General features: G+C 37.4%; 51 protein-coding genes and 1 pseudogene (1 of these 52 only partly in view). 42 read left to right on the forward strand and 10 right to left on the reverse strand.

What is annotated here, in order from left to right; translation table 11 throughout:
- Window positions 1-87 precede the first annotated feature (87 nt).
- The 10 genes from Ana3638_RS06405 to Ana3638_RS06450 all read left to right on the forward strand — a co-directional run bounded on the left by Ana3638_RS06405 (window position 88) and on the right by Ana3638_RS06450 (window position 11308).
- Window positions 88-1086 (forward strand): ABC transporter permease, encoded by a 999-nt coding sequence (locus Ana3638_RS06405; protein ID WP_161837283.1) that lies wholly within the window; start codon window positions 88-90, stop codon window positions 1084-1086.
- The gene (locus Ana3638_RS06410) at window positions 1083-2276 is read left to right on the forward strand and encodes an ABC transporter permease (protein ID WP_161837284.1); all 1194 of its coding nucleotides are present in this window, start codon (window positions 1083-1085) and stop codon (window positions 2274-2276) included. Before Ana3638_RS06405 ends, Ana3638_RS06410 begins: the two co-directional genes overlap by 4 nt.
- Window positions 2277-2434: 158 nt before the next feature.
- Window positions 2435-3442, forward strand: a complete 1008-nt coding sequence (locus tag Ana3638_RS06415) for an ABC transporter ATP-binding protein (protein ID WP_161837285.1) — start codon at window positions 2435-2437, stop codon at window positions 3440-3442.
- 12 nt (window positions 3443-3454) lie between these two features.
- Window positions 3455-4444, forward strand: coding sequence for an ABC transporter ATP-binding protein (locus Ana3638_RS06420; protein WP_161837286.1), 990 nt, complete (start codon window positions 3455-3457; stop codon window positions 4442-4444).
- A gap of 27 nt (window positions 4445-4471) precedes the next feature.
- A complete protein-coding gene (locus Ana3638_RS06425; RefSeq protein WP_246240840.1) occupies window positions 4472-5041 on the forward strand; it encodes an HAD family hydrolase in 570 nt (189 codons plus the stop codon).
- Window positions 5042-5151: 110 nt separating this feature from the next.
- Window positions 5152-6072, forward strand: a complete 921-nt coding sequence (locus Ana3638_RS06430) for a helix-turn-helix domain-containing protein (RefSeq protein ID WP_161837287.1) — start codon at window positions 5152-5154, stop codon at window positions 6070-6072.
- 238 nt (window positions 6073-6310) lie between these two features.
- Complete coding sequence (locus Ana3638_RS06435) at window positions 6311-6967, forward strand: hypothetical protein (RefSeq protein WP_161837288.1); 657 nt, start codon at window positions 6311-6313, stop codon at window positions 6965-6967.
- A gap of 44 nt (window positions 6968-7011) precedes the next feature.
- Window positions 7012-9534 carry a glycoside hydrolase family 38 N-terminal domain-containing protein gene (locus tag Ana3638_RS06440; RefSeq protein WP_161837289.1) on the forward strand — a complete coding sequence of 841 codons (2523 nt, stop codon included), beginning with the start codon at window positions 7012-7014 and terminating at the stop codon, window positions 9532-9534.
- Window positions 9535-9670: 136 nt separating this feature from the next.
- On the forward strand, window positions 9671-10495 hold the full coding sequence (locus Ana3638_RS06445; RefSeq protein ID WP_161837290.1) for an MBL fold metallo-hydrolase: 825 nt from the start codon (window positions 9671-9673) through the stop codon (window positions 10493-10495).
- Between the two features lie 132 nt (window positions 10496-10627).
- Complete coding sequence (locus Ana3638_RS06450; RefSeq protein WP_161837291.1) at window positions 10628-11308, forward strand: MgtC/SapB family protein; 681 nt, start codon at window positions 10628-10630, stop codon at window positions 11306-11308.
- Window positions 11309-11509: 201 nt separating this feature from the next.
- On the opposite strand, the gene iolG is transcribed toward Ana3638_RS06450, so the two are convergent.
- Window positions 11510-12523: an inositol 2-dehydrogenase gene (gene iolG / locus Ana3638_RS06455; RefSeq protein WP_161837292.1), complete on the reverse strand. Its 1014-nt coding sequence runs from the start codon at window positions 12521-12523 to the stop codon at window positions 11510-11512.
- A gap of 393 nt (window positions 12524-12916) precedes the next feature.
- Between iolG and Ana3638_RS06460 the strand changes: the two genes are divergently transcribed.
- The 7 genes from Ana3638_RS06460 to Ana3638_RS06490 all read left to right on the forward strand — a co-directional run bounded on the left by Ana3638_RS06460 (window position 12917) and on the right by Ana3638_RS06490 (window position 21519).
- Window positions 12917-13699, forward strand: a complete 783-nt coding sequence (locus tag Ana3638_RS06460) for a DeoR/GlpR family DNA-binding transcription regulator (protein ID WP_161837293.1) — start codon at window positions 12917-12919, stop codon at window positions 13697-13699.
- A 476-nt stretch (window positions 13700-14175) separates the two neighbouring features.
- Window positions 14176-14940: a ketose-bisphosphate aldolase gene (locus tag Ana3638_RS06465; protein WP_246240842.1), complete on the forward strand. Its 765-nt coding sequence runs from the start codon at window positions 14176-14178 to the stop codon at window positions 14938-14940.
- A gap of 93 nt (window positions 14941-15033) precedes the next feature.
- On the forward strand, window positions 15034-16050 hold the full coding sequence (gene iolC / locus Ana3638_RS06470) for a 5-dehydro-2-deoxygluconokinase (protein ID WP_161837294.1): 1017 nt from the start codon (window positions 15034-15036) through the stop codon (window positions 16048-16050).
- Between the two features lie 23 nt (window positions 16051-16073).
- Window positions 16074-16838 (forward strand): 5-deoxy-glucuronate isomerase, encoded by a 765-nt coding sequence (locus Ana3638_RS06475; protein WP_161837295.1) that lies wholly within the window; start codon window positions 16074-16076, stop codon window positions 16836-16838.
- Window positions 16839-16860: 22 nt separating this feature from the next.
- Window positions 16861-18792 (forward strand): 3D-(3,5/4)-trihydroxycyclohexane-1,2-dione acylhydrolase (decyclizing), encoded by a 1932-nt coding sequence (gene iolD / locus Ana3638_RS06480; protein ID WP_161837296.1) that lies wholly within the window; start codon window positions 16861-16863, stop codon window positions 18790-18792.
- A 90-nt stretch (window positions 18793-18882) separates the two neighbouring features.
- Entirely contained in the window at window positions 18883-19779 is an 897-nt protein-coding gene (iolE, locus tag Ana3638_RS06485; protein ID WP_161837297.1) for a myo-inosose-2 dehydratase, read from the forward strand.
- Window positions 19780-20016: 237 nt separating this feature from the next.
- Entirely contained in the window at window positions 20017-21519 is a 1503-nt protein-coding gene (locus Ana3638_RS06490) for a CoA-acylating methylmalonate-semialdehyde dehydrogenase (protein WP_161837298.1), read from the forward strand.
- Between the two features lie 101 nt (window positions 21520-21620).
- On the opposite strand, the gene Ana3638_RS06495 is transcribed toward Ana3638_RS06490, so the two are convergent.
- From Ana3638_RS06495 to Ana3638_RS06510, 4 genes are all read right to left on the reverse strand, one after another.
- Entirely contained in the window at window positions 21621-22376 is a 756-nt protein-coding gene (locus Ana3638_RS06495; protein WP_161837299.1) for a MerR family transcriptional regulator, read from the reverse strand.
- 81 nt (window positions 22377-22457) lie between these two features.
- Window positions 22458-23186, reverse strand: coding sequence for a CTP synthase C-terminal region-related (seleno)protein (locus tag Ana3638_RS06500; RefSeq protein WP_161837300.1), 729 nt, complete (start codon window positions 23184-23186; stop codon window positions 22458-22460).
- A gap of 14 nt (window positions 23187-23200) precedes the next feature.
- Complete coding sequence (locus Ana3638_RS06505) at window positions 23201-23569, reverse strand: ACT domain-containing protein (protein WP_161837301.1); 369 nt, start codon at window positions 23567-23569, stop codon at window positions 23201-23203.
- Window positions 23570-23740: 171 nt separating this feature from the next.
- Complete coding sequence (locus Ana3638_RS06510) at window positions 23741-24193, reverse strand: PH domain-containing protein (protein WP_161837302.1); 453 nt, start codon at window positions 24191-24193, stop codon at window positions 23741-23743.
- Window positions 24194-24450: 257 nt separating this feature from the next.
- On the opposite strand from Ana3638_RS06510, the gene Ana3638_RS06515 reads away from it, so the two are divergent.
- From Ana3638_RS06515 to Ana3638_RS06530, 5 genes are all read left to right on the forward strand, one after another.
- Window positions 24451-25521 (forward strand): metallophosphoesterase family protein, encoded by a 1071-nt coding sequence (locus Ana3638_RS06515; RefSeq protein WP_161837303.1) that lies wholly within the window; start codon window positions 24451-24453, stop codon window positions 25519-25521.
- 15 nt (window positions 25522-25536) lie between these two features.
- Window positions 25537-27678 (forward strand): ATP-binding protein, encoded by a 2142-nt coding sequence (locus Ana3638_RS06520; RefSeq protein WP_161837304.1) that lies wholly within the window; start codon window positions 25537-25539, stop codon window positions 27676-27678.
- Window positions 27679-27766: 88 nt separating this feature from the next.
- The gene (locus Ana3638_RS24945; RefSeq protein ID WP_246240844.1) at window positions 27767-28729 is read left to right on the forward strand and encodes a transglycosylase domain-containing protein; all 963 of its coding nucleotides are present in this window, start codon (window positions 27767-27769) and stop codon (window positions 28727-28729) included.
- Window positions 28730-28764: 35 nt separating this feature from the next.
- Window positions 28765-30216 (forward strand): penicillin-binding transpeptidase domain-containing protein, encoded by a 1452-nt coding sequence (locus Ana3638_RS24950; RefSeq protein ID WP_246240846.1) that lies wholly within the window; start codon window positions 28765-28767, stop codon window positions 30214-30216.
- A 173-nt stretch (window positions 30217-30389) separates the two neighbouring features.
- Complete coding sequence (locus Ana3638_RS06530) at window positions 30390-31202, forward strand: MerR family transcriptional regulator (RefSeq protein WP_161837305.1); 813 nt, start codon at window positions 30390-30392, stop codon at window positions 31200-31202.
- A 230-nt stretch (window positions 31203-31432) separates the two neighbouring features.
- Here Ana3638_RS06530 and Ana3638_RS06535 read toward each other — a convergent pair whose 3' ends face one another.
- The 4 genes from Ana3638_RS06535 to murC form a co-directional block, all read right to left on the reverse strand.
- The gene (locus Ana3638_RS06535; protein WP_161837306.1) at window positions 31433-32602 is read right to left on the reverse strand and encodes a ribose-phosphate pyrophosphokinase; all 1170 of its coding nucleotides are present in this window, start codon (window positions 32600-32602) and stop codon (window positions 31433-31435) included.
- A 173-nt stretch (window positions 32603-32775) separates the two neighbouring features.
- The gene (locus tag Ana3638_RS06540; RefSeq protein WP_161837307.1) at window positions 32776-33762 is read right to left on the reverse strand and encodes an ATP-binding protein; all 987 of its coding nucleotides are present in this window, start codon (window positions 33760-33762) and stop codon (window positions 32776-32778) included.
- A 179-nt stretch (window positions 33763-33941) separates the two neighbouring features.
- Window positions 33942-35072 (reverse strand): DnaD domain protein, encoded by a 1131-nt coding sequence (locus tag Ana3638_RS06545; protein ID WP_161837308.1) that lies wholly within the window; start codon window positions 35070-35072, stop codon window positions 33942-33944.
- 457 nt (window positions 35073-35529) lie between these two features.
- The gene (gene murC / locus Ana3638_RS06550; protein WP_161837309.1) at window positions 35530-36933 is read right to left on the reverse strand and encodes a UDP-N-acetylmuramate--L-alanine ligase; all 1404 of its coding nucleotides are present in this window, start codon (window positions 36931-36933) and stop codon (window positions 35530-35532) included.
- A gap of 421 nt (window positions 36934-37354) precedes the next feature.
- Here murC and Ana3638_RS06555 point away from each other — a divergent pair, with 421 nt between their 5' ends.
- The 8 genes and pseudogenes from Ana3638_RS06555 to Ana3638_RS06590 all read left to right on the forward strand — a co-directional run bounded on the left by Ana3638_RS06555 (window position 37355) and on the right by Ana3638_RS06590 (window position 47904).
- Complete coding sequence (locus tag Ana3638_RS06555; protein WP_161837310.1) at window positions 37355-38629, forward strand: glucose-1-phosphate adenylyltransferase; 1275 nt, start codon at window positions 37355-37357, stop codon at window positions 38627-38629.
- Window positions 38626-39747: a glucose-1-phosphate adenylyltransferase subunit GlgD gene (gene glgD, locus Ana3638_RS06560; RefSeq protein WP_161837311.1), complete on the forward strand. Its 1122-nt coding sequence runs from the start codon at window positions 38626-38628 to the stop codon at window positions 39745-39747. Before Ana3638_RS06555 ends, glgD begins: the two co-directional genes overlap by 4 nt.
- 43 nt (window positions 39748-39790) lie before the next feature.
- Complete coding sequence (spoVG, locus tag Ana3638_RS06565) at window positions 39791-40069, forward strand: septation regulator SpoVG (protein WP_161837312.1); 279 nt, start codon at window positions 39791-39793, stop codon at window positions 40067-40069.
- A 316-nt stretch (window positions 40070-40385) separates the two neighbouring features.
- Window positions 40386-41252, forward strand: a complete 867-nt coding sequence (locus tag Ana3638_RS06570; protein WP_161837313.1) for a transglutaminase domain-containing protein — start codon at window positions 40386-40388, stop codon at window positions 41250-41252.
- 236 nt (window positions 41253-41488) lie between these two features.
- Window positions 41489-42490, forward strand: a complete 1002-nt coding sequence (locus tag Ana3638_RS06575; RefSeq protein ID WP_161837314.1) for a DUF4003 family protein — start codon at window positions 41489-41491, stop codon at window positions 42488-42490.
- Between the two features lie 115 nt (window positions 42491-42605).
- The gene (pth, locus tag Ana3638_RS06580) at window positions 42606-43169 is read left to right on the forward strand and encodes an aminoacyl-tRNA hydrolase (RefSeq protein WP_161837315.1); all 564 of its coding nucleotides are present in this window, start codon (window positions 42606-42608) and stop codon (window positions 43167-43169) included.
- A 49-nt stretch (window positions 43170-43218) separates the two neighbouring features.
- Window positions 43219-46758, forward strand: a pseudogene (gene mfd, locus Ana3638_RS06585) (transcription-repair coupling factor).
- 84 nt (window positions 46759-46842) lie between these two features.
- Window positions 46843-47904: a peptidylprolyl isomerase gene (locus Ana3638_RS06590; RefSeq protein ID WP_161837316.1), complete on the forward strand. Its 1062-nt coding sequence runs from the start codon at window positions 46843-46845 to the stop codon at window positions 47902-47904.
- A 276-nt stretch (window positions 47905-48180) separates the two neighbouring features.
- Here Ana3638_RS06590 and Ana3638_RS06595 read toward each other — a convergent pair whose 3' ends face one another.
- On the reverse strand, window positions 48181-48723 hold the full coding sequence (locus Ana3638_RS06595; RefSeq protein WP_202621574.1) for a phosphatase PAP2 family protein: 543 nt from the start codon (window positions 48721-48723) through the stop codon (window positions 48181-48183).
- A 940-nt stretch (window positions 48724-49663) separates the two neighbouring features.
- Between Ana3638_RS06595 and Ana3638_RS06600 the strand changes: the two genes are divergently transcribed.
- From Ana3638_RS06600 to Ana3638_RS06655, 12 genes are all read left to right on the forward strand, one after another.
- Window positions 49664-50467 (forward strand): ABC transporter ATP-binding protein, encoded by an 804-nt coding sequence (locus tag Ana3638_RS06600; protein WP_161837317.1) that lies wholly within the window; start codon window positions 49664-49666, stop codon window positions 50465-50467.
- A complete protein-coding gene (locus tag Ana3638_RS06605) occupies window positions 50442-51665 on the forward strand; it encodes an ABC transporter permease (protein WP_161837318.1) in 1224 nt (407 codons plus the stop codon). Before Ana3638_RS06600 ends, Ana3638_RS06605 begins: the two co-directional genes overlap by 26 nt.
- A gap of 30 nt (window positions 51666-51695) precedes the next feature.
- A complete protein-coding gene (gene truA, locus Ana3638_RS06610) occupies window positions 51696-52493 on the forward strand; it encodes a tRNA pseudouridine(38-40) synthase TruA (RefSeq protein ID WP_161837319.1) in 798 nt (265 codons plus the stop codon).
- A 121-nt stretch (window positions 52494-52614) separates the two neighbouring features.
- Window positions 52615-53163 carry a stage V sporulation protein T gene (spoVT, locus tag Ana3638_RS06615; protein ID WP_161837320.1) on the forward strand — a complete coding sequence of 183 codons (549 nt, stop codon included), beginning with the start codon at window positions 52615-52617 and terminating at the stop codon, window positions 53161-53163.
- A 176-nt stretch (window positions 53164-53339) separates the two neighbouring features.
- Window positions 53340-54203 carry a SatD family protein gene (locus tag Ana3638_RS06620; protein WP_161837321.1) on the forward strand — a complete coding sequence of 288 codons (864 nt, stop codon included), beginning with the start codon at window positions 53340-53342 and terminating at the stop codon, window positions 54201-54203.
- A gap of 1 nt (window position 54204) precedes the next feature.
- A complete protein-coding gene (locus Ana3638_RS06625) occupies window positions 54205-55080 on the forward strand; it encodes a DUF3307 domain-containing protein (protein WP_161837322.1) in 876 nt (291 codons plus the stop codon).
- A gap of 19 nt (window positions 55081-55099) precedes the next feature.
- A complete protein-coding gene (gene mazG / locus Ana3638_RS06630) occupies window positions 55100-55891 on the forward strand; it encodes a nucleoside triphosphate pyrophosphohydrolase (protein ID WP_161837323.1) in 792 nt (263 codons plus the stop codon).
- A gap of 55 nt (window positions 55892-55946) precedes the next feature.
- Window positions 55947-56222 (forward strand): HU family DNA-binding protein, encoded by a 276-nt coding sequence (locus Ana3638_RS06635; RefSeq protein ID WP_161837324.1) that lies wholly within the window; start codon window positions 55947-55949, stop codon window positions 56220-56222.
- 297 nt (window positions 56223-56519) lie between these two features.
- Window positions 56520-56759, forward strand: a complete 240-nt coding sequence (locus Ana3638_RS06640) for an RNA-binding S4 domain-containing protein (RefSeq protein WP_161837325.1) — start codon at window positions 56520-56522, stop codon at window positions 56757-56759.
- 80 nt (window positions 56760-56839) lie between these two features.
- On the forward strand, window positions 56840-57127 hold the full coding sequence (gene yabP / locus Ana3638_RS06645; RefSeq protein ID WP_161837326.1) for a sporulation protein YabP: 288 nt from the start codon (window positions 56840-56842) through the stop codon (window positions 57125-57127).
- An 18-nt stretch (window positions 57128-57145) separates the two neighbouring features.
- Window positions 57146-57646 carry a spore cortex biosynthesis protein YabQ gene (gene yabQ, locus Ana3638_RS06650; protein WP_161837327.1) on the forward strand — a complete coding sequence of 167 codons (501 nt, stop codon included), beginning with the start codon at window positions 57146-57148 and terminating at the stop codon, window positions 57644-57646.
- Between the two features lies 1 nt (window position 57647).
- Window positions 57648-57671, forward strand: partial view of an FtsB family cell division protein gene (locus tag Ana3638_RS06655; RefSeq protein WP_161837328.1) — the 5' portion only. Its footprint extends 267 nt past the window's final position; 24 of the gene's 291 nt are visible here — the first part of the coding sequence; its start codon is at window positions 57648-57650; the stop codon falls past the right edge of the window.

Here is a 57671-nt window from a genome sequence, read left to right on the forward strand (position 1 = left end):
TCCCAAACCTAATAAATTTATTGATTTGCAGCAGCCCATTTATCATAGTTTTAGCTTAAGCAAGAATGGTATGAAGGGTGATACGAAATGAATGACAAACTGAAATATATAATAAAAAGGTTAATTTTAGCCTTTTTCACCTTATTAATGATAACTTTCGTAGTATTTTTTGTAATCCAGCTTCCGCCCGGTGATTTTGTAGATAATATTGTTAATGGTATGATTGCACAGGGTGAAACGGTTACCCAGGCGGATGTAGCAAATTTAAAAGAAATGTATCATACAAATCAGCCCTTTTTAATGCAGTATGGGCGTTGGTTAAAGGGGATTGCCACAGGTGACTGGGGTGTTTCCTATTTTTATAAACAGGATGTTTTAGTTAAAATCGGTGAGACGCTTGGTGCTACGTTAATGATTTCCCTTATAACTTTGGTAGTTACCTACCTGGTTGCGATTCCTATTGCAATTCATGCGGCGAAACACCAGTATCAGATCAGCGATTATTTATTTACGTTTATCGGGTTTATTGGTATGGCGGTGCCAAGTTTTTTATTGGCGATCGTCTTAATGTATATTTCCTTCAAAATAACCGGAAAACCTTTAATGGGATTATTTCCGGAAGGGGGTATTCACTCCTGGGATTCATTCCTGGAGTTTCTATCCAAGTTAATTATCCCGGTCGTTGTTATCAGTATGTCCGGTACCTGTGGGCTGATTAGGAGCATCAGGGCGCAGATGTTAGATGAACAGGAACGCCCCTATGTATTATGTACCAGGGCGAAAGGTGTAAGTGAAAAAAACCTGACTTACAAATACGAAATGCGTGCCGTGTTAAATCCGGTGGTCAGCGGATTAGGCCCCATGATTTCAGGTATATTTAATGGCTCTACCATTACTGCAATCGTGCTGATGCTTCCTACCCAAGGACCAATCCTGTTAAAAGCACTGCAGTCCCAGGATGTCTATTTATCCGGAGGTATGCTGTTGATTTCTGCCATATTGGTCGTTGTGGGTACGCTTATTTCTGACTTACTGCTTGCAGTCTTGGACCCAAGGATTAAATATTTGGAGGAGAGTAAACAATGAACCAGGAAAAAGAATCAATCCGCTTGACTCTTAATAAAACGTCTTTCGAAGAAAAAGAACTTCGCAAACTGGAAAAAAGAAGAGCAAAGCAGGAAAAATATTATATGTCCTCCCAATGGCAGTTAATGATGAGAAAACTTATCCGTCATAAACTTGCGGTAATCAGTTTTATCTTATTATTTATTTTATATACGGGAGCTATCTTTGCCAATTTTATTGCACCCCAGGGGTTGGAAGATTATTCTGCCACTTATTCCAATGCCCCGCCAAGTAAGATACATTTTGTACATAACGGTAATTTTGAGGGTCCTTTTGTGTATCATTATGATATTAGTTTTGATAAATTTCAAAACAAAACCTTTATTGAGAATAAAGAACAGATTTATCCCGTTAAATTTTTCGCTAAAGGAACTCCTTACAAGTTTCTTGGACTTATAAAAGTCGACCGCCATTTATTTGGAATTGATAATTCCAAACTCCCTGCCGGGAAAGATCCGGTAAATCTGATGGTATTTGGGGCAGATAAATTAGGACGTGACATCTTTTCCAGAATATTAATCGGCAGCCAGGTTTCTCTGACGGTCCCGTTAATCGGTACTATGATGTCTTTTCTACTGGCAATAATCATCGGCGGTTTATCCGGTTATTACGGCGGAGCTGTGGATATTGTCGTACAAAGAATAATTGAAGTAATTTGCTCATTCCCCACCCTTCCGTTATGGATGGCTTTATCTGCAGCGATTCCTCCCGGAATCTCCGTAACAAAGGTTTATATTTTTATTACGGTTATCATGTCTTTGCTTAGCTGGCCCGGTCTGGCAAGAACCGTTCGCAGCAAATTTTTATCCCTTAAGAAAGAAGATTATGTTATGGCAGCGAAGTTGGCAGGTGTATCTGATTTTAAAATAATCATGAAACATCTGGTACCAGGTTTTATGAGTTATTTAATCGTAAGTCTGACCTTGGGTATACCCGGTATGATTCTGGGAGAGACCTCTATGAGTTTTTTAGGTTTAGGCATGCGCTCTCCGGCTACAAGCTGGGGTGTTTTGCTTCAGGAATGCCAAAGTGTCAGCAATATTGCAGGTTGCCCTTGGAAACTGATACCGGTTTTATATGTCGTGGTAGCTGTCCTGGCATTTAACTTTTTAGGCGATGGTTTGCGTGATGCGGCAGACCCATATAAATAGCAAAAGACGCTATTCTTCAGGATTTATGCCCAAAGAGCATGGGCTTTAGCGTGAAATAAAGTTAAATAAAAGAAAGGTATGCCATATAGATTCTTTCATGTTTTTTATATATGGCAGTAACACATTTCTGAGCAGATGTGTTATGCAATGGGTGTATTATGGAAAATAATGTGGTATTAGTTGAGGATCTTAATATAAAAATAAAGATGGATGAGGGAACTTTAACACCGGTGCGCGGTGTGAGTTTTGAAGTCCATGAAAATGAAACACTGGGACTTGTAGGGGAATCCGGCTGCGGTAAAAGTTTAACCAGTAAGGCAATCATGGGAATTAATAGTAAGAAATGCATTACTACCGGTAAAATTAATTTTAATATAAATGGGAAAACTGTAAATCTATTGGATTTAAAATTCGGAGGTCCGGAGATTCGAAGTATCAGGGGTAAAAGTGTTTCCATGATATTTCAGGAACCTATGAGTTCTTTTTCACCCCTGTTCACCATTGGCCATCAGATTGCAGAAAATGTGCGCCTGCATATAACAAAAGATAAGAAGCAGGCAAAAGAAATAACCATAGAAGCCATGAAACGGGTCGGTATCGCCAATCCGGAAAAGCGGTTTAACCAGTATCCTCATGAGTTTTCCGGCGGTATGCTGCAAAGAGCACTGATTGCCATGGCTTTAGTGTGCAATCCGAAAATGTTAATAGCGGATGAACCTACCACAGCACTTGATGTAACTATCCAGGCACAGATACTGGAGCTCATGAAGCAGCTTCAGAAAGAATATAAAATGGCTATTTTGTATATTACCCATGACCTGGGTACAGTAGCTAAAATGTGTGACCGGGTAGCGGTTATGTATCTTGGCAGAATTGTGGAAGTGGCACCGGTATATGATATCTTTAAAAATCCGTTACATCCATATACAAAAGGGTTGTTAGGATCCGTACATAAAATCGGCGGAGGGCATGAACGCCTTTTCTCAATTGAGGGCACCGTACCCCTTGCCATGAATTTAAGTAACCGCTGCGGTTTCTATGAGCGCTGCACTTACCGGGATGAAAATAAATGCGCAGGTGTGGAACCGTGTTTAAGGGAAGTGGAAAAGGGTCATTTCGTAGCCTGCTATTTAGATCCTGCCGCTGCACCGGATAAAATGGAATAAGGAGGGACTGTAATGCCGGAAACAATATTAAAAGTAAAGGAAATGAGCAAGACATTCTCCTCAAAGAAAGTAAACGTCAGAGCGGTGAATAACGTAAGTTTTGAAGTAAAAAGAGGGGAAACCGTAGGTATCGTAGGAGAATCCGGATGCGGGAAAACTACCCTGGGGCGTTGTATCGTACGTGCTATCCAGGCAACGGGGGGAGATGTCTTATATCTGGCGGAAAATGGACAGGAATATGATATTCAGAAAATAGATAAGAAAACCATGAGATCCATCCGGAAAGAGATCCAGATGATTTTTCAGGATCCGTTTTCCTCTCTCGATCCAAGAATGACCGTTTATGATATTATATCAGAACCCCTTAAGGCAAACTTTAAGATGTCCACGAAAGAGATTGAAGAAAGGGTAAAAACTATAGCGGAAAAGGTTGGATTAAACCCAAGCTATTTAAAACGGTATCCCCATGCATTTTCCGGAGGACAAAGGCAGAGAATCGGAATTGCAAGAGCACTTGTACTTTATCCCCGGCTGATTGTATGCGATGAGGCAGTGTCTGCCTTGGATGTATCCGTTCAGGCGCAGGTTGTTAATCTGCTCCGGGATTTACAGGAGGAACTCCACCTGACTTACCTGTTTATCAGCCATGATTTATCCGTCATTGAACATATATCGGATAAGGTTGGTGTCATGTATCTTGGGAAAATGGTGGAATATGCTTCTTCGGAAGATTTGTTTAAGAGCCCTTTCCATCCCTATACGGAAGCATTGTTATCTGCAGTACCGATAGCAGACCCGACAGTAGCCATGGAGAGAATTCCTCTTCAGGGTGAGATACCGAATCCGGCAAATCCGCCGTCGGGATGCTTTTTCCACACTCGGTGTAAGTATTGCATCGATAAATGTAAAACTGATGAGGTTGAATTTATAGAAAAGGAGCCGGAGCATTTTGTGGCGTGCCACCGGGCAAATGAGTTACATTTGCAGGGTATCGTACATTAAGTTAATTATCTACTTAAGAGGCACTCTTTGTTACGGGTTAATTACAGAATGAAAGAATTAATTATTTTTATTGACAGCGGCGATACGTTAGTGGACGAATCCACAGAAGTCCGGGATGAAACCGGTACGGTCATCCATTCGGAATTAATAGAAGGAGCAGGAGAGACCCTGGTTAAACTGTATGATAGCGGATACACCATAGCGTTGGTAGCCGATGGCACAAAAGCTTCCTTTGATAATATTTACAGGGAAAACGGTTTGGATTATTGCTTTTCGGCAAAAGCAATATCCGGTGAGCTAAAGCATGAAAAACCGTCTGAAGTTATGTTCTTTCACGCAATGAAATCCCTAGGACTGAAAGAAAGTGATAAGGAAAGAATTGTTATGATAGGCAACAATATAAAGAGAGATATTCTCGGTGCTAACAGAATAGGGATTACGTCCATATTGTTAAGTTACAGCCCGCGTTATGTTATGCAGCCGGAAACGGAGGAAGAAATACCGGATTACGTAATTTCTTCGCCCCTTGAATTATTCGGTTTGATTGAGCAGTTAAACCTGCAGGTTAAAAATAAAAAGATTTTAAAACAGCATTAGAATTCAATGTGACAGGAAGATTAAAGACAATTTTAGTTGTATCGATTTAAGGTATCAACGGAAAGACATGGGATTGTTAAACAACAGCCTCATGTTACAGGTATTGAAAAATGAGTGAAGAATTTATTAAAAATGCAAATATTTTTATCAGTGACAGATCTCATTTGAATCTGACTTTAAATATTTATCATTGCGGTAATTTTGATATAAGTTCCGAAGATTACTTTCCAATCATGAATCCGGATATGTTTACCCTTGTTTATATCAACAGCGGTACAGCTCTGCTGGAAAATGACCATATAGCCGTTAAGCTGACAGCTTCACAGGGTTATGTGGCATTTTCTAATGTTACCTATAATCTAAGGAATATAAGTGAGGACTATTTAAATGTAACCTGGATTGCATTTTCGGGTTACCTGGTGGAAGAGTACTTGAATCGAGCGAATATCACTGTTAACAGACCCGTAATTGATGACAGGGATACCGGCTGTATCGGTAAGAATATTAACCGGCTTTATATGAAAGCTCATAAGCTGCCGAACCGTTATTGTAAAATGGCCTCCATTCTTTATGATATCTTTGCATATCTTCTGGATAAGAATCCTACAAGACCTCTGGATGATTTCAGTGACTGTTCGGATTATTTTGCCATTAAGGCGGTTGACTTTATCGAAAGAAACTATTCCAGAAACATAACGGTGGATGAAGTGGCGAACCGGTTGGGTATTACACGGAAACATTTATATAGGATATTTAGTTATACTTTAAATATTTCTCCGAAACAATACATAATAAACTATCGGATTGGAAAAGCCTGTATCCGGCTTCGGGATACCAATCAGTCCATCTCAGAGATTGCGGAAGCGACAGGATATATTAACCAGTTTTACTTTGCGAAAGAATTTAAAAGGCTTACAAGACTTACACCAACCCAGTACCGCAATTGCCCGGTTGAATTAGAACTATTTGCATATCAATTGCCGCCTCCGGAACTGGAGAGAAAATTCTCAAGTAAACAGATGGAGGGATAGGTGATTGCGTGGTACATAAAGCCCTAAAATACAGGACCTAAGTACCAACGACTTCATACAGTTACTCATTGGACTATAATAAACATCGCGCTAATGCAGAGTTATAGATGTGCAGATTGACGAATATAAATTTCTTCTATGGCTTTTGACGGGCGAATCATTGTATGAATTGCATATCATTTAAATGCAAATTTTGAGATTCGCAATTGTCTATTAAATTTATGTATGGAGGAATAAAATGACTGACAGGGAAATAGCTATAAAGTATGCTCCGCATCTTTATTTTGACAAAAATGAACCGTTTACCATAGACCAGATCGGTTACAGTATAATTCGCAGTTCGGGTACCAGCCCGTCTTTTAACAGGTATATCCGGATAGATGAGAAAACAACGGCTTTTGTTATAGAATACCAGCTGTATTACGATTATGATATCCAGCATATGTATGATTTGGAACATTTCTGGGTTTATGTAGATTCCTGCGGTAAGGTTTTAAATGGAGAGGCAAGTGCCCACGGATCTTACCTGAATTGCTACCAGTACAAAAAGATATTGGAGGACGATACCCATATACCCATTTATGTACAGCCGGGAAAACATGCTCTTCTCCCTGAGGGTAATTTATTTAAGCTGTTCAGTGATTATAAAGAGGTATGTAATAAGCTTGCCGGGGTGGATGGTCTTTTGGTAGCGGATATGTTTAAAGGTAGAATCAGGAAAGATTCCTATATTGATTATGAGGTATGTACTTACATCAGAAAGCATTATTCCTTTGAACCAAGCCTTTCCTTTTATCCGGTAAATTATAAGGAAGATGTGATTGTGACATGGGAAGAACTTTATCTGCTCATTCCGGAAAGAGTGAATAAGCTCCTAAAAAATATGAGCTTGTAATATAAAACACAAAAAGCAAAAAGCAGAGAAAAACGGAGGTTTCTATGGTAAAAAAATTTATTCTTGTATTTAAAACTCATTTTGACATCGGATTTACGGATTTATCATCTAAGGTAATTGATAAATATTCGAATTCCATGTTAAAGGAAGTTATTGCTACCTGTAAAGCTACGGAACATATGGGAGCCCTTAAATATGTCTGGACGATGCCGTCCTGGCCGCTTAAGGTGATAACCGAAAGATGCAGAGAAGATTTAAAGAAAGAACTGGATCGGTTAATTGAACAGGGTCAGATAGTCTGGCACGCTTTACCTTTCACTTCCCATACGGATTTTTGCAGTGCGGAGGAATATATAGAAGCCTTAAGATTTGGAAAAGAATTATCGGAAACTTACCATAAGCCTTACGTAATTTCAGCAAAGATGACGGATGTTCCGGGGCATAGTATTATGCTGCCGGCGATTTTAAGCGGAGCAGGGGTTAAATTTTTGCATTTAGGCTGTAATGAATTTGCAACTCCTCCCAAGGTTCCGTTTTTATTTCATTGGCAGGCTAAAAGCGGAGAGAAACTGCTTACCATGTACAGTAAAGGTGGTTACGGAACTTCCCTATTCCCGCCAGAAGACTGGGATTATCCGGTTTGGATGGCTTTGATGCAGACCAATGATAACAGTGGCCCACAATCCGCTTCTGTTATAGAAAAACTGGTAAAGAACATAGGGAGTAAATACCCGGAGGCAGAAATAGTATGCGGGACTATGGATGATTTTTACAATGAGCTTGCAAAGTGTGATTTAAGTAATATTCCTACTATAACAGAAGACCTTGGAGATACCTGGATTCACGGAATCGGTTCTTATCCGAAAGAAGTGGGCCTGCTAAGGGAAGACAGGGAAAGAAACAAAAGGCTGCAGGCAATTTACGCGAAACATTTATTGAATTCTTCGGCCGGTGATACAGGTAAGGCAGCAGAACTTCTGGATCAATATTACGAAAATGTAGGCCTTTTTGAAGAACATACCTGGGGAGCGGATGTGAAGACCTGGCTGGGACCAGAACGTGTATATCAAAAGGATGATTTCCTGAAAGCAAAAGAGAACGGAAACTACCGGTTCATGGAGACCTCCTGGGATGAACAAAGAGACAGGGCTAAAATAAGTAATTTAACCTTAAAAGAAGTAAAATCCTTAATAGATGGTAAGGAGTCCGGGCAGTTATCAGTATTTAACCCTGGCTGCAGTGAATTTACCGGCTGGGTTACTGCAAAAGAGATAGATAAGGATTTTACAGATCTTTCTCTGGAAATGAACCATGAGAAAGTCCCGGTTACCAAAATTAACGGTGAGTGGGCTTTTTATGTAAAGAACCTCAAACCCTTTGTGACAACTCCGGTAACTGTCATTAAGCATGCTTCTGATCCGGGCTGCCTGAGTATAAAAAAAGACGGATCTATTGTTAAAGTTGAAAACCATAGGTATATCCTGAAATTTTCTGAGGTTAACGGGGAGATCTCCGAGTTATATGATAAAAAACTAAAAGAAGTTTTATTACAGCAGCAAAATAAAGAATCTGTCTTTGCCTACCGTTATGACCGTTATGGTATAGAAGATGTAACGCAGTTCTTAAGAGATTATGCCTACCGTTATTCTACCTGGGGAATACAGGATTACGGAAGAGAAGCCTATCCGGAATGTGATCATAAAACATACTATCCGGTTTATCAATCCTTTACGGTTGAGCAAAATACTCTTGTGTTTCATTATTTAAATACGGAAAGTGTTGAGAAATACGGGGATGCCAAAGAGGTTAAGTTAGAGATAACTCTGCCCCCCGCGGGAGATGAATTGTTTGTAACCCTTAGACTGAAAGACAAACAGGAAACACCATTTATAGAATCCGGTTCTTTCTTGATTCCTTTAGCTGATAAGGATTGCCGGTATCATGTGAACAAACCCAATGTACGATTAAATCCCGAAACTGATATCGAAGTAAATGCAAATCATGTTTTTTACTGCCTGGAGAATTATATCTCTGCTTATGATGATAAAAAAGGAGTTTGTGTAATTCCCATGGATTCTCCGCTAACAGCAATAGGCAGTACAGGGGTTTATGAGTTCAGAAAAGAATATCAGAAACCGGAAGAACCTGTCCTCTACTTCAATTTGTTTAATAACATGTGGGGAACCAATTTTCCGCAATGGATCGGCGGTGATTTATGTTACCGTTATATACTTTATGGATTTAGCGGGGATGAGGAGACTTTTAACTTAGAAAAAGCGGCAGTATTAAAGGAAGGTGCAGAGATTACCGGCAGTACTTTGGATACAGAAGATTTGAAATTACCGGAGCACATGCAGTTGATTAATGTAAGAAAAGAACAGGACAATATAGTGATAAGGTTGAAAGAACTTCAGGGAGAAGAGGCTGTAAGAAAGCTTGCATTAAATGGTTATACCATTACGCCCGTAGATTTATATAATAGGGAAATAGGAAAAAAGATGGACAGGGAATATATGTTTACGGTAAAACCTTACGGTATTTATTCTTTCCTGCTTTCTGAAAGTTAAGCGTAAATGTCATCGAATAAAGGAAACGTAAAAAAGAGCTTTTTTATTAGGCATGAGTTTTAGAAGGATAGAGGTTTATTAAAAGGTAAGTTCACGAGATAAAAGGTAATTAAATTGAATGAGAAAGGAATGTCATATGAAACTAACTTATTACGGTACGGCAGCAGGAGAGGGGTGGCCCGGGTTATTCTGCAACTGCAGTCTTTGCAAGGCTGCCAGAGAGTTAAAAGGTAAAAATATCAGAACCAGGTCACAGGCATTGGTTAATAATGATTTATTAATTGATTTGCCGCCGGATACCAATATGCACAGCCTGGTGCATGGGCTGAATCTTGAGACGGTTGATCATCTTCTGATAACCCATAGTCATTCGGATCACTTTAATCCGCCTGATCTGGAGCTTTTACGGGAGCCTTTTGCCCATAACCGTCCTAATACGTTTCACATTTATGGAAACGGCAAAGTGAAGGAAAGAATATGGAATGAGGTTCCGGATGTCAGTCAAGTGGAATCAAAGTTTTGTTTTCATAATGCTAAGCCGTTTCAAACAATTTCCATAAAAGATTATACGGTCGTGCCTCTTCTTGCACTTCATGACAGAAGAGAAGAGTGCTTGTTTTATCAAATCAGGCAGAATAGTAAAACCATATTGTATGCTCATGATACCGGTAATTTTCCGGAACCGACGATTGAGTACTTAAAAGCAAATAAAGTACACTTTGACCTGGTAAGCTTAGATTGTACAACTCAAAGTGAAGAAGATGGAAAAAATCATATGGGCCTTATGGATGCAGCCAGGGAAAAGAGGCGTCTCATTGACCTTGGCCTTGGCGATATCTCTACCAAATGGATTGTAAACCATTTTTCACATAACGGCCTCTGGCTTTATGAGAAAATGGCGGAGGAAGCCGATAAATTCGGTTTTCTTGTATCCTATGACGGTATGGTAGTTGAATTTTAAAGGAAAATTCCCGACTATCAGTTATTTCTTTAAGATGTTCAGCCAGGAAGTGACCGGGCGGGTGAAAGTTACATGTCAAATAATTAGGAAAGAAAGAATCAGGGTAACAGCATATGGAAAGAGGGTAATAAAATGCTGCAAAACTTAACTGAGCTTGATATAATTGATACTTTAATCAAATTGGTGTTGGCCTTGTTATGCGGCGGAATTCTTGGAATCGAACGAGGCAGGAAAAAAAGGCCTGCCGGATTCAGGACCTATATGCTGGTGTGTTTAGGGGCTGCATTAGTTATGATGACAAATGAATATGTGAGCAGGATATATAGCAATGTAGATCCTTCGCGAATGGGAGCCCAGGTAATCAGCGGAATCGGTTTTTTAGGGGCGGGTACCATAATAGTAACCGGAAATAACCGTGTAAAAGGATTAACAACGGCAGCAGGTTTATGGGCGGCAGCTTGTATCGGACTGGCAATTGGTATTGGATATTATAGCGGCGCACTGATTGGCTGCGCTATGATATTTGTGGCAATGGCAGCTTTACATAATGTAGATGAAAGAGTAATGGCTCATACTAAAGTATTAAATTTGTACGTGGAGTTTGAAAAACTCTCCAATGTAGGCAGATTTATTGAGTATATTAAGGAACGTGATATCCGTGTCAGTGATTTGGAAATAGCCAGATCAGGTGCAATCGATGAAATTGGAATAGCAATTTTAATTACACTGCGTCTGCCGAAAAAACAAACCCATGCCGCCATATTAAGCCTGTTAAATTGCGCCGAGGGCGTCAGTTTTATAGAAGAAGTCTGAATACAAAAAACCTGTTATGTTTTGCATAAAAAGATTATCTTTCTAATACAAACATAACAGGTCTTTTGCTCAAATCTCTTAGTAACGGGAATAAATCAAAATATATGAAAAAAATTAGGGGGGTCAAATTAAAACAGGTAAATTTATTTAAGCACCTTATCTAATTAACGAACGTTCTTAAAATTCATTTCACCTGAAACCTTACATAACAATTTCCTTAAGTAATACCGGACGATTTTCATCTAAGGACTTTTTGGCTGCTTTTGCAATAAGTACAGGCTGTAATCCGTCGTTGATATTTACCGGAACTTCGGTATCATTAATGATTGCCTGTACGAATAAAGATACTTCTTTTGAGAAAGAAGCCATATAACGTTCCAGGAAAAAGTATAAAGGTTTTTCGCCGGTAACTCCGGAAGCGGTACTGATTACTGCGGTAGAACCGGAATCGTTTGTAACGGCAACCTGTCCTTTGGATCCGAATACTTCAGCACGCTGATCATAGCCATAGTCAGCTTTACGGGAGTTGTCAATGACTGCAAGGGCACCATTGGAAAGTTTCATCGTTATAATAGCGGTATCAATATCGCCAGCATCTTTAATTGCCGGATTAACCAGAGCAGTTCCGTTTGCATAAACTTCTACTACATCGCTTGAGGTTAAATAACGTACCATATCAAAATCATGGATGGTCATATCCAAAAACATACCACCGGATACTTTTACATATTCAATCGGCGGTGCATCAGGATCTCTGGAAGTTACTTTAACAATATGCACATCTCCGATTTTGCCCTCTGATACGGCATTCCTTACTGCTTCAAAATTGTGGTCAAATCTGCGGTTGAATCCAACCTGGAATTTTACATTGGAACCTGCCAAAACGTCCATAACTGCTTTTATTTTAGAAAGATCCTGAGAAATTGGTTTTTCGCAGAAGACATGCTTATTTGCTTTGATTGCTTCTATAGCAATATCCGCATGGGTATCCGTAGAGGAACATATTAAAACGGCGTCTATACTGCTGTCCTTTAATATATCTTTATAGTCTGTATAGATATTAGGAATTCCTAGGCTTTTCGCCCAGCCTGTAGTTGCTTCATTCATATAAGGATCTGCAATTGCAGCAACCTGTGCCTCTTTAACATGATATGTAATGCTTTCTGCATGTACTTTGCCGATTCTTCCGGCACCGATAATACCGATATTTAACATAATATCATATCCTTTCGTTTGAATTTAATAAGACTGAATTGTCACATTTTTGTTAAGAATAAGAAGATTATACCACGAAGTTTTTAAAATATCAACAATAACTTAATAAAAATATACGCAAAAGGTTACAAAATATATTGATTTCTTAATAAAATATGATAATATATAATTAATTTTATTAGTAAATCAGAAAATACTTGCTAAAATTGATGACATAAGGTAGTGTTATTAGTAGTTAAATTGTGAGTACTATTCAGAACGCTTAAGATTAAATGATAAAAATCTCAGTCACATAGAATTTGAAGTTACGGTATCAAAGTTAAACCACAGTGAATGAATAGTGAAAGAATTATCATATTTGTGAAGATAAATCAGTAAACGGAGGATAATCGAATGGGGATGAAATCTTTTCGAATCAAGCAGATGGAACAATATATTATGGAACATGATCTTGTATCCATGGAGGAATTACGCAATGTTTTTGGCATATCAATGAATACGGTGAGGTTGGATGTTACCCAGCTGGTGAATAAAGGTGTCATCCGGAAAGTATACGGCGGTGTATGCAGCAATCAAAAAGGAAATCTTATCCCTTTTGAAGAAAGGCAGTCTAAAAATATCCAGGGAAAAATAGCGGTGGGTAAAGCCGCAGCTCTGCTGGTGCAGGATGGAGATATCATTTATATTGATTCCGGAACAACTACCATGTATGTAATCGATTATCTGGGAGAATTAAATAATGTTACGGTGTTAACCAACAATTTAAATGCAATCAACAGGGCTGTATTACTTCCGGATGTGAATGTAATAAGTTTACCGGGAACCTTGGAGAGAAAAACCAACTCTTTTGTATCGGCTGATACGGTACGTACTTTGGAAAAATACAATATTAAAAAAGCATTTATGGCTTCTTCCGGTATTACTGAAAATGGTATGGTGACCAATGCTTCACCATTAGAATATGAGATTAAAAAAGCTGCGATAGAGAATAGCGATAATGTTTATTTACTGATAGACTCTTCAAAATTTGGGAAAAGTGCGATGTTAACTTATGCAAACATATCAGATATGAGTAAAGTTATTGTAGATGATCATGCTGATGAGGGACTCTTAAGTTTATGTGAGAAAAAGAACGTGGAAGTGGTCCTTGCTAAGAATGAAACAGAGGCGGATTAGTATAATGCAGTAACTGAAATTCTAAGTAAGCGCCAGGTATAGTCAAGATCCGAGGCATTTCACAAATTGAGAGAATATGATAATAATAGATTGCAAATTTATGTGACTACTCAGTTACAACAGTTCTGGCGGGCAAAGCATGTCCTCGGTCCTGCTGATTAGTTCAATTTATTATCATATTCCCGGATGAATCTGCAGCATGTGTTTTATTTCAAGCGTGTTTCTTCTCTTTTTCTAACATATCGGTTTTTACCCCAGACTTTTATAGGAATTAACGGCTTAGTTCTCCGGTACAATTTCGACATTTTTTTAAAACTTATGAATTGTTCGTATAGTTCCTTTCTTATTTTTGTTAAAGACCAAAATTATAAATAAAAATAGTATTTATTTAATTGACTAATGATTATATTTATGTTAAATTATTGGTAAGTTATTAACAAGTTGATAATAAGTTTCTAAGAAAGGTGAGTGTACGTGTGTCGTTAGTTGATATGAAATCGCTGTTATTAAAAGCGGAAGAAGGAAATTTCGGAGTCGGCGCTTTCAGCGTTGGAAATATGGAGATGATAATGGGAGCTGTGAAAGCTGCTGAGGAAAGTAAATCGCCGGCAATCCTTCAAATTGCCCAGGTAAGGCTTCCTTATTCTCCGCTTCCTCTTATCGGACCGATGATGATTGCGGCAGCTAAAAATGCTTCTGTTCCCATAGCAGTTCATTTTGACCATGGAACGGATATTGCTGCTATTAAGGAGGCTCTGGAACTGGGTTTTACCTCAGTAATGATAGATGCTTCCCACCTGCCCATAAAAGAGAATATTAGAATCGTAAAAGAAGTAAAAAATATGGCTGATAACTATGGTGCTTCGGTGGAAGCAGAAGTAGGCCAGCTTGGTAAAAGTGAAGACGGTACCAAAGATACGGGAATGTTTTATTCCAATCCGGTAGAGGTAAAAGATTTATATGAAAGTACAATGGTGGATGCAATTGCCCTTTCCATAGGGAATGCTCATGGGTTATACAAGGATGAGCCGAAATTAAATTTCAATATATTATCGGAAACAAGAAAGCTTGTATCCGTGCCTCTTGTTTTACATGGCGGTTCCGGCATCAGTGAAGAAGACTTCAGAAAATGCATTGAATACGGAATCCGGAAAGTTAATATTGCTACGGCCAGTTTTATGGCAGTAGAAGAGGGGCCAGGAGATACAGCGTTGGTGAGAAACGGGATTATTTCAAACTAAGTTCGGAAATGGTAACCGGTATGTATAACAATGTAAAAGAACATATCAATATATTTAAAAGTAATGGTAAAGCTTAAAGAAAGGCGGGAAAAAATGAAATACGTTCAATTTGCAGAAAACAGGCCATTTGACATTATAATGCTCGGCAGAGTTGCAATTGATTTTAATCCGGTGGACTATTATAAACCTCTCTCAGAAAGTACTACCTTTAAGAAATATCTTGGAGGATCACCGGCAAATATAGCTGTCGGTATGGCACGTCTTGGGAGAAAAGTTGGTTTTTTAGCAAAGGTTTCAAAGGATCAATTCGGTGACTTTGTAATAAATTACTTTAAAAAGGAAGGGATTGATACAAGCCATATCAGCTATTGTACCAACGGCGAAAAGCTTGGACTTACCTTTACAGAAATCTTAAGTGAAACCGAAAGCAGTATATTAATGTACCGGAATGAAGCGGCTGATTTACAGCTTTCCGTAGATGAGATAGAGGAAGATTACATGAAACAGGCAAAGGCTATCTTGATATCCGGAACTGCTCTTGCACAGAGCCCCAGCAGGGAAGCAGCATTAAAAGCCATGTCTTTAGCTAAAAAACATAATACGGTTATCATTTTTGACATTGACTACCGCCCATATAACTGGAAAAATGCAGATGAAATTGCAATCTACTATTCCATGGTGGCCATGAACAGCGATATCATTTTAGGATCCCGTGAAGAATTTGATTTAACTCAGAAACTGATCGCTCCGGGGAACAATGATAAAGATACGGCGGCTTTCTGGCATAAACACGGAGCTAAAATTGTAATCATTAAACATGGTAAGGAGGGTTCCACCGCCTATACTAATGATGGAAATCAGTATGGAATCAAACCGTTTCCGGTTAAATTATTAAAATCTTTTGGGGGAGGGGACGGATATGCTTCCGCATTTCTGTATGGTTTATTGGAAGGCTGGGATATGATTGACTGTCTGGAATTCGGCAGTGCCTCAGCAGCTCTTCTGGTTGCAAGCCATGCTTGCTCGGAGGATATGCCCTCAGCCGCAAAGATTCAGGAATTTATCAAGGAATGTAAAGAAAAATATGGTGATATGATAGCAAGGGTTTAGCAGATTTTAAGTAGGAGGCAGTTATGTTTGATTATTTAGCATTTGACCCGGACGGGAAAAAGGTTGTATCCCGTATGGACGGAATGAACAGCAATATGCTTATGGATATTACTGTTTACCAGATGAAAAAAGGAGATGTACTGGATTTCCTGAATAAAGAGAAAGAAACAGCTATTTTATTATTGGAAGGAAAGGTTACCTATCAATGGGAAGCACAGACTGAGACAGCCAAAAGGTCTGATGTATTTTCTGAGCCGCCTTACTGCCTTCATATGGGTAAAGATACAAAAGCTGTTATTACTGCTTCGGAAGACAGTGAAATTATCGTACAATCCACAACCAATGAAAATATTTTTGCCAGCCGTTTTTATAAACCAGCCCACTGCAAAATTGAATTAATGGGTGAAACACAGTGGGAGGGTACTGCCAAAAGGGAAGTACTTACTATTTTTGATTATAAAAATGCCCCTTACTCCAATATGGTAATGGGTGAAGTTATTACAAAAGCAGGGCGTTGGTCCAGTTATATACCGCACAGCCATCCCCAGCCGGAAGTATATTATTACAAATTTGACAAGCCACAAGGCTTTGGAGGTGCATTTATCGGGGAAAATGTATTTAAGGTAGCTGACGGCAGCGCCGCATCCATACCCGGCGGGCTAACCCATCCCCAGACCTCTGCTCCGGGTTATAACATGTATTATTGCTGGATGATCCGTCATCTTGATAATAATCCCTGGACGACCAGAGATAATGATCCGGTACATGAGTGGTTATTAGGTGAATAAGCAGAAAATAAGGAGGAATTACATGGGTAAATTAACAATGACGGTTGGCCAGGCTTTAGTAAAATTCCTGGATAACCAGTATGTAAGTTTTGACGGTAAGGAAGAAAAATTCGTTGATGGGATTTTTACTGTATTCGGACACGGTATTGTCTGCGGATTGGGTCAGGCACTGGATGAAAATCCCGGGGAATTAAAAGTGTATCAGGGCCGTAATGAACAGGGAATGGCCCACGCTGCGGCAGGATTTGCAAAACAGAGCAACCGCAGGAAAATTATTGCCTGCGCTTCCTCCATTGGTCCGGGAGCAGCCAATATGGTAACAGCTGTTGCTGATGCTACGGCAAATAATGTCCCCCTGTTAGTATTTACCGGTGACACATTTTCAACGAGACAACCGGACCCGGTATTGCAGCAGATCGAACAATTCCATGACGCTACGATTACCACCAGTGATGCGTTCCGTCCGGTATCCAGGTATTGGGACAGAGTCAGCAGACCGGAGCAGTTAATGACGGCACTTTTAAATGCTATGCGAGTTCTGACAGATCCTGAGAAAGCAGGAGGTGTATGCATATCACTTCCCCAGGATGTGCAGGGAGAAACCTTTGCATTTCCTGATTATTACTTCAAAAAAAGGGTACACAGAATAGTCAGGATGAATCCGGATTCTTATGAAATAAAAGATGCCGTAGATCTGATTCGAACTAAGAAAAAACCTATGGTAATCGTTGGCGGAGGTGTCAGATATTCAGAAGCCGGAGAAGAAGTTGTAAAGTTCTGTGAAACCTATAAGATACCATTTGGAGAGACTCAATCCGGTAAAAGCGCCATTCCCTCCTCACATCCGTTAAACCTTGGCGGTGTAGGCGTAACCGGTAACAGTGCGGCTAATTCTATTGCAGCAGAAGCAGATTTGATCATTGGGGTAGGCACCAGATTAACGGACTTTACAACCGGATCGAAAGAGCTGTTCCGGAATAAAGAAGCCCAATTTGTTTTGGTTAATGTATCCAGATACCATGCGGAAAAGCTGGATGCTTTCCCGGTAGTTGCAGATGCGAAAGCCGGAATACAGGCAATTCTTGCAGGTCTTAATAATTCCGGTTATCATTCGGCTTATACGACGGAAATTGAAGAAGCTAACCTTGGCTGGAAAAAGGAAATGGAGTACTTAACAAAGGCGGTATTTGACGAAAACTATGAATCCTTTGTAAAAGCAAAAGAACCGGGTATTGAAGAGGAATTCGTAAAAGCTACGGGAGGTGTGATCACCCAGACAGGAGCTCTTGGAATTATCAGAGAGCAAATAGAAAAAGATGCCATTGTAGTGGGTTCTTCAGGAAGTCTGCCGGGTGATCTGCAAAGAATGTGGACGACGGATGCAAAGGATTCCTATCATATGGAATATGGCTATTCCTGTATGGGTTACGAAATTGCAGCAGCCTTGGGTGCAAAAATTGCAGAGCCGGACAGAGCATGTTATGCCATGGTTGGGGACGGAGCATTTATGATGCTTCATTCAGAAATAGCAACTGCTTTACAGGAAAATAAAAAAATAACCGTTCTTCTTTTTGATAACTGCGGTTTCGGATGTATTAACAATCTTCAGATGGGAAAAGGGATGGGAAGTCTTGCAACCATGTTCCGTTACAGAGACAGTGCAACAAATAAACAGGACGGCAGATTAATTACTACGGACTTTGCTATGATTGGACGCGGTTATGGTATGACCACCTTTACGGCAAAAACCAATGATGAACTGATTACCGCTCTTAAAGAGGCAAAGGAAACCGACAATTCCGTACTGATTGATATTAAAGTTTTACCAAAATCCATGACTGCTGATTATGGTTCCTGGTGGCATGTAGGAATCGGTGACAGTAATACTAACCAGAATATAAAGGCAGCTTACGAAGACAGGCAAAAACATCTGGAAAATGCAAGAATGTATTAATAGGTAGAGTTTGAATTAAACATCATGATTTGCAAAAAGATTAGTGGTGAATATCAATAATATAAAAAGAATAGGACTGGAGGAAATAGTATGTTTCATAAAGATAAGATTAAGCTTGGAATTGCACCAATTGGCTGGACAAATGATGATATGCCTGCATTAGGGGGAGAAAATACATTTGAGCAGTGTATTTCCGAAATGGCATTGGCCGGATTTACAGGATGTGAAGTTGGAAATAAATATCCCAAAGATACTAAAGTTTTAAAAGCAGCTTTAGATCTCAGAGGAATGTCTATTGCCAGCAAATGGTTCTCTTCCTTTCTTGCAACAAAACCTTATGAAGAAACAGAAAAAGAATTCATTAAAGAACTTGATTATCTGGAGGTTTTAGGAGCTAACCGTATCAATGTCTCAGAACAAAGCTACTCCGTACAGGGAAATGAAGCTCTTTCCATATTTGACAACAAGGTTTATTTTACCGATGAAGAATGGAATAAATTATGTGATGGATTAAATAAACTTGGTAAACTCGCAGCAGCGCGTGGTTTTAAAGTATGTTTCCATCATCATATGGGAACCGGTGTACAGACAATAGCCGAAACAGAACGCCTTATGGATAATACGGATAAAGATTATGTATTTTTATGTTATGATACGGGTCATTTCACATTTTCAGGTGAAGATCCCCTTTACATATTAAGAAAATATCCGGAAAGAATCGGCCACGTACATTTAAAAGATGTCAGGGAAGACGTATTGAAAAAAGCTACGGAGGGTAAATGGTCCTTCTTAAAATCTGTTAGGGAAGGTACTTTCACAGTACCTGGAGACGGCTGCGTAGACTTTAAATCCATATTCGCAGAACTGGAGAAATTTGGGTATGAGGGCTGGCTTTTAGTAGAAGCAGAACAGGACCCTGCGAAAGCGAATCCGTTCCAGTATGCAAAGATGGCACGTAACTATATCAGACAGATGATAAATATATAAAAGATAACTGCATGAAATAACCATTTATTTAATACTAAAAAGATTTGAGTGCCGAAAATTCAGCCAAGTATATTGAAATATGGATATAACAGTATTCAATCAAAATACAATTGGAGTTTCGGCACCATACCAGTACAACATTTACCGGATAATTTGTATCATTATTTACAGAATGTTGTACCGGAAGCAAAAATAATAAGCCCACGCAGTTATCAGCATAGAAAGGTTTGGTGTAATATGGAGAAATTAAGTTATTTTGCCGGCGGACGGTATATAGAATCAGAAACAGATAAATATAATGAAGTATATAATCCAAGTACAGGAGAAGTTACGGCACTGGTACCTAACTGTACCTCGGATGAAGTGGAAAAGGTTATTGACATTGCAAAAAAGGCTTATGAGAGCTGGTCCAGGGTTCCTATCGTTAAAAGAGTTCAGGTTCTCTATAAATTACGTCAGTTAATCGAAGAACATATGGAGGAATTGACTTACCTGGTAGCCCAGGAACATGGAAAAGTGTGGGATGAGGCTATGGGAGACGTATTAAAAGCCAAAGAGGGTACTGAACTTGCCTGTTCCGCACCAAGTCTCATTATGGGTGAATCCTTAATGAATGCTTCTTCCGGTTTCGATACGGTTTTATATAGGGAATCTTTAGGTGTTTTTGCGGGAATTGTACCTTTTAATTTCCCTGCCATGATTCCTATGGGATGGATGACTCCTATGTGTGTGGCAGCCGGAAACGCCATTGTGTTAAAGGTATCCAGTTCCACACCAAGGACAGCACTCCGTTTTGCGGAATTATATAAAGAAGCAGGCCTTCCGGACGGTGTTTTAAATATTATAACCTGCAGCCGTAAGGAAGCAGAGATCTTCTTAACCCATCCGGATATTAAAGGAATCTCTTTCGTCGGAACCACAGCAGTTGGAAAGCATATTTACTCTGTAGCAGCAGCACATGGCAAGAGAGTTCAGGCTTTATGCGAAGCTAAAAACCATGCACTGGTAATGAAGGATGCACCGATTGACCGTACGGCAGCAGGTATTATTAATTCCGCATTTGGTTGTGCAGGTGAACGTTGTATGGCATTACCGGTAGTTGTGGCAGAAGAAGAAATTGCTGATGAACTGGTAGCAAAACTGGTTGAATTGGCTAAAGGATTAAAGGTGGGACCTGCTTATGACAAGGCTTCAACTTTAGGACCGGTTGTTAATCTAAAACACAAAGAAAGCATTTTAAACTGGATACAAAAAGGAATTGACGAGGGTGCTGAAATAGTATTAGACGGAAGAAACGTTAAGGTAGAAAACTTTGAAAACGGCTATTATTTAGGACCAACAATTTTTGATCATGTTTCGGAAGATATGACTATTGGTACTACAGAAATCTTCGGACCGGTTTTATGCATTAAACGGGTAAAAGATTTTGAGGAAGGCCTGGCTGTTATGAATCGTAATCCATTTGCCAATGGTTCCGTTATATATACTCAGAACGGTTATTTTGCAAGAGAATTTGCATCCAGAACTCATGGCGGTATGGTAGGGGTTAATGTAGGTATTCCTGTACCGGTAGGTGTATTTCCGTTTTCCGGACACAAGGATTCATTCTTTGGAGATCTTCACTGTCTTGGAAAAGATGGCATTAAGTTCTATACGGAAAGCAAATGTGTAACTACCAGATGGTTTGACGAAGACGAAAAGAAAAATACGAAAGTAAATACCTGGGACGGTACCATTTAATACGGTAAACAATACATTATAAAATAAAAGTGAATATCTAAGAAAAAAGCAAATCATTAACAGTGATTTGCTTTTTTCTTAGGAATTACCCAGATAGATTATTAATTATTTAGAGATTTCTCGGCATACAGTTCGGCTGCAGCATAAAGATAATAGGAAAGACCGGTCTGCTGGCTTTCCAGCATGTTTCTGTGAAAATCATCATGAATCATAAATTTCGCAGTATTTACAAAAGTATCGGCATCTGTAGAATTAACGTTTTCGTTTAAATATGCTATATGATCCTTCAGAATATTTTGTATTCTATCATCATTTGGCTTCCAACCGTTTTTTAATCCTTTTATCATATCAGATGTAAATTGGATAGCTTCGGCTGCCTGTGCATTTAATTTATCGGGTTTTATCACTTGCTTCTTAATCATATCAAATTCATACTTATCTTTCAGGTATTCATTTTGTTCTAAAAGGGCCTCTTTCCATTCCTCTTTGTTTAGTCCTGTAAACATTTTTGTTTTATCCATATTGACTCCTTTCCTGGTGAAGTGAATCGATTCCTCTATGGTTTTTAATAAACAATCCATTCTCTGCCTGCGCGCATTTAACAGATTATGCTGTTTTGTTAAACATTCTAATCGACTCGGTTCATCTTCCAAAGCTTTTTTAATATCTTTAAGAGAAAAATCAAGCTCGCGGTAAAATAATATTTGCTGGAGACGTTCTAATTCCCCGGTTCCATATAACCGGTAACCCGCTTCGGTTATTTTGCAGGGAAGCAACAACCCTATTTTGTGATAATGATAGAGAGTTTTAATGGTAACTCCTGTTAATTCTGCAATTTCTTTTACCGTATATTCCATGTTTTTCACCTCGTATATTATCCTAATGCCTTACCTAAGGTTGGAGTCAAGACTTTTTTATAGTTTTTTATGATTGCAGAATTATGGTTTAAGCTTACGTTCCTGGTGGAATTTTTCTGCAGCCAGCAAAAATTTAAGTATTAATATATGGGGATTTTCTTTTGTTGAACTTAATTGAGGCTGAAAAAGCGTAGCTATATAAAAACGGTTTTCAGGCAATTCAAATATTCTGACTTCCCCGGTTTCATCCGTACCGGATACATGAAATCCTCTTGCATCAAAAGTATCCTGATAAGAAGGGTTCAGGCCAAAACTGCAATTATATCGTTCCACTGTTTCATCCTTATCATAAATCTGTTGAACTATTGATCCCTCTTTTAGATAGATCTTTTTGGTTTCTCCAACAAGTGAACAGGACAGAGGAGCGATAAAGAAAGTGGAGGCGTCCGGATTATATTCCGCATGATAAACTTCAGTTAAACTTAATACATTTTGGGCATATTCCATAACCGCATGCTGAAATCCTCCGCAGGTTCCGATAAAAGGATAATTATTCTCCCTGGCAAATTGTATTCCTTTGATAGCTCCGGTATAGCTTAGATAAGGGCTGCCGGGAGAGCACCAGAAGGCATCAAACATGGACATGTCTTCCTTACTTATGCTCTCAAGACTTTTTGTAGGAAGCCAGCTTATCTCTATATTCATAGAAAGCTTATCTGCACAATGGGTTAGTGCCTCATTCGTAGCGAAATGGGATGGTCTTTTTTCATCAAAATCTCCAATGATACCGATCGTTATAATATCTTCCATAAATATCTCCTTTCCTATGAAACAATTCCATAACCTGCTTCAGTCAAAGCTTTTATTGCCAAAGAAAGCATTTCATCCTTAACCAGAATATAATCGGTATTATACGTTGAAATAGCAAAAACACCGATTTTATTATCGGCCAGTATTTTTGTAATTTTAGATAATATACCAATTAGGGAAAAATCCAACTGCCCCTGGATTTTAAATGCTCTCCAATTATCTTCCCTCTCCGTATAGTTGCTCGGAACATTTTTTGTGTCACAAACCAGAGAGAGCTCTTCCTCTGTTTTTCCAATAAAAACATAATCATCCTTAACATTAACCATGGATAAGTCCGTAATTTTACAGACGGAAAAAACGGATGATAGTACTTTTAAATCCATATATACCTCCTATACTTATAAAAACTTAAAAACAGGGAGCCTGCCTTTATTCAGATTCCCTGTTTTTTTGTAATTTAATACTTAACTGCATGTACCACAATATAATAATCCGGATATTATGGCTGCCAATAACAGCTATTTACTAATCCAATATATGATAATACTACAATATTATTCGGTAATATTATTAATTCTTAAATAATTTTCATATGCCAGTTCCTGTAAGATTTTATAAAGGCCCTGAACATTAAATTTCTTAGGAAATTCAAGTTTGTGAGCGGCATATTCTACATGATGGCCCTTTAATTCCGGTGAGCTGATATAGGTAAAAGTTAATTCACTGTCATCAAACCCGAAACCGGAGGTCTCCATGGAAACATTTACAATTGATAAAAGGTTGATAGAAGTAACTTTCATTTTAGTACCTGTAGCACCTTGCTTATCTGTCATGATAATACGTTTGTTCGTAAAAATCAAAGCATCTCTAACTAATTTAAATCCCATAGTAATTTTTTCGCCGTCCATTAAGTACTGACTATACTCTTTTTCTAGTTCGGCAATAGGAGCTTCGCTGTAATTTGCTGCTAAACCGCCCTGCAAAATGTTTTTCATTCCAAAAGCCATTGATATATCCCCTTTGTAATTTTTATTTTGAATTATACCACAACAAGTTGGATTATGCAATAAATTACAATAATGTCAGGCTTTGGGTAATCATCTCTTGGCCTTATACCATATGCAAAATTGAATTGACACTAAATCTTAAGGTTTGAGACATTTTTTTAATAGAACATTAATAGAATATTAGGTCTTTTTGTGATATAGTAAACATAATAAAAAACAGTTACTGGATGAGGAATATTACCAAGGGAGGGAACGGAATGAAATTTATTCATATTGCAGATCTGCATATTGGCGCAAAGCCGGATGTTGGATATCCCTGGGGAGCAGAACGGGAGAAAGAAATACTTGAAAGTTTTCATAAGATAATTGATACATGTAATGAAGAGGAAATAGACCTGTTATTAATAGCAGGTGATTTATTTCATAGACAACCTTTAATTCGGGAATTAAAAGAGTTAAGTTATTATTTTGACAAATTAAATAAAACACAGGTGGTGTTTATTGCCGGAAATCATGATTACATCAGCGGCAGGTCCAATTATACCGGATTTGAATGGGGAGAGCGGGTACATATGCTTACGGAAGCTTCCTTAGACAGTGTATATATTGAAGAGATCAATACGGAAGTTTATGGACTTAGTTATCATAGCAGATTTATCACGGAACCATTATATGATGCGGCACAACCCGGGTGTGAAGAAAGAATTAATATTCTTTTAGCCCATGGGGGAAATGAAAAAGATATCCCCATGGATAAAAAAGCGCTGCAAAGCAGCGGATTTGATTATATCGCCTTAGGACATATCCATAAACCACAGATTTTTAGTGATAGAATGGCTTATGCAGGTTCGCTGGAACCACTTGATAAAACCGAAACCGGTGAGAGGGGTTATATTTTAGGGGAAATTAGTAAGGAGTATGAAACATCTAAAATATCCATACAATTTATCCCGTTTTCCATAAGAGAGTATCAGAAATTGGAACTCAATATTCATCAAGGTATAACAAATGGAGCACTTTTAGATTTAGTTAAAGGCAAAATCACGGAAAACGGCAGTAACAATATATATCTGCTTCGGTTTACCGGAATTCGTGATACGGATATTATATTCCAGCAAGAGGACTTTAAAAGATTGGGGCATATCATTGAAATTATTGATGATACGGTACCTGATTATGATTTTGAAGCCTTATACAGGGACAATCAGGATAATATAATCGGTTTATATATTCAGGGTATTAAAGAGCGGACCAGACAGGATGAGGTTGGGAAGAAAGCCTTATATTATGGAATAGAAGCCCTTCTTGGGGCTAAAAATTATAAGTAATGGGAGATGAAGTGTTTGCAGTTAAGAGAATTACGTCTGAATGATTTTGGAAAATTTCATAATAGGTCGCTTCGTTTAAAAAAAGGTATCAATCTTATTTATGGTGAAAATGAAGCAGGAAAATCAACTATACATTCTTTTGTAAAGGGAATGCTGTTTGGCATAGAAAAGCAAAGGGGAAGGGCTTCTAAGGATGATACTTATGAAAAATTTCTGCCGTGGGATAATGCTGGTTCCTATAAGGGCAGCCTTGATATAGAAATCTCCGGTAAGAACATAAGGATTATCCGCAACTTTGAAAAAAGCAGCAAAAATAACAGTATCATCGACTTGGATACCGGCAGGGAACTGCAATTAAGTCCTGAGGAATTAGCCGGTCTGTATGGTGGACTTACGGAAGCAGGTTATCGTAACACCATAAGTATAGAACAGTTAAAGTCCAGAACAGACCAGGATTTAGTGGAAGAGGTACGCAATTACATTACGAATTTATCTTTGTCAAAAAGCAAGGAAGTTGATGTAACAAAGGCGTTAAATTATTTACAGGACAAAAGAAAAGAACTGGAATCCAGGCAATTGAAAAGTAAGATTACCGCTTTGGAAAAAGAGATTGAAGAAGGGCTTAAAAAAGAGGCGCTTGCTGATAAATTATCGCTTCAACTAAAAGAAACTGCCAAGCAGGAGAAACTACTTACACAACAACGAAATAGTCCGCAAAATAATGTGTATTATAATAAGTATTCTTCTTTTAACGAATACCTGGCCTGCTTGGAGCAGTTTCCCATCATTAAGGAAAAATACAATATTTTAAAAGAGGTAAATCAGCAAGCGGAGCTTTTAAAAGAAAAATTAACTTCCATAGAGGTACGTTTTCATGAATACCAGGGGGATATTTCGGTAGCTTTAAAGGATAGCATAAATGAATTGGATTCTCTTAAATATGAAAGTAAAACTCTGGAAGAAGAAAAATCTGCTTATGATAGGAAAAGTGAATCTGAGCTGAATCAGATTAAAAAAAACAGGATAAGTATATCATTTTTACCGGGATTAACAGGAGCTGCAGGTTCCCTTATCTTTATGGGAAAAAATAATCTGTTGATGGGTCTTAGTGCCGCACTTTTATTTACCGCCATTCTTTTATATCTGTTATTTACCGGCCGCGTCCGTAAAATGCAGAAAGATATTGATGTGAAAAATGGGGGATATGAAAAAGCTTTGAATTCAATCCAAGAGAAGGCGAAAAATATCCTAAATAAGTGTGGGGCAGAGAATGAAAAATCCTTAAATCTAAAATATGAGGAAGCACTCAGGCAGGAGATGTCATATGAACATCTACAGAAACAAAAAAAGGAGTATATGGAACAGGAACAACTCCTTAAAAAAAGGGCTGCCGGTCTGGAACCGGAGATAATGGAATATATAAGGAAGATTTTAGTACCATCCAATCAAAATGTCATTCCCTTTAATTTAATGGATGATGTCCGGATGAGTGAATTGGAGGAATTTATCCGAAAGCAGAAACAAGAAATTAAAGAAAAACAGGAAGCAAATACGAAAGAGCTTGAAACTATAAGAATTAAGAAAGAAAAGCTAAAATGGGAACTGGTAACCTTAGAGGATAATGAGGACTCGCTTTTAAGAAATCAGGAATTATATAAGGAACTACTGGAAAAGAAAAAAGAGACGGATCTGGAATTGGAAGCAATTCAGCTTTCCATAGACACCATACAGCAATTATCCATTGATATTCATGACAGTTTCGGAAGAAAGTTAAATGATTTGGTATCAAATCTAACCGGTGAAATAACTGACCATAAATATCTGGATATTAAAATAGATGAAAAATTAAACATTAAGGTAGGTTACAAAGACAATTACGTATTATTAAATAAATTAAGCGCAGGAACAATAGAACAATTTTATTTTGCCCTGCGGATTGCCATATCGGACCTGGTTTACGGACAGGGAAATATGCCCATCCTTTTAGATGACTGTTTTGCCTTATATGATGATAAGAGAACCCGTGGGGCACTTACTTTTCTGGCGGAGGGCAGACAGGGGCAGGTAATTATTTTTACTTGTCATAACAGGGAAAAAGATATCATGGATGAATTAAATATGAATTATAATTATATCGATTTATCGGCAAACAGTTAGTAGTCCAATAGGATAAAATATACTTGAATTCGTAGGTAAGTCCGGTACGGATCAGATACTTTTATCGATTAGAAATGCAGAGGAAATTATGGAAAATAACAAAAATAAGCAAACTAAAAACACAGGATACAATACAGGAGCAAAAAACAGAAATTCGGGAAGTAAGAAAGTACATACAAAAGCGAATTCAAAGAATACAAAAAACGGGAAAAAGAAACATTCCCGATTCAGAAGAAAACTACGCTGGATCTTACTTATTTCCAGTTTTGTATTTTCAGTCAGTGCGTTAATTGGTATTCTTACTTTTTATCTCATATACGGGGATGATTTTGAACGTTATCAAAAGGAAGCGGATCAATTTGTCAGTCAGTCGACGTTAGATACGTTCAGACAAACTGAAACCAGTTTGGTATATGATCAGAATGAAAAGCTGATATCCGTATTAAAGGGAGCTAAGGACGTATATTACCTGAAATACGAGGACATACCAAAAACTGCCGTGGAGGCCATGATCGCGATTGAAGATAAGAAATTTATGGAACATGCGGGGATTGACTTAAAAGCCAATGTGAGGGCATTTATAGCTTTAGTTAAGCATAAAGGCGGTGTAACCCAGGGAGCCAGTACCATTACCCAACAGCTTGCCAGAACCATTTTTTTAACAAATGAGGTAAGTATTGAAAGAAAATTAAAGGAAATCTTTATTTCTGTTGAATTGGAGAAAAAATACAGCAAAGAACAAATTATGGAGTTCTATCTGAATAATATTTATTTTGCTAACGGATATTATGGAATTCAGGCGGCCAGCCGCGGTTACTTTAATAAAACTGCGGATAAACTCAGTTTATCCCAGATTGCATTTTTATGTGCGATACCCAATAATCCTACGATATATGATCCAAGAGACCATAAGGACAATACCATAAAACGACGGGACAGAATACTGTTTCAGATGGAAAAAGACGGCTGGATCAGTAAAGAAGAATACGATGCTGCCTGTAACGAAGAGATTAAACTCGTACAAAAAAGGTCAGCAAAAACAATTATGTAGAAACTTATGTATTTTACTGTGCTACAAGAGCTTTAATGGCACAGGAGGGCTTTGAATTCAGGAATGAATTTTCCAGTGAGGAAGACCGTAAGAATTATGAAGAAAAGTATACGGAACTTTATAATCAGTATCAGAAATCCTTATATACTGCAGGTTACCGTATCTATACTTCCATCGACTTAAAGAAACAGAAAGAACTGCAAAAAGCAGTGGATGATAATCTGAAAGGTTTTACGGATAAGAATAAAGAGGGCATCTATAAACTTCAGGGTGCGGCAGTATCCATAGAAAACAAAACAGGCAGGGTAGTTGCCATTGTAGGCGGCAGGTATCAGGAAGCCTCCGGTTATACCTTAAACCGCGGATACCAAAGTTACAGGCAGCCGGGAAGTTCTATTAAACCATTAATCGTGTATACTCCATCCTTTGAAAACGGACATTATCCGGACGATATGGTAGTGGATGAGAAATTTAAAGACGGGCCATCCAACTCCGACGGAACTTATTTAGGAAAGATTACAATAAGAAAAGCCGTAGAAAAATCAAAGAACACCATTGCCTGGAAGTTATTCGAGGAGCTTACCCCTAAAGTAGGATTGTCGTATCTTTTAAATATGAATTTCAATAAAATAGAAGAAAATGATTATTATCCGGCGGCTTCTCTGGGTGGTTTTACAACAGGTGTGAGCCCGCTTGAAATAACTTCAGGTTATGCTGCTTTGGAAAATGACGGTGTTTACAGGCAACCAACCTGTATTATCCGGATAGAGGATTCCCAGGGAAATGTTCTGGTAGATGAAAATAAAACCAAGAAGAGAATCTATGATACCAATGCGGCAAGAATGATGACGGATGTATTAACCGGCGTTATTTTAAGGGGTACCGGAGCCGGACTGGGACTTGACGGAATGATAAGTGCCGGTAAAACCGGAACCACCAATGATAAAAAAGACGGCTGGTTTGTAGGTTATACTCCTTATTATACCACCGGGGTCTGGGTTGGATATGATATTCCAAAGGAAACGAATGAGTTGTCCGGTGCAACATTTCCGGGCTCTATCTGGAAACAATATATGAGCGTTATTCATAAAGGCCTGGAAAGCAAAGAGTTTACTCCATACGAAGACGGCCGGCCTAAGGATGTGGAAGAGGAGACGGTGGAAACGAAAGATACCGCAGAAACTAAGGATACGTTAGAGCAGACGAATGAGAATAGTTTTGAAAGTGAAGAAACAGATACCGGAAATGAAGATTCTTCAGATGGTTCCGTGGAGAATCCTGGTGATACTACGGATAACCCTGATGGAAATTCCGATGAGGATGGCTGGAATGATAATGGCGGTACAACAAATGACGGCGATGGGGAAGAAACTCCGCCTGACTGGGAAGACCCATCCGATAATGGGGACAATGTTAACAGCCAGGATGACGGCTCATGGAGCGATGAAGACAGCTGGGATAACCAGGGAAACAGTCTGGAAGAGTAAAAACCGTAGATGATAAAAAACACCCTCAAAATAAATAAAATAACGTAAGATAATAAGAAAACAAAGTAAAATAAAAAAATCAAAAAATTATATTGACTCTCCTGTTACATTAAGGTTTATCATACCTGTAAGGCCTTAATAAATAATAAATGTGTACACATAGGTGATGGATTATGTTCAAAATAGGTGATTTTGCAAAATTAAACCGTGTTACGGTTGCCGCTTTAAGGCATTATGATGCCATAGGGCTGCTGCGGCCGGAAACTACCGATAACTTTACCGGTTACCGTTATTATTCCGTTTCCCAGATGCCTAAGTTAAACCGCATCATAACACTCAAAGAACTTGGGTTTTCCCTGGATGAAATATCTTTGATTTTAAATCACAAATCCGGAGATACGCTTAAACTTCTTTTACAATTAAAGTATAACGAGATAAAAAGTAAATTAGAAGAAGAACAATCCAGACTTACCCGAATAGAAACATTTATGAAGTTGTATGAACAGGAGGATTATATTATGAAATATGATATTGTATTAAAATCTATTGATGAGATAAAAGTAGCAGGACTCAGGGATTTTATACCAAGTTATAGTGAACAGGGACATTTATGGATGGAACTTGGAGAGTATCTCGGTAAAAAAGGTGTAAAAACAGTACCGCCCTGTATGGTAATTTATTATGACCCTGGTTATAAGGAAGATAAGGTAGACGCAGAAATCATTGAACCTATTATGGGAGATCTGGAAGGAAATGACCGGATAAAGGTCAGAAATTTAGAAAGTGTAAAACAGATGGCCTGTGTTGTTCATAAAGGTTCTTACCAGACCTTAAGCTTAGCTTATAATGCCTTATCAAAATGGATTGAAGAAAACGGCTATACCATGTCCGGCCCACAAAGGGAATTATACCTGAAAGGAGAATGGGATTCTAAAAACCCGGATGAATATATAACGGAAATCCAGATTCCGGTTTCGGTTAATTGAAATTTGAGTCAAACCAGCTATAGTATAATGAATTAAAAAACCGGATAGGATGAATTTTATTCATCCTATCCGGTTTTTTGTCTTATTTCCGCGAAAGCAAAGTGAGAATTAGCAAGCTTGCTTGCAATAATTCGAACGCGCACGCGAACCGGAGAAACACGCAAAGCTTGTTTCTTACGGTTTTCAAAAAACTATCCTTATATTTTATATAAGTAAGGTTTTCTTTTCGTTTATTTCTTATATTTATTTAAAATATTCTGGATTCTTTCTGTAGGACTTAATAATTTACTGATGGAGGAATCGTGATTTAAGGTATCAATTAATAAAGCAATATATTTACTCATATCTACATTAATATAATAAGGTTTTGATAATAATTCTTCTGTCTGGTAAACCAGGTTTGTTGTTAAAACCCTATAGATTAATCCCTGTTCGTATGCTTCATCAAATTTGGAGAGACCATTGGTGAATAAACCAAAGGTGGATGCTACAAAAATTCTGCCTGCTTTTCTTCTTTTTAATTCTTTGGCAACATCGATCATACTCTCACCGGAGGAAATCATATCATCAATGATTAACATATCCTTGCCTTCTACATCAGAACCTAAGAATTCATGTGCGACAATTGGATTGCGGCCGTTAATAATTGTTGTATAGTCACGGCGTTTATAGAACATACCCAGATCCACTCCCAGGACATTGGCAAAATAAACGGCACGGTTCATGCCGCCCTCATCGGGGCTGATAACCATCATATGCTCCGCATCAAGATTAAGATCCGGTACTTTTTTTAATAAAGCTTTGATGAACTGGTAAGTAGGCTGTACCGTTTCAAAACTCTTTAATGGAATAGCATTTTGTACACGTGGGTCATGGGCATCAAAGGTAATAATACTTTCTACACCCATATTGGTTAATTCCTGCAAAGCCAATGCACAGTCAAGGGATTCCCTGGAACTGCGTCTATGCTGACGGCTCTCATATAAGAAAGGCATGATTACAGTGATTCTGCGGGCTTTACCGCCTACAGCTGCAATTATTCTCTTTAAATCCTGATAGTGGTCATCCGGTGACATATGGTTGGTATGTCCGCAAACCGTATAAGTTAAACTGTAATTGCAAACGTCCAAAAGCAGATATAAATCGGTACCACGGACGGATTCCCTGATTACACCTTTCGCTTCTCCGGTACCAAATCTTGGGCAGCCGGCATCAATAAGGTAAGAATCACGCTGGTATCCTGCAAATGCAATTGTAGAAGTGTGTTCGCTTTCTCTTGCCTTACGCCAATCCACAATATAATCATTTACTTTTTGTCCCAGAGATTTACTGCTTTCCAGAGATATGATACCTAAAGTACCGACTGGGATCGTTTCAAATATTTTTTCTTGCTGCGGCATTCTATTGACCTCCAATAAAATTTGATTAACAATGGCATTGAGAAATATGCCGTCGTTATATGTATGGTAAAATGTCCATTAACGTTATACCATTAACCTTTTAGTAAGTCAAGGCTAAATAGCAAACTAGGCTCTAAAATGTTACAGTTCAGCCTTGTAGCTGAACTGTAACTCTAAAATAATTTCTTAAGACGAATATCCTCACCGACAATTTTAAGAAGAGCATAATTGCTTGCAATTCTTGAAAATACGCGTTCACTGTAAATTGTATTAATATTATCCAAAGATAAATTGGTTGAAATAATCGTTGATTTTCTTCTTAAGAAACGTTCATTAATACATAGATATAATTGTACATTTACAAAAGAATTATTTAATTCCGTTCCAAGATCATCGATAATCAGTAAATCACAATCCAAAATATAATCAAACTGGTTCTGGAATTCAAAATTATCTTCTCCTTTACCAAACTTATTTTTCTCTAATATATCAAATAGCTGGAAAGCAGTAAGATAGATAACCGTATTAGCTCTGTCTAAAAGTTCCTTGGCAATGCAGTTGGCCAGAAATGTCTTGCCAACACCGGTATTGCCGTATAATAAGAGATTATTATATTCTTTATCAAACTGGTTAATATAATTCCGGCAGACTTCTACAACTTTCTTAATATTTTCTCTGGGTGTCATTCTGGTACTCGGTTCGACGTAATCCTCGGAATAATACTCATAGGAGAACGTATCAAAATTCTCTCTCATAATTGCTGTTTTTATGTTGGACTGGGAATAAACGATATCTACTATGGCCTGTTTAAAACAATGGCATTTTTCGTTACCGATATAACCGGTATCCTTACAATCCGGGCAATGATAGGTAGGCTGCAGATAATTCTCAGGATACCCGTGTCTCACTAATAACGAAGTTCTTTTTACAGAAGCTTCCTCCGTCATTTTTTTTAATCCCGGTAAAGATTCATTGTCACCCATTAAAAGAAGTTTCGCACTGGAAACCGCACAGGTTACAACCTCATCATCAATTTCCTTTAGCTCCGGTATGATACGATAGACTTCTTCTGTTCGAATATCCAGGTCATGTTTATTCTGTAACTGTTTCATATCATATTCCCTTAAAATCTTATTATACTGATAATTTTTTAAAGCCATATCGGACCCTCCTCTATAGGTTGTTGGTAATTGAGAAACTCCAATAATATATCGATATACCATGCTATAATACAATTTCAGAGCTGAATTTTGCCCGGAGGGCAACTGAAGCTCTGAAATTCGTATTAATTGTATGGTATAATTGAGAAACTACATAGTTTCTCAATTACCTAAGTTGTTTATTGTTTATGTAATAACCGCTGTTCCATGGAAGAATAATCTTCATCGGTGTAGGTTCTTTGAGGAAAAGCATTAAAACGGTTTCCCGGGGATGGTTTGGTATTAAGGGCAGCAGGTTTATTATTTGCTTTAATAGCAGCAATCTTTTGATGTTCTTCATCCAGATGGGATATCTGTGATAGTTCTTTAACACCTTTTTTATGCCAGTTTTCCAGTATTTTATCCGCATATTTAAAATCCGGTTTCTGAGTCTGCAATATGGTACGGTTGCAGGCTTCTACAATAATATCAATGGAAAATCCGTATTTATTAAGCCATTTGTTAATAAATTGTTTTTCAATCTGACCGGGAGCTCTGTTTAAGCCAAATGCTTTATTAACGGCATTGTAATTACTGTTATAAAGGGCGGTAGCTGCTTCTGCTTTTTCTACCGTATCGATACCCTCTTCTGCCCAGGAAAGAGCGACTGCCTCAATGTAGGAGGGATTCTTTTTATTTTTGGATACACAATATTCATACAGATACATAATTAATTCAGCCGAGAATCCTACACTTTCATATAAGTATAGAATTAACTGGAGATCCATGGGTTTAATCAGCCGGTCCAGATAGATTTCAATAATATTTAATAACCACTTTACTTCATCCGTATCGGTAAGCTGTTTAATCTGGGCTTCCGAATATGTGGGTTTTTCAAATATTCTGCCCGGAATGGTTTCACTTCTGTCAGTCAAAGCCGGTTCCATCTTTTCGTTTGATTCTTTTGTCATTGCCGCCACTGTTGCCTGAATTGTTTCCTGAATCGGATCTGCATCTTTAAAATTCAAGTTATTTATATCATTTATGGTAATGGAAATAATATCATTATCGGAGCCTCGCACGAGGGATATTAAATTTATCTTTTCCCAATAACACAGAGCACGAATAATATCCTTTTCCGTATCATCCAATCGGTCTGCAATGGATGAAATTGAAATCTCTATATCAGTGGGGCAGTTTATACACCGAAGCAGATATAAATATACCTTCACATAAGAACCGTTGGCAGAGGGCATAAATTGATCGATAAATAGATTCGGTATTATAGTTATATCTGAAACACTGTTAGAATTTAATATAATTGTACTCATATTGCCTTAACTCCTATCTTCGCGTTATGTACGCATTTTAATTACAGGGGGACTATCTTTCTTTATTTCATAAGAAATTGCGTCTTATGAGATAATAAAGCCCTCAGGGCAGGCTGCGCACTTGCGTGTATGGAATATGCCGGCCCTGCCGACCACGCTTGGCGCAAGAGTTTGCCATGCATACTCTTTGCCATGCAATTATATCACAGGTAAGATTATAAGGAAATAGGCTATTTTCCTGGAAATATTCCTGAGGCAGTTAATGTGGATAATGTGGATAGTGTGGATAACAGGCGATGTGAAATATGTAAAATAATGTAAAATTAAGTAGAAAACAATAAAAATCAATTATTCTTGTTCCATGTTACCAGTATTGTAAAGAATTATTATGTGAACTAAAAAATCCACAGCCTTATCACAGGGAAATTGTTGATAAGGTTGTGGATAATGTGGATAACTATATACCTAAGAGTGCTTCTCCTATGGTTACAACGTCTCCGGCGCCCATAGTTATCAACAGGTCACCGTTATTACAATTTTGTAATAAAAAATTTTCAATTTCATCAAAACTTTGAAGATAGTATGCATCTTTACCAATTTTTATGAGTTCATCCTGTAAATCCTTGGAAGAAATGTCTCCCGGATTGTTTTCCCTTGCCGCATAAATATCAGCTAACACGATTTTATCAGCAAGGGAAAGGGCAGAGGCGAATTCTTTCAGGAAAGCTTTTGTTCTGGTATAGGTATGAGGCTGGAATACACACCATGTGGTTTTATGGGGATAATTTTTCGCTGCCGTTAAGGTAGCTACCACCTCAGTGGGATGATGTGCATAGTCGTCAATAATGGTTACTCCTCCAATTTCTCCTTTGTATTGAAAACGGCGTTCGGTTCCTGTAAAGGAATACAATGCTTTCTTAATAACATCCAGAGAGATGTTTAAACTTCTTGCCAAGGCAATGGCAGGTAAAGAATTGGATACGTTATGAATACCGATTACATTTAGTTCGATATGGGTTAATCGTTTCCCATTTTCCATTAAATCATAATGGCCATGACCTAAGGAATCATATTGAATATTGGCTGCGGTATAATGAGCGGCAGTTCCGGGAACAGGGTCAGAGGATGTATTGATACTATAAGTCATAAAGGAACAGGGAAGATCTTTTGTAAAGTAAGAAACGTTTTCAATATCTCCGTTAATAACCAGAAGACCGTTCTTTGGAAGCCTTTCTGCAAACAGGCGGAAGGAATGACGAATATCATCCAAATCTTTAAAGAAATCCAGATGTTCGGACTCCACATTTAAGATAATACTTTTTGTTGGGTTAAATTTAAGAAAACTGTTTGTATATTCGCAGGCCTCTGTTATGAAGTGTTCGGAACGGCCGATTCGTATATTGCCGTTGATATTATCTAAGATTCCGCCAACAGATATGGTAGGATCTAAATTTGCCTCTAATAAAATTAAAGACAGCATAGAGGTGGTGGTAGTTTTACCGTGAGTACCGGATATGGCTATAGCATCCGTATAATTTAACATTACCTGTCCTAATAACTCAGCTCGGTCCATGATCGGTATACCTGCCTGTATCACGGCCTGGTATTCCGGATTTGATTCTTTTACAGCGGTGGTATAAACTACCAGATCTAAATCCGTAGTAATGTTAGAAGCCCTTTGGCCATAAAAAACTGTGATACCTAAGGATTCCAGATTTTCGGTTATTTTGCTCTTTTTTGCATCAGAGCCAACTACATTAAAACCTATCGTATGTAAAAGTTCGGCCAGGCCGCTCATACTGATGCCGCCAATACCTATAAAATGTACCTTAATGGGATTGCTAAAATTGATATGATACATAAAATTGCACTTCCTATCTTAATTGATTATTTTGTATTAACTATTAACAATAAATATAACTCTTCTTTTATAATAGCCTTATTTATATATTTTTATCTATAAGCTATTATAATCATTTCCTATAAAAATACAATTAAAAAATTCAGCATACCAACAAGATATGATAAAATTTGGTTATTGTAACTTGGCTCAATGCATACAAAGTAACAGAAGTATGATTTATTATTAATTTTTCAGAATTACCTGTCGGTAGCAAATATTTTTTATAAAGTTATGAATTAATTTATTAAGTAAATTTAGAGTAAAATTAGGTATAATGCTAAAAAAAGAATAATTAATTTTAAAATATTTGTAAAATTTATTCACATTTATGTAAAAGAATGGTATAATGATGTCAAAATAAACAATAGGAGGTGATTGCTTGATTAGAAAAGAAATGATTGCTATGCTTCTTGCGGGCGGACAAGGTTCTAGGCTTGGTGTCCTTACTTCGAATCTTGCTAAACCTGCGGTGGCATTTGGCGGAAAATACAGAATTATAGATTTTCCACTAAGCAATTGCATCAATTCAGGTGTGGATACCGTAGGAGTATTAACCCAATATCAACCCTTAAGACTGAATACCCATATTGGGATAGGGATACCCTGGGATCTGGACCGTAATATCGGCGGCGTATCTATTCTGCCTCCTCATGAAAAATGTAACAGCAGCGAGTGGTATACCGGTACGGCGAATGCCATTTATCAAAATCTTGAATATATGGAATATTATAACCCGGAATATGTCCTGATTTTGGGAGGAGACCATATCTATAAGATGGATTACGAGTCGATGCTGGATTTTCATAAGCAGCATAAGGCAGATATTACCTTAGCCACAATTCCCGTACCTATGGAAGAAGCCAGCCGTTTCGGAGTAGTTATTACCGATGATGAAAACAGGATAATCGATTTTGAGGAAAAACCACCCAAGCCCAGGAGTAACTTAGCATCTATGGGAATTTACATCTTCTCCTGGAGTATCTTAAAAGAAGCTCTGATTACCTTATCCGAACAAAAGGGCTGTGATTTTGGTAAGCACATAATACCCTACTGTCATGAACGGGGAGATCGGATATTTGCATATGAATACAATGGATATTGGAAAGATGTCGGAACCCTGGGGTCATACTGGGAATCTAATATGGAATTAATTGACCTGGTACCGGTATTTAATTTATATGAAGAGTTCTGGAAGATATATACCAAAGGTGATACCATACTACCCCAATACATAGCAGATACTGCAGTAATCAATAGGGCAATTATCGGTGACGGTGCTGAAATTTATGGTGAAGTGTATAACTCCGTTATCGGTTCCGGTACTTATATCGGTACAGGAGCTGTGGTAAGAGATTCCATTATAATGAAGGATACCATAATAGAGGACGGGGCTGTCATTCATAAATCCATAGTGGCAGAAGGTGCAAAAGTCGGAGCATATTCCGAACTTGGTATCGGGGAAGAAGTTCCAAACAAAAAAGAACCGTCAATTTATTCGTATGGACTCGTTACCATAGCGGAAAAATCAGTAATACCGCCCCATGTTAAAATTGGTAAGAATACGGCAATTTCAGGTTTAACCACAATGGAAGATTACCCGGACGGAATCCTTTCCGGAGGCGAAACATTGATTAAGGCAGGTGGTAAGCAATGAGAGCAGTAGGAATCATATTAGCCGGCGGTAACAGTAATAAAATGAGGGAACTATCGGGTAAAAGAGCGATAGCTGCCATGCCGGTTGCAGGGAGTTACCGTTGCATTGATTTTGCATTAAGTAATATGTCCAATTCCCATATACAGAAAGTAGCTGTGTTCACACAGTATAATTCCAGATCATTAAACGAACATCTGAATTCCTCAAAATGGTGGGATTTCGGCAGAAAACAGGGGGGATTATTCGTATTCACTCCAACCATTACGGCAGATAACAGTTTCTGGTACCGTGGAACCGCAGATACCATGTATCAGAATCTCAGTTTCCTGAAGAATAGTCATGAACCTTATGTAGTAATTACATCCGGTGATGGTGTTTATAAGCTGGATTATAATAAAGTGCTGGAATATCATATTAATAAAAAAGCAGATATCACGGTGGTAAGTAAACAATTAATAGAAGGAGAGGATGCAAGCAGATTTGGTGTTATTAGTACAAATGAAGATGGAAGAATAATTGAATTTGAAGAAAAACCACTTATGACAGCTGCTAATACCGTTTCCATAGGTATTTATGTTATAAGAAGAAGATTGTTAATTGAGCTTTTAGAAATGTCGGCAGAAGAAGACCGTTATGACTTTGTGAAAGATATTTTGATTCGTTATAAAAATCTGAAGAAAATATATGCATATGAGATGGATACGTATTGGAGTAACATAGCAACCGTAGATTCTTATTATAAGACAAATATGGACTTCTTGAAGAAAGACGTCAGGGACTATTTTTTTAAGGAATATCCGGACATCTATTCTAAAATTGACGATTTGCCGCCTGCAAAGTATAATCAGGGGTCTTCAGTAAAAAACTGTATTATTTCCAGCGGAAGTATTATCAACGGAGTAGTTGAAAATTCTATTGTGTTTAAGAAAGTTTATATAGGCAACAACTGTACCATTAAAAATTCCATCATATTAAATGATGTATATATTGGGGACAACACTTATATAGAGAATTGCATAGTAGAAAGCCGGGATACGATTAGGGTTAATACAACCCATATTGGGGAACCGGGAAATATCAAAATAGTAGTAGAGAAAAATGAAAGATATATACTTTAGACAATAACAAAAAGATAAATATTATTAAAGGGGGATCTACACAATGCAGATAACAGACGTGCGTGTACGCAAGGTGAGTAAAGAAGGAAAGATGAAGGCGGTCGTATCAATTACAATGGATAACGAATTCGTAGTACATGATATTAAAGTAATCGAAGGCGAAAAAGGATTATTCATTGCAATGCCCAGCCGAAAAGCAGGTGACGGGGAGTATCGCGACATCGCACATCCAATTAATTCGGAAACAAGGGATAAAATTCAAAAAATAATTCTGGAAAGCTATGAAATTGCGGCGGAAGAATTTGAAGAAAAGGAAATGTAGTAAAAAATGAGGGGAGTATCTTAATTGACTGTAAAGGGCATTTAAGATACTCCTTTTACATTTATTGATTGCAGACTAATATAGTAGTAGAGTATAATGGTAATTAAACTAATTATAAGGTATATAAGTGCGATAAGATAGAATAAGAAAATAGTGTAATTAAACGGGTAATAATAATCCTGGATATAAAAATCCTGGAAATAAAATATCCAGAAATAAAAATTCTTAGAAATAAAAATTCTTACAAAGAGTTTTGATTATAGATAAGTAGAGAAGATAATGAGAAAAAAGAGATAATGAAAAAAGGAGATGGTTTATGAGACAATTTTTTAAGTTTCTGTTTTCATTAATTTTCTTAATTCTGATTCTTTATACCGTTAATAACAGGTATCATTTAACGGATTGGCTGTTCTTTACCGGTTATGCGGATCAAACCGGAAATGAACAAATTTTTGTTAATGATGTGCGGAATGCCATGTTGGATGGATTAACGGAAATTGAACTCCGTTTTGTCGGCAAGGTAGAGAATATGGAGTGGTTTACGGAAGACGCCATTGATATGGTTTATGAAATAGATGATAAAAGAACTTCAAGTGATTATGATTACTTAAGATATAAAACCAACAGTATTTATGCTCATATTGTAGGGTTTGGCAATGTTCTTACCGTTACCTATGAATTTGAGTATAATGAGACTGCAAAAGAAACCTTACAGGTAGATGAAACAATTAAAAAGCTGTTTGAGAAATGGGAGCTTAATAAAAAAACTGATTATGAAAAAATTAAAAAGATACATGATTATATTATTCAAAATGCTTCTTATGATACGGATACGGAAAACTATTCTGCTTATGATAATTTAATAAACAAAAGATCCACTTGTCAGGGATATATGAGTATTGCTTATAAAATGTTTACTGAGGCGGGAATACCCTGCCGCATTATAACCGGAACCGGAAATAAAGACAGCCACGGCTGGAATATAGTACAATTAGACGGCAAATGGTATAACGTAGATTGTACCTGGGATGATCCATTGACTTCTGATGGAAAAAGTATTTCTACTTATGATTATTTCCTGAAATCGGAGAAAGATTTTAAAGGCCATAAAAGGGATGATGAATTTCAGAATGAAGAATTTATTAAAAACTATGTTATGAGTGATGTATCCTATAAAGAATAAATTTCGTTTTTAGGTAATTTTTCTTTTACATATATAATTATGTGGCATCAAAGAGTGGAATAATTTATATAACTGCTATTTAATCCTGTCCAAAAACTTATTGCTATAAATTTACTATTAGATTATAATATTGATTAACAAAAAAATTACGCTGTACATATAGTATTTATTATGTGCGGCGTAATCGTGCGCCTATTTTTAGCTTAATTAAGGTTTGCGCAGAAATGGAGTGAAATATGTTAAATAGCTTACAGGATAAATGTAATTTATTTGCGGATAACTATCAGACCTTACGTAAGAATTTTAAGTGGGATTATGCCATGATGCATTGTCTGGGAGCCCTTTTATATACGAATACAGGCCTGCCTGTGAACGTTCAGGCAATTAAACAGGCAAAAGAAATCATTAAAGAGAATACGGGACTGTTTTCTTCTTTTAAAGAAACTACATTTTTCCCATTGGCTGTTTTATTGTCCCTTGATTCGGAACCGGAGGCGTTGTTTAAACGCAGTTTTCGCATTTACGGTGAATTAAAGAAAGAAGGCTTTTACGGATCTCCTTATTTAACGTTAGCCGCATTTTCCATAGCAAAGCAGCCATATGTTATAGATAGTGAACCTGTCGTAAGAAGAGCAAAAGAATTTTATGATGCCATGAAGAAAAAACATAGATTTCTGACTTCAACAGATGATTACGGATATGCAGCCATGTTGTCATTAACGGATTTATCCGTGGATCAGGCGATCCGTGAAATGGAAACCTGTTATGAATATTTAAAGGATGATTTTGGTGCAAGCAACGTCCTCCAGTCATTAACCCATGTATTGACGTTAGGAGAAGAAGCGGCAGATATAAAATGCGGCCGTACCAAAAAGATTTATGACGAATTATCCCTTAAAGGTTGTAAATTAAGTAAATACAAAGAATTAGCTTCCTTGGGAATCTTAGTATTGATTACTGAGGATGTGGATAAGATAACTGAAGAAATAAAAGATGTGTATCAGGTATTAATTGAGAAAAAGGGATTCGGCAGATGGTCTATGACCAAACATGAAAGAGCCATGTATGCGGCTGCTTTAGTGGCTTCCGAATATATTACTGATATGCAGAAAAGTTCCATGACGTTAACGATTGCCAATAGTTTAACCAGTATTGTTATAGCACAGGAGACAGCCATGATTATTGCAGCTTCCAGTGCGGCAGGGGCAGCTGCGGCTTCCTCTTCAGGTTCGTCATAATCGGATACATGGTATAATAAGCGCTTTTTTCCGAAGTTTGAAAATCAGTTTAAATCATTATTGCAGATACCTAGGTTCTTTCATAACATACACAAGAATCAGAAAGGCAGAAAAAATGTACATTATAGTAGGATTAGGAAATCCAACCAGAGAATATCAGGCAACCAGGCATAACATTGGTTTTGATGTTATAACCCGTATATCGGATGATTATAATATTCCCTTGGATTTTAAAAAACATAAAGCAATATGCGGCAGGGGTTACATTGAAGGTGAGAAGGTTGTTCTGGCACAGCCACAGACATTTATGAATTTAAGCGGAGAAAGTGTCAGGGAACTGGTGGACTTTTATAAAGTAAAGCCCCAGGAAGTTATTGTTATTTACGATGATATCAGTCTGGATGCAGGACAACTCCGTCTTAGAGCCAAAGGAAGTGCCGGTGGGCATAATGGCATCAAAAGTATTATTAATCATCTGGGCACCCAGGAATTTCCAAGGATAAAAGTGGGCGTTGGAGATAAGCCGGCGGGATGGGACCTGGCTGATTATGTACTTTCCCGTTTTAAAGAGGAGGAGCAGCCTATCATACGGGATGCCATTAAGAAGTCCTCTGAGGCTGTAAAATCTATCATAAAAGATGGAATGGAATCAGCCATGAACATCTATAATAGAAAGTAATGGAGACAATTACTTAAATCCAAACAACCAGATTAAAGGAGGTAACAGTTTGAAGACCTTTACTACCCCTCTGAAGGAATTAAAAGAGTTTAATGACATAAAAGACAATTTAAAATTAAAAAACACACCGGTTCAGGTAACCGGCTGTATTGACTCGCAGAAATGTCATCTCATCAGCGGTTTAAGTGAAGGCTACCTGTGGAAGTTAATTATAACTTATAATGATATGAAAGCGAAAGAAATATACGAAGATTATAAGTTGTATGACAAAAATGTCTATTTGTATCCTGCTAAAGATATCATTTTTTACAGTGCAGATATTCATGGTAATGCAATCGTAAGAGACCGTCTGAAAATACTAAGACGTTTAATCGAAAAGGAGCCTGTTACGGTTATAACAACACTGGATGGTGGTATGGATAAAATACTTCCTCTCGACTTTATTAAGAAAAGAGTCATTACTTTAAAGGAAGCAGGAAACCTTGATTTAACTAAGTTACAGGCAGATTTAATCCATCTGGGTTATGAGCGGCAGGGACAGGTAGAAGGCCCGGAGAATTTGCGGTCAGGGGGGAATATTGGATATTTTTCCGCCCACGGAAGATTGTCCCTACCGCATTGAGCTATGGGGCGATGAGATTGACTCCATACGTTCCTTTGACATCAGCAGTCAAAGGTCCATTGAACGAATCGATAGTTTAAGAATTTATCCCGCAGCAGAAATGATATTAGATCAGAACAGAATGTTACTGGGAATTAAAAAAATCGATGATGAGAAAAAAGAATATGTAAAGAAGCTGAGAGAACAGAAGAAAACGGAAGAAGCTGCAAGAATTCAGGATATTATTGAAGAGTTTAAAGAAAATCTGGAGAGTTTCCAGGGTTCTGTTGGAATTGACAGCTATATTAAGTATTTTTATGATGATACGGTTTCTTTTTTGATTATTTTGACAGTGAAAATTCCGTGATTTATATCGATGAGCCCAGCAGGATACAGGAAAAAGGAGAAGCAGTAGAAACAGAATTCAGAGAAGGAATGATTGGAAGAATCGAAAAAGGCTATATTCTTCCCGGTCAGAGCGATGTAATCTATGGTTATAAGGAACTTTTGACAAATCTGAATCATAAGACAACACTTTTACTTAGTACCATGGACTATAAAGCAAACTTTTTTACCATAAAAGGAAGATGGGACTTTACCGTACGATCGGTAAATCCATATAATAATAACTTTGATATTCTGGTAAAAGATTTGCAGAAATGGAAAAAAAGCGGTTACCGCATCCTTTTATTATCCGTATCCAGAACCAGAGCGAACCGGCTCAGTGAAGATTTAAGGGATCATGACCTAAATGCCTTTTATAGTGAGGATATGGACAGGGTTATTCAAAAAGGCGAAATTATGGTTACCTACGGAAGTCTTCACCGTGGATTCGAATACCCCTTAATAAATTTAGTGGTTATTTCGGAAAGCGATATTTTCGGAGCTGAGAAGAAAAAAAAGAGAAAACTTAAGGAATATGACGGCAAAAAGATACAGAGTTTTACTGATTTAAATGTAGGTGATTATGTTGTTCATGAAAATCACGGTCTTGGAGTTTACCGTGGTATTGAGAAAATCGAAGTAGATAAGGTAATAAAAGACTATATTAAAATTGAATACGGCGGCGGTGGCGTGTTGTATATACTGGCAACAGGCCTTGATGTGATACAAAAATATGCAGGGGCGGATACCAAAAAGCCAAAGTTAAATAAGCTAAATTCGCCGGAATGGAAAAATACCAAAACCCGGGTGAAGGGTGCTGTTAAAGAAATTGCCAGGGAACTGGTTGAATTATATGCCACCCGCCAGGCGAAAGAGGGCTTTCAGTTTGGTTCTGATACCGTTTGGCAGAAAGAGTTTGAAGAAATGTTTCCCTATGAGGAGACAGACGACCAGCTTCGCGCGATTGAAGAAACCAAAAGTGATATGGAAAGTAAGAGAATTATGGATCGGTTGGTCTGCGGGGACGTTGGTTACGGCAAGACGGAGATAGCCATCCGTGCCGCTTTTAAGGCGGTTTCTGACGGCAAACAGGTGGTATTCTTAGTGCCTACCACCATATTAGCCCAACAGCATTATAATACCTTTGTGCAAAGGATGATGGATTTTCCCATTAGTATTGACATGTTGTCCCGGTTTAAGACGGCTGCCCAGCAGAAAGCGGTTATAGAACGGCTTAGAAAAGGGAACCTGGATATCTTAATCGGAACCCATCGGGTACTTTCAAAGGATATACAGTTTAAGAATCTTGGATTGTTAATTATTGATGAAGAACAACGCTTCGGGGTAACCCATAAAGAAAAGATCAAGCAGTTAAAAGGAGATGTGGATGTATTAACCCTTACAGCAACTCCCATTCCAAGAACTCTTCATATGAGTCTAATCGGTATCAGGGATATGAGTGTATTAAATGAACCTCCCGTAGACCGAATGCCGATTCAGACCTATGTGTTGGAACACAATGAAGAAATTATCCGCGAGGCCATTAACAGGGAATTGGCAAGGGACGGTCAGGTATATTACGTTTATAACCGGGTTAACGGTATCGATGAGGTAGCAGGAAAAATAGCGAGGCTGGTACCGGAAGCGAATGTATCCTTTGCCCATGGTCAGATGAGTGAAAGGGAACTGGAACGGATTATGTTTGATTTCATTAACGGAGAAATCGATGTTTTGGTATCTACCACGATAATTGAAACCGGGCTTGATATATCCAACGTAAATACTATGATTATTGATGACGCAGACCGCTTAGGTCTATCCCAGCTGTACCAGCTAAGAGGCCGGGTAGGGCGTTCCAACCGTACCGCTTATGCCTTTTTAATGTATAAAAGGGATAAGATGTTAAAGGAAGTGGCTGAGAAGAGGCTGCAGGCTATTAAAGAATTCACGGAATTAGGCTCCGGGTTTAAAATTGCCATGCGTGATTTGGAAATCCGCGGTGCCGGTAATTTATTGGGTGCCCAGCAGAGCGGTCATATGGAAGCGGTGGGTTATGATCTTTACTGTAAGATGTTAAATGATGCCATTCGTGCCATGAAAGGTGAGGTAAAAGAAGAAGAGACCTTTGATACTATGGTTGATATGGATATTGATGCATTTGTCCCAGCCACCTATATTAAAAGTGAATTCCAGAAGCTGGATGTATATAAGCGAATTGCGGAAATTGAAAATGAAGAAGAGTTACTGGATATGCAGGAGGAGTTATTGGACCGTTTCGGAGATATGCCAACCTCTGTAAATAATTTATTAAATATTGCTTATATTAAATCCATTTGCCATAGCGCTTCTGTTACCTCCCTGGTTTATCGGAATGAAGAAATTAAACTGGTTATGTATAATAAAGCAAAACTAAAGGTAGAGAAAATTCCGGAACTGATAGAGAAATATAAACCCTCCTTAAAGCTGGTACCGGAGGCAAATCCTTACTTTATTTATTCTTTAAAGAAACCTGGTAAGGCAGGTAAAATGGATGTAATAAGCTTATTTGAACATGTGAAAAATCTTCTGGGTGATTTAAAATTATTGTTAGAGGAAGAAAAATAATTTATAATATCAAAGAGATAAGTGAGACACAATATTGATTTACCAGGAAGAAAATACCGCAGTTGCGGATGAATAGGAGTTTCCATGAGAAAAAGGATAAAGAAATTAATCATTTTAAACTTACTGGCTGCTTTGGTTTTAACTTCAACAGCCTGTACTAAGAACACAGGGGAAAAACAAAAAGAAATACCAAATAATGCGGTAACTGCGGATAACGGTGATGGAAGTACGATAGAAGCAGATACGGTTACTGCAACTCCGGTAGACGAAGATACTTTAAAAAAAGTAGTTGTCAAAATCGGAAAAGACGAAGTAACTTACAGTGAAGCCATGATTTATTTCCAGTATATTAAGGCTCAATATGAATCCTATTTTGGTGACCAGATCTGGACCTATGATTTTAACGGACAAAGCTTTGGAGATATGGCAAAGCAGGAAATAATGAATATGATAGCACAGACGAAGATTGCCTGCGCTCAGGCGGAAAAGTATAAAACGGAAATCACGGAAGAAGACGAAGCTCAAATTAAGGAAAACGCACAGGCTCTGTTTGCCGGAATAACCGATGAAGATAAAACACGTTATGGCCTGACCCTGGAGCTTGTCCAGAAGTTTTACCGCGATAATATGATATATGAAAAAGTTTATGACGCATCCACCATGAATGTGGATACGGATGTTTCCGATGAAGACGCAAAACAGATAACCATTCAGCATATATTAGTACTTACAACAAAAACGGATACCGACGGTCAAAAGATTCCTATGACAGATAAAGAAAAGGAAAAAGCTTATAAGAAAGCAAAAGATTTATTAAAGCAGGCCAAAAAAACTGATAATTTCTATAATTTTGCTGAGGCAAATACGGAAGATTCCAATGTGGAATATACTTTTGGCAAGGGTGAAATGGTAAAAGAATTTGAAGATGCTGCTTTTGCTTTAAAGACCGGTGAATTCAGTAATATAGTGGAAACCGAATATGGTTATCATATCTTATACTGCGTAAGCGATTATAATGAAGATGCAACCTTGGAAAAAAAGAAGAAATCATTGCGAAAAGACAGGATGAAACCTTTAAGAAGCTATATGAAGATTGGGCGGCCGACTTTAAGATTGATATTAATGATAAGGTGTGGAACGAGATAAAGTTTGAATCCTCATCAAAGGATACTTCTTCGGAGAATACAAAAGATACAATAGAGAATACTGCTGAGACAAAGGATAATACAACAAACGGTGATTGAAAACATATGTTTTACAAATCTCAGTTCAGCCAGAAACCAATAATAAATACGAAAAGCTCCCTATAACCTATATTACAGGGAGCTTTTTCATTTACGTAAAAGCAAAGTGAGAATTTCAAGCTTGTTTGCAATAATTCGAATAGTACGCGAATTGGAGAAACTCGGTGTTTCTTCCGGTTTACGCAAATTTTGCATTTAACCCTATTGTTTTTACCAGCCAGATTACCATAAATGCGGTCACAATGCCAAAAACAGCACCTGCTAAAACATCGGTAGGATAATGGACGAATAAATACACTCTGGAAAAACCAATAAGACCGGCAAGCAGATAGGCGGGTATACCGGCATATTTACCGGCATGAAAAATAACGGTGGCAGCAGTAAAAGATGACATGGTATGCCCGGAAGGAAATGAATAAGAGCCAGGTTTATTGATCAGAAGTTTTATATCCGGAAAACGAATAAAAGGTCTGGCCCGCCCAAATATTTGTTTCAGAAGACCCTCACCCAGAACGCATTCGACGGATAAGGCAACAGTTAGTACAATTCCGCAGCATCTGGTTCTCTTATTAAGGAGAAGAAAAAAGGTTATAACAATCCAGATAAACCTGGAGTTACCTAAGGTGGTAATGGAAATCATAAACTTATCCATAAAAGGTGAGTGAAGATGATTTAATACATATAATAAAATTGCATCATCCAATTCCTGAATTATATTCAATTTAGTGCTCCTTTCACTTAAATTCTATTATAGGCAATTGCGAAACTATATAGTTTTCTGAATATACCATACAATTGATACGAATTTCAGAGCTTCAGTTGCCCTATGGGCAAAATTCAGCCCTGAAATTGTATTAATTGTATGGTATATAGATACAATATGTGAGTTTCGCAATTACCTAAAATTCTATTAGGATTTAAATTATGATTCATCAATTTGCACAGTTTTATTTCTTGATTACGTGATACAGAATTATAGTTCATTCGCATCATGCTCTCGCTTGGATGAAATACATAGTGGTACATAAGGTCCTAAAATACAGGACCTAAGTACCAACGACTTCATACAGTTGCTCATCGAACTATATTCAGTATCCCGCTAATGTAGAAGTGTAGATGTGCAAATTGACGAAAGTTAATTATTCGTATGGCTTTTGACAACCTAATCCTATCAGGCAAAACAGTATCGGTTTCATAGTAAACCATACATAATATTACTTTCGTAATGATCCAAAAATTTAATAATTATTATAGCATATTAAAACTCTATTAAAAAGATTCGTGCTTTAACTTTTTAATAGAATTCTAAGATAATACTAATGAATCTCAGATTGACAAAGGGTGACACTGGGTTTAATCTATCCATGTAAAAGTGAAATAACGATAGATGGGAGTTTAGTATTTCTCCTGAACATTACGGCCGATAAACGACATGTTGCGTAAGGCTTTTGTTAGGCAATAAATCATCTGCCGGAAGGTGATGTCGGAATGGGAGCTAGGTTGAAAGAAAATAAATAAAAGAAAGGATGCCGCATGAGATTATTTCAATCTGTGAAACTTGTTTCACATAGAAATTTGTTTCACATAGAAACTTGTTTCAAATTTTATAATGTGGCAGTAATACATCTGCCTGCAGATGTGTTATACAATGGGTGTTTAATATGATAGAAATAAAAAATCTGACTAAGGTTTATAAATTAACTAAAAAACAAATGGCAGAGCAAAAAACAAAGAAAAATATGAAAAAGGCAGTGGATGATATCAGCCTGACAGCGCGAAAAGGTGAAATATACGGTTTGCTCGGACCGAATGGAGCCGGTAAAACCACAACTCTGCGCCTTGTTGCCACATTATTAAAACCAACAGCCGGTGAAGTTACCGTATGTGGGTATGATACCATAAAAGAACCGGAAAATGTAAGAAAATCAATTTCATTTTTGACCAACGAAATAAAACTGGATCCTCAGTTTTCACCAAAGTATATGTTTAATTTCTTTGGCAGACTGCATGGCATGGATGAGAAAACAATAGAGAAAAGAAGAGAAATGTTATTTGATTATTTTGGAATTAAAGATTTTCAGGATAAAAAGATTGACGAATTATCAACGGGTATGAAACAAAAAGCATCCATTGCGGTAAGCCTTGCCCATGACCCGGAAGTAGTAATCTTTGATGAGCCTACCAATGGACTTGATATCGTGACGGCAAGAAGTGTTACCGATTACCTGAAATTACTCAAACAGGAAGGAAAACTGGTGATTGTTTCCACGCATATTATGTCCGAAGCAGAAAAACTCTGCGACCGTATTGGTATTATTATAAACGGTAAAAAAGTTATGGATGGAACACTTTCTGAGATTCTTACCTCTACGAAAACAAAAGATTTGGAAGATGCATTTTTTGAACTTTATAAAGAATATAACAAAGAGGAGGTTTCGTATGTTCGGAGCAAAACAAATTATTAAAAAGGAAATGACCAGAGTATTTACAGATAAAAAATTAATTATCAGTTTATTTATATTGCCTGCGGTTTTAATTATTGGTATCTATTACTTTCTGGGGCAAATGCAAACTGCCATGATGAATGATATTAATAAACATGTCTCCACGATCTACATCCAGAATGTTCCTGAGGATTTTAAAGATATAATTACTTCCTCCAAGCTGGAGGCAACGATAAAGTATCTGAAACCCGGTGCAGACTTAACAAAGGTAAAAGAGGGCATATTAAATGGTAATACGGACCTATTAGTAGTGTTTGAAGAGGATTTTTTAAACAAGGTAAATGCGTATAAGAAAAGTAATACGATTCCGGAAGTTAAAACTTATTATAACACTTCAGAAGACTATTCCAATGCTGCCAGAGAAAATTTTGTAAATGTTGTTTTAACTGCATATGAACAAAAACTTTTAAAGGAACGATTTGGAAATGTTAACCAACTGACTGTATTTCACACGGATGTGGATCCTTCAACCTCTGTGATTGTAGATGAGAAAAAAGCTACCGGAAAAATATTTGGGACCTTATTACCCTATTTAATTACATTTATGTTATTCCAGGGAGCCATGAGCCTTGGTATTGATGCCATCACTGGTGAAAAAGAGCGTGGAACCATGGCGAGCATGCTATTAACACCTTTAAAAAGGAGAGAAATCGTAGTAGGAAAATTAATCTCCATTTCCATCCTTGCAAGCCTTTCTGCGGCCGTATACGCAGTTTCCATGATAGCTGCCATGCCGGTTATGCTAAAAAACTTAGGTGAGGATTCCATGGAGGGATTAAGTCTGAAATTTTCAGCTATCCAGGCAGCGGAGCTCCTTGCTATCTTAATTGTTATGGTTTATTTGTATGTTTCGGTAGTAGCGCTTGCGGCCGTATTAGCAAAAACCGCAAAAGAAGCCGCAGCCTATGTAACGCCCATTCTGATTGTTGTAATTGTAGCAGGTATGGCTACCATGTTTTCCGGAAATGAAGAAAAAGCACTAAGTTCATTTGCAATTCCGGTTTACGGAAGTGCCATTTCCATACAAAACATTTTAGTGGGAGAATTGACTTTGCCTCAATTCGGTGCTACCATCGGCGGAACGCTGCTCCTTGCCGTTTTTCTAACCGTGTTAATTACCAGGGCGTTTAACAGTGAAAAAGTAATGTTTAATGCATAAATTTTAATTAATTAGATAATGGGAGTTAAAATGCATAATAAAACTGCTAAAAGTAATAATAAAAGAAATCTAAGATTAATATTAGAGTATGACGGAAGCGGTTATGCAGGCTGGCAAAGACTCAATAATACCAAAGGGAAAAGGTCCATTCAAAGTGTATTGGAGGATTGTATATCCGGTTATTTGGGAGAAGATATTAATGTAATCGGCTCCGGAAGAACGGATGCAGGTGTTCATGCTTTGGGGCAGGTTGCCAACTTTTATTGCACCTCAGGTATTTCAGCGGAGGATATGAAGAAAGAAATTAATACCTTACTGCCGGAGGATATTAAAGTGATAGATCTGATAGAAACGGACGGGGAATTTCACAGCCGTTATTCTGCCAAAGCTAAGACTTATGAGTACCGGATAAGTGTGAGCGATGTTAAGCCTGTATTTACCAGAAAGTATACTTTACATGTAACGGAAAGTCTTGATACGGATTCTATGGAGAAAGCTGCGGCTTATTTAACCGGTACTTTAGATTTTAAGGCATTTTCTACTGACAGAAAAGACGGTAAGTCTACGGTCAGAACAATAAAGAATATAAAAATATATAAAGTGGAAAATGCCAGATATAAAAAAAACTTGGAAGAAGTACGTATTGCCATAACCGGAGATGGATTTCTTTATAATATGGTCAGGATTATAACAGGCACCTTAATAGAAGTAGGACAGGGAAAAAGGAAACCGGAGGATGTACTTAACATACTTAAGGGAAAAGACAGGCAGCTGGCAGGAAAAACCGTAAATCCAGAAGGTTTATTCCTTTTGGAGGTAAGGTATTAAATCCATAAAATATAAAAATTTTACTTAAATTGCTTCTGAACGTATAAATTCTTCCTTTTGACAAACAATAATAACCATAAGTACCACATTATGATTATCATGCAAGATGGAGGAATAAAATATGAAAGCCACAGGAATCGTTAGGAGAATAGATGATCTGGGACGTGTTGTTGTCCCCAAAGAAATTCGGCGCACATTACGTATACGAGAAGGAGATCCGCTTGAAATTTTTACTGACAGAGAAGGAGAAATCATACTCAAGAAATATTCACCTATTGGAGAACTGGGATTATTTGCTAAGCAGTATGCTGATTCCCTGGCACAGACAACCGGGCACATTATTGCAATATCGGATAAAGATCAATTTGTTGCAGCATCCGGCAGTATGAAAAGGGAGCTGTTATCAAAATCCATTACACCTGAATTAGAACAGGCTATTAATGAAAGGGAGAATATTATAGCCTCCAAAGAGGATAAAAATTTTGTACGTATCGTTGCAGATGATGACACTGAGTATTCCTATCAGGTAATCTGGCCGATTATCAGTGAGGGTGATGCAATCGGATCTGTCGTTTTACTTTCCAAAGACCCGAAAGTAAAATTTGGTGAAGTCGAAAATAAGCTGGCAAGTACGGCTGCTTATTTCTTAGGAAGACAGATGGAACAATAATTTTAAATTTAATAATTATGAGGGTGTCCCAAAGTGATGATTTCTATCATGATTTTGAGGACATCCTTTTATGTTATTGAAATATGAAACCTAAAATGGTTTCGAACAAGTTAAGCAACTAAATTGAGTTGCAAATAGCAGGGAGAATAGGTATAATGAATAGGGAGGTGATGGAAATGCAGTTATATACTGCGTTAATTGCAGATGTTAAAAATTCAAAAACCTATGACATAACAGAAAGAAATAAAATTCAGTTATATATAAAAGATTGCATCGATGTCCTAAATTGTATTTTTAACCCCAAAATGGAACGCCTGGTGATATTCAGCGGCGGAGATGAGCTTCAAGGTTTGTTTTCAACGACGGTATCTGCATATTTATATTTACGATTATTATCTCTGCTTTTATTCCCGGTTCAGATTCGTGCCGGTTTAGGGGTTGGAGCCTGGACGGTTAAAGTAGAAAACGGAAGTTCCACAGAACAGGATGGACCGGCTTATCATTTTGCCCGTAAGGCAATAGAAGATGTTTATGGAATGCAGACACAAAGATACCGAATACAGGGGGAAAAGTCAGATTCTTTATTAAATGCCATTCTGAATGCATCTTACGATTTATGCACCCAGCAAAGTTACTTACAGAACTTTACCATGCTTCTTTTGGAGTATATGTATCCTTTTACTGATGAAACTAACATAAACGCGGATAAATTTAAAGCTCTAAAGAACTTAATAAAAGATAAATATGACAATGAGATCGGTTTGAAGGGCGGTAAAAGATTAAACTCCAAAAATACAAGACAAATTTACCGTATTAATGACGGTGAAATGAACGTCTCTGATAAGATATGGATATCCGAAACGGATAGAGAATTCGAAGATATGCTTTTAAAAAAAGGAATGGCAGCTAAAATATCCAGAGCCATTGGAACTACCAGGCAAAACGTTGATAAAATGATTAAAAACGGGAATATCATAGCAATAAGAAGTTTAGACTTAGCAGCAATAAAATATATTTTAAAAACTTATGAGGAGAATTAATATGGGTTACGTCTTATTGGTTATAGGACATTTACTGGGAGATTTTTATTTTCAAAGTAATGAGACTGCCCGGACGAAACTGTATAACGTCCGGAGATTATTGCTGCATTGCCTGATCTATGGAATTATTCAGGGAATCATGGTACTCATAGGTTTTTCAATTAAATATGCCTGGTTAATATTGGGAATTATTGTATTATCCCATGGTTTAATTGATTATTTGAAAATCGCAATACTACAGAAATTTGAGAATAGATCAGATCAGGCGAAAATTAATTTAATTCTGTTTATAACAGACCAGATTTTGCATTTGGGTGTTATAATAATCCTGTTATTTACACAACCTATGAATGCAGAGTATTCTTATGTTTTACAAAATGCGGCAGGAGATATTAATATATGGGAAATCGAAAAATATACCTGGTTATTAACAGCTTATTTGATTTGCGGCAAACCAGCTGCTGTCTTTGTAAAATTATTATTATTTACACTTGATTCCCAAGGCAGAAAAGATTATTATACGGTTCCGGCTAAGAAACAATATAATGAAACGGAATTATATTATACCGTTACAGTGGAGCCGATTACAGATAAAAGTGCCGGTAAACAGACAGGATATAATGTAAAAACTATGGAAAATAAAAATATAGGAGCCGTTATCGGTATTTTGGAACGGGAAATTATATTAACGTTAAGCCTGTTAGGGCAGTTTGCTGCAATTGGGTTTGTAATCACGGCCAAAAGTATCGCACGGTTTAAACAATTGGAGGATAAAGATTTTGCTGAAAAATATCTTATTGGCACATTGACAAGTGCTTTTATAGCAATCGGATGTGCCGTACTGTTTTCGGGGAAGATATTACATAATTTATTATGAGAATTAGGAGAAATTTACTATGGAGAAAAAGTATAATTATGACGATTTTATGAATATCATCAGACAATTGCGGGGTGAAAACGGATGCCCCTGGGACAGGGAACAGACTCATGAAAGTTTAAGAAACTGCTTGATTGAAGAAGCCTATGAAGTCATTGAAGCAATTAATAATAAGGATACGGAAAATTTATGTGAGGAATTAGGGGATATTTTGCTGCAGGTAGCTTTACATACTGCCATAGCGGAAGAACAAAATGAATTTGGTATGGAAGATGTAATTAACGGAATAAGCAAAAAAATGATCCACAGACATCCTCATGTATTTGGAAATGCGGATGAGGCAGCGGGTATGAACGGAATTGATTCCGAAACCGTAATCAGAAATTGGGATGATATTAAGAAAGAAGAAAAGAATCAAAGAAAAGCTTCCGAGGGAATATTAAGTGTTCCCAAAGCACTTCCAGCTAATATCCGTGCGGAAAAAGTACAGAAAAAAGCAGCCAAAGTCGGATTCGATTTTGAGAACTATAACCAGGCATTAGAAAAGGTCTACGAAGAGCTTAATGAGCTGAAATTATCAAAAGAAAAGGGGGATGTCAGGGGTATAGAAGAAGAATTTGGCGACTTGATGTTTTCAGTGGTAAATTTATCAAGGTTTTTAGAACTAAATGCAGAAAATTCCTTGACAAATGCCACTAATAAGTTTATAAATAGATTTGTAGGAATTGAACGTCTTGCAGAGCTGGAAAGCAAGAGTTTAAGCGAAATGTCCATTGTCGAGCTGGATGCTCTTTGGGGACGTGTGAAATAATCAAAGTGATTATTCGAACAAATATAACAAATACTTTAGAGGAGGAGTTTTATCCATGAACAAAGCAGAATTAGTTGCAGCAATTGCAGAAAAAACAGAATTATCCAAGAAAGATTCAGAGAAGGCTTTAAAAGCTTTTATTGATGTCGTAACAGAAGAATTAACAAAAGGTGAAAAAGTTCAATTAGTTGGATTTGGTACATTTGAAGTATCTGAAAGACCAGCCAGAACAGGTAGAAATCCTCAGACAAAAGAGGCTATAACTATTGCAGCATCTAAAGCTCCAAAGTTCAAAGCAGGAAAAGCTTTAAAGGACGTTATTAACGCATAGTCAATTAAATTCAAGGAGAAGCTGTTATAAAAATCAAATTCCACCTTTACGTGCGGATAAAGCACTTTATTGGCTGAATGTGGTTTTTATAACAGCTTCTTTTTTATCCAGTCAAATCTATAGGGCAATTGCGAAACTATTTAGTTGTATATACCACCAATTGATACTTGTTTCTAGCCTCAGTTGCCCGCTGGGACAGATTTGGCTCTAAAATCGTATTAATTGCATGGCATATAGATACAATATGTGAGTCGCGCAATTACCTACAGCTAAATCTAAATTTATAGGAGAAAATTTATGAGATTAGATAAATTTTTAAAAGTTTCCAGATTAATAAAACGCAGAACTGTTGCCAATGAAGCTTGTGATGCAGGCAGGGTACTGGTAAACGGAAAACCAGCCAAAGCTTCCGCCGCCGTAAAAGTAGATGATATTATTGAAATAGGATTTGGCAGTAAAGCTGTGAAAGTACAGGTTTTAGATGTTCAGGAAACCGTACGTAAAGATGATGCAAAAGAATTATACAAGTATCTTTAATAATAGCTATCTTTTGGGCATGAAATTAGAAGTCTTTTAATATATTGAAATGAAATGAAGTATATTAGGAGGCTTTTAGTATGGATGAAAAACAACCGATTCAGAAAAACCATAAAGTAAGTTTAAATGCAAGGAGTTCAGCTGCAATTACCGGGGTAAAAGATGTGTTGTCTTTTGATGCCGGTGAAGTACTCTTAGAAACAGAACAGGGTATACTTATGCTTCGGGGCAATGATCTTCATGTGAATCGCCTTACATTAGAAAAAGGTGAAGTAGATGTTGATGGCAAGATTGATAGTTTGACGTATTCTGATTCAAACAATTATGGAAAGTCCGGGGAATCATTAATTAGCAGACTGTTCAAATAATCAGGAGGAGAACAGACGATGAACGATGCAATTATGGTTGAACTGCGGTTTTTTGGTACCTCTGTATTATGGGGTATTATTTTGCTGATCCTATATGACGTATTGCGTATATTCAGACGTGTAATAATTCACAATGGATTTTTCATTGCATTTGAAGATTTAATTTACTGGGTAGTGTCCAGTTTATTAATATTTCATATGATGTATCAGCAAAACAACGGTATCATTCGGGGTTTTGCAATCTTAGCCATGCTGATAGGAATGATACTTTATCATTCCGTATTCAGTGAATTATTTGTTAATACCATATCTACATTATTAAACCAAATCATAAATCTGACCTGGAAGTTATTTGCTCTGATATTAAGACCCTTTCGGTTTATATTCCGCAAAATAAAAAGATTATTTATGTGGATATTCTCAAAAATCAAAAAATTTATACAGTTTTTGTTTAAATCATTGAAAAAATTAAAAAAATCAAGTAAAATAACAGTATCAGATAACGAAAAAGGTGATTAGTTTGAGAAAGAAAAGAAAAGCAAGG

The organism is Anaerocolumna sedimenticola, assembly GCF_009931695.1.
GTDB lineage: Bacteria > Bacillota > Clostridia > Lachnospirales > Lachnospiraceae > Anaerocolumna > Anaerocolumna sedimenticola.

Coding starts and splice junctions, on each gene's coding strand:
- Ana3638_RS06405 (WP_161837283.1), top strand. CDS start 88: ATGAATGACAAACTGAAATATATAATAAAAAGGTTAATTTTAGCCTTT.
- Ana3638_RS06410 (WP_161837284.1), top strand. CDS start 1,083: ATGAACCAGGAAAAAGAATCAATCCGCTTGACTCTTAATAAAACGTCT.
- Ana3638_RS06415 (WP_161837285.1), top strand. CDS start 2,435: ATGGAAAATAATGTGGTATTAGTTGAGGATCTTAATATAAAAATAAAG.
- Ana3638_RS06420 (WP_161837286.1), top strand. CDS start 3,455: ATGCCGGAAACAATATTAAAAGTAAAGGAAATGAGCAAGACATTCTCC.
- Ana3638_RS06430 (WP_161837287.1), top strand. CDS start 5,152: ATGAGTGAAGAATTTATTAAAAATGCAAATATTTTTATCAGTGACAGA.
- Ana3638_RS06435 (WP_161837288.1), top strand. CDS start 6,311: ATGACTGACAGGGAAATAGCTATAAAGTATGCTCCGCATCTTTATTTT.
- Ana3638_RS06440 (WP_161837289.1), top strand. CDS start 7,012: ATGGTAAAAAAATTTATTCTTGTATTTAAAACTCATTTTGACATCGGA.
- Ana3638_RS06445 (WP_161837290.1), top strand. CDS start 9,671: ATGAAACTAACTTATTACGGTACGGCAGCAGGAGAGGGGTGGCCCGGG.
- Ana3638_RS06450 (WP_161837291.1), top strand. CDS start 10,628: ATGCTGCAAAACTTAACTGAGCTTGATATAATTGATACTTTAATCAAA.
- iolG (WP_161837292.1), bottom strand. CDS start 12,523: ATGTTAAATATCGGTATTATCGGTGCCGGAAGAATCGGCAAAGTACAT.
- Ana3638_RS06460 (WP_161837293.1), top strand. CDS start 12,917: ATGGGGATGAAATCTTTTCGAATCAAGCAGATGGAACAATATATTATG.
- iolC (WP_161837294.1), top strand. CDS start 15,034: ATGAAATACGTTCAATTTGCAGAAAACAGGCCATTTGACATTATAATG.
- Ana3638_RS06475 (WP_161837295.1), top strand. CDS start 16,074: ATGTTTGATTATTTAGCATTTGACCCGGACGGGAAAAAGGTTGTATCC.
- iolD (WP_161837296.1), top strand. CDS start 16,861: ATGGGTAAATTAACAATGACGGTTGGCCAGGCTTTAGTAAAATTCCTG.
- iolE (WP_161837297.1), top strand. CDS start 18,883: ATGTTTCATAAAGATAAGATTAAGCTTGGAATTGCACCAATTGGCTGG.
- Ana3638_RS06490 (WP_161837298.1), top strand. CDS start 20,017: ATGGAGAAATTAAGTTATTTTGCCGGCGGACGGTATATAGAATCAGAA.
- Ana3638_RS06495 (WP_161837299.1), bottom strand. CDS start 22,376: ATGGAATATACGGTAAAAGAAATTGCAGAATTAACAGGAGTTACCATT.
- Ana3638_RS06500 (WP_161837300.1), bottom strand. CDS start 23,186: ATGGAAGATATTATAACGATCGGTATCATTGGAGATTTTGATGAAAAA.
- Ana3638_RS06505 (WP_161837301.1), bottom strand. CDS start 23,569: ATGGATTTAAAAGTACTATCATCCGTTTTTTCCGTCTGTAAAATTACG.
- Ana3638_RS06510 (WP_161837302.1), bottom strand. CDS start 24,193: ATGGCTTTTGGAATGAAAAACATTTTGCAGGGCGGTTTAGCAGCAAAT.
- Ana3638_RS06515 (WP_161837303.1), top strand. CDS start 24,451: ATGAAATTTATTCATATTGCAGATCTGCATATTGGCGCAAAGCCGGAT.
- Ana3638_RS24945 (WP_246240844.1), top strand. CDS start 27,767: ATGGAAAATAACAAAAATAAGCAAACTAAAAACACAGGATACAATACA.
- Ana3638_RS24950 (WP_246240846.1), top strand. CDS start 28,765: ATGGCACAGGAGGGCTTTGAATTCAGGAATGAATTTTCCAGTGAGGAA.
- Ana3638_RS06530 (WP_161837305.1), top strand. CDS start 30,390: ATGTTCAAAATAGGTGATTTTGCAAAATTAAACCGTGTTACGGTTGCC.
- Ana3638_RS06535 (WP_161837306.1), bottom strand. CDS start 32,602: ATGCCGCAGCAAGAAAAAATATTTGAAACGATCCCAGTCGGTACTTTA.
- Ana3638_RS06540 (WP_161837307.1), bottom strand. CDS start 33,762: ATGGCTTTAAAAAATTATCAGTATAATAAGATTTTAAGGGAATATGAT.
- Ana3638_RS06545 (WP_161837308.1), bottom strand. CDS start 35,072: ATGAGTACAATTATATTAAATTCTAACAGTGTTTCAGATATAACTATA.
- murC (WP_161837309.1), bottom strand. CDS start 36,933: ATGTATCATATCAATTTTAGCAATCCCATTAAGGTACATTTTATAGGT.
- glgD (WP_161837311.1), top strand. CDS start 38,626: ATGAGAGCAGTAGGAATCATATTAGCCGGCGGTAACAGTAATAAAATG.
- spoVG (WP_161837312.1), top strand. CDS start 39,791: ATGCAGATAACAGACGTGCGTGTACGCAAGGTGAGTAAAGAAGGAAAG.
- Ana3638_RS06570 (WP_161837313.1), top strand. CDS start 40,386: ATGAGACAATTTTTTAAGTTTCTGTTTTCATTAATTTTCTTAATTCTG.
- Ana3638_RS06575 (WP_161837314.1), top strand. CDS start 41,489: ATGTTAAATAGCTTACAGGATAAATGTAATTTATTTGCGGATAACTAT.
- pth (WP_161837315.1), top strand. CDS start 42,606: ATGTACATTATAGTAGGATTAGGAAATCCAACCAGAGAATATCAGGCA.
- Ana3638_RS06590 (WP_161837316.1), top strand. CDS start 46,843: ATGAGAAAAAGGATAAAGAAATTAATCATTTTAAACTTACTGGCTGCT.
- Ana3638_RS06600 (WP_161837317.1), top strand. CDS start 49,664: ATGATAGAAATAAAAAATCTGACTAAGGTTTATAAATTAACTAAAAAA.
- Ana3638_RS06605 (WP_161837318.1), top strand. CDS start 50,442: ATGTTCGGAGCAAAACAAATTATTAAAAAGGAAATGACCAGAGTATTT.
- truA (WP_161837319.1), top strand. CDS start 51,696: ATGCATAATAAAACTGCTAAAAGTAATAATAAAAGAAATCTAAGATTA.
- spoVT (WP_161837320.1), top strand. CDS start 52,615: ATGAAAGCCACAGGAATCGTTAGGAGAATAGATGATCTGGGACGTGTT.
- Ana3638_RS06620 (WP_161837321.1), top strand. CDS start 53,340: ATGCAGTTATATACTGCGTTAATTGCAGATGTTAAAAATTCAAAAACC.
- Ana3638_RS06625 (WP_161837322.1), top strand. CDS start 54,205: ATGGGTTACGTCTTATTGGTTATAGGACATTTACTGGGAGATTTTTAT.
- mazG (WP_161837323.1), top strand. CDS start 55,100: ATGGAGAAAAAGTATAATTATGACGATTTTATGAATATCATCAGACAA.
- Ana3638_RS06635 (WP_161837324.1), top strand. CDS start 55,947: ATGAACAAAGCAGAATTAGTTGCAGCAATTGCAGAAAAAACAGAATTA.
- Ana3638_RS06640 (WP_161837325.1), top strand. CDS start 56,520: ATGAGATTAGATAAATTTTTAAAAGTTTCCAGATTAATAAAACGCAGA.
- yabP (WP_161837326.1), top strand. CDS start 56,840: ATGGATGAAAAACAACCGATTCAGAAAAACCATAAAGTAAGTTTAAAT.
- yabQ (WP_161837327.1), top strand. CDS start 57,146: ATGAACGATGCAATTATGGTTGAACTGCGGTTTTTTGGTACCTCTGTA.